The sequence below is a fragment of the Pseudomonas sp. BF-B-26 genome, assembly GCF_019956495.1.
Lineage (GTDB): Bacteria > Pseudomonadota > Gammaproteobacteria > Pseudomonadales > Pseudomonadaceae > Aquipseudomonas.
The window spans coordinates 1-42,364 of sequence record NZ_JAHBDP010000097.1 but is presented as its reverse complement, the minus strand read 5'-3'; the positions used below and the strand labels follow the sequence as shown (position 1 = coordinate 42,364).

Genomic DNA, 42,364 nt, shown 5'->3' with positions numbered 1-42,364 from the left:
TGCTCGCGAAAGCGGTGTATCAGTCGACATCTGCTGTGACTGACACACCGCTTTCGCGAGCAAGCCCGCTCCCACATGGTTCTGTGTTCCTTCAGGTGCACCTCTTTCGCGCCCTTCCTCAAGCCAACTCCGTCGGCTCGGCTATAAATAACTACACCACCCCACGCTTGGCACGACCACTGCAACACGCCCCCGCGTCACTCATTCAGCAAGGAACGCCCCATGACGCAGAACGATCCCGGCAACGATTACCCCCTCAGCGAAGTCCCGATGCATGCCCGCAAAGGCCTGGCCTCAACGGCCATGGTGCTGCTGGGTTTCACCTTTTTTACCGCGACCATGTTTGCCGGCGGCAAGCTCGGTGTGGCGTTCAGTTTCGGCGAGATGATGGCGGTGATTATCGTCGGCAATCTGCTGCTGGGGATCTACGCTGCCGGCCTGGGTTACATCGCCTTCAAGAGCGGTCTGAACTCGGTGCTGATGGGACGCTTTTGCTTCGGTGAAGTGGGCAGCAAGCTCAGCGACCTGATCCTCGGCTTTACCCAGATCGGCTGGTACGCCTGGGGCACAGCCACTGCCGCCGTGGTGCTGGGCAAGTATTTCGAATTGAGCGAGGGCACCGTTCTCGGGCTGATGGTGCTGTTCGGCCTGGTGTTTTGCGCGACCGCGTATGTGGGTTATCGCGGCCTGGAGATTCTGTCGTACATCGCCGTACCGGCGATGATGTTGCTGCTGATGCTGTCGATGTGGGTGGCCACGGTGAAGGTCGGCGGCCTCGACGGATTGCTCGCGGTAGTCCCGACGGGAACACTGGATTGGTCGACTGCGATTACCCTGGTGTTCGGCACCTTTGTCAGCGGCGCAACCCAGGCAACCAACTGGACGCGTTTCTCCCGTTCAGCCCGCGTCGCGGTGCTGGCGAGCCTGATCGGCTTCTTCATCGGCAACGGCCTGATGGTGTTGATCGGGGCCTATGGCGCCATCGTCTACCAGCAACCGGACGTGGTCGAAGTGTTGCTGTTGCAAGGCTTCGCCATGGCGGCGATGGCGATGTTGCTGCTCAATATCTGGAGCACCCAGGACAACACCATCTACAACTTCGCCGTCGCCGGTTGCAACCTGCTGCGCACTGGCCGTCGCAAAACCGTGACCCTGGCAGGCGCGGTGATCGGCACGCTGCTGGCACTGCTGGGCATGTACGACATGCTGGTGCCCTACCTGATTCTGCTGGGCACTGTGATTCCGCCGATTGGCGGCGTGATCATGGCGGACTTCTTCTACCGCTATCGTGGTCAATATCCACGTCTGGCCGATGCCCGTTTGCCGGCGTTCAATTGGCCCGGTTTGGCCGCCTACGCAGTCGGCACCGTGACCGCGTTCAGTTCACCGTGGGTCGCGCCGCTGGTAGGAATTGCCGCTGCCGCGTTAACGTATGTGGTACTGACCGGCGTGCTGGGTGCCCGGACTGCCAATGCACCATTACAAGATCTATAAAAGGATTCGCCTGATGCACATCATCAATGCCCGCCTGCGCAACCAAGATGGCCTGCATGAGTTGCACCTGGAAAACGGCCTGATCAGCAACATCGCCCGACAGACCGAAGCCCCGACCCTGGGCCCCGATGATCTGGACGCCGGCGGCAACCTGGTGGTGCCCCCCTTCGTCGAGCCACACATCCACCTCGACGCTACGCTCACCGCCGGCGAACCGCGCTGGAACATGAGCGGCACGCTGTTCGAAGGCATCGAGTGCTGGGGCGAGCGCAAGGTGACCATCACCGAAGAGGACACCAAAACCCGCGCCAAGAAAACCATCCAGACCCTCGCCGCCCACGGCATCCAGCACGTGCGTACCCACGTCGACGTCACCGACCCGCAGCTCACCGCGCTCAAGGCGATGCTCGAAGTGCGTGAGGAAAGCCGTCATCTGATCGACATGCAGATCGTTGCGTTCCCACAGGAAGGCATCGAGTCGTACCGCAACGGTCGCGAGTTGATGGAAGAAGCGATCCGCATGGGCGCCGATGTGGTCGGCGGTATTCCGCATTTCGAGTACACCCGCGATCAAGGCGTGAGTTCAGTCAAATTCCTGATGGACCTGGCCGAGCGCACCGGTTGCCTGGTGGATGTGCATTGCGATGAAACCGACGACCCACACTCGCGCTTTCTTGAGGTGCTGGCTGAAGAAGCCCGCAGCCGCGACATGGGCTCACGGGTCACCGCCAGCCACACCACGGCGATGGGCTCTTACGACAACGCTTACTGCGCCAAACTGTTTCGCCTGCTCGGGCATTCGGGGATCAGTTTTGTCTCCTGCCCCACCGAAAGCATTCACCTGCAAGGGCGCTTCGACAACTTCCCGAAACGCCGTGGCGTGACCCGAGTGAATGAGTTGCTGGAAGCGGGGATGAACGTGTGTTTTGGTCAGGACTCGATCGTCGATCCGTGGTACCCGCTGGGCAACGGAAATATCTTGCGAGTGCTCGAAGCCGGCCTGCACATCTGCCACATGCTCGGTTACCGCAACCTGCAAAGCGCGCTGGACCTGGTCACCGACAACAGCGCCAAGGCCATGAACCTGGGTGATCGTTATGGACTGGAACGCGGGCGGCCAGCGAATTTGCTGATTCTGTCGGCGGACAGCGATTACGAGGTGATCCGCAGCCAAGGCCTGCCGCTGTATTCGGTGCGCGATGGCAAGGTGTTGATGAAGCGGCAGATGCCGGTGGTGGAGTTCTTCGGCGATCAGAGCTGAGATTTGCGTTGGCTGGGCTGACGCCTTCGCGAGCAAGCCCGCTCCCACATTGGATCTTCTGTGGACACAAGTAGTGTGCAACACACAGATCAACTGTGGGAGCGGGCTTGCTCGCGAAGGCGATCTAACAATCAACTCATCAACCGCGCCGTACCAAACAACCTGACCCGACTCAACTCACCCTGCTCCTCCTCCAGAAGAATCGGTGCAGTACCCCCAGGCATGACCACCTTCACCTCCCCGGCACTGACCCAACCCACCCGCCACGCCGCGCAAGCCACCGCACTGGCGCTGGTGCCCGACGACGCCGTCGGCCCTTCTCCGCGCTCGAATACCCGCGCGACGACTCGCCCTTCAGACTCATGCATCGCCCATTGCAGATTCACCCCAGCAGCACACGGCTCCCCCGCCCCGGTCGGTGTGGCGTAAGCGATACGCGTCAACCCTTCGGACAACCCCGGCTCACGCATCTGCTCATTGCTCGGCAATGCATCGGCGTTGTCTAAAAGCGTCACACAATGCGGATTGCCGATACGCACGAACTGGCTGCGAGACCAGGAGGAATCAAGCGCCGACAACGCCTGCACATGGCAGACAGCGCGATCGTTCAACAGCACATCATCAACCCCTTTTGCCCCCACCGCGTCAGGCCCGAACGAGGGTCTGCCCAGATCCAGCCAAAACCCTTTCACACCCTCGACCTCGGCCGGTTTCACCGACGTGCCCACCGGTGAAACCGCATCAGCCTTGTCGTGATGAACCCTGAGCAAACAAACCTCGTCCCCCGGCAGCAGCCCTTGTTCACTCAGAGCTTGAGAGAAAATCGTCAATCCATTGCCACTGCGCTCGGCAAGAGTGCCGTCGGTGTTGACGATCAGCAGGTCAAACGGTGGCGAGTCTTGAAACGGCCCGATCAGTAAGCCATCGCAGCGATGATCCTTGCTGCCTGGCGGTTGTGTGCCGGGTGCCCAGCCACAGAAGGCCTCGATAGCCGAAACCGTCCATGCCGCACGAATTTGCGCAGCGCGACTGGCCTGCTCGGGCAGATCGATACCGCCCCGGCGCACGGCGTCAGGCGCCACAACCGCATAGATATTGCCTCGAGCATCGTAGAACGGCGTCATGGATCGGTCCTGAAGTCAGCCAGAAAATGCCTGTACTTTAGGCGTCAATGTCCGGCGATGAAATACCGCCCGGGCGTAAACGCGCAAGGCGTTCCGCAAGCATTTCCGTTATAGACCGATCACCTCTTATTGCAAACAAATCTGCTGAACCTGTCACTTATGACAGCAGACAATCTTTCTGACCGGGCTCAGAGTGAAATTCTTTATTCATGCTCGGAACACCCCATGAGCAGCAAACACCCAGACTCTCCCATACCCACGCTGTACCGCGAGGGCCGGAAAACCTTTATCGACCTGGTGCCAGACGGAGGCGCCCGCCTGGACGCACTCTTTCGAACGGTTCCGGCCCTGGGTGAGCTGGCGGTCGGCGTTGTTTACGGTTACTTGCATGGCCGTCCGGACTTGGACCCACGTCTGCGCGAAGCGGTATCGTTCGCCGCAATTGTCGCGGCCGGCATGGTGGGGCCACCCTTGAGTGTGCATTTCAAGACGGGGTTGGCTTCGGGGCTCGCACCGGGAGAGATGACAGGGATATTGCTGCAAGCTTCAGCATTCGCCGGTTTCCCGAGAGCCGTGTCCGCGGCCGACCAGCTCAACCGACTGTTTGATGAAGCAGGAATGGTTTCGCCGCCCCCGCCTGCACCGCGCGAGGTGGCGCTGGCGTTTTGCGAGCAAGTTCGCAAGGGCCATTCGCCCATTCCCCTGAGTGCCGCGATCAAACGCCTGTTGCGCCAATCACACCCTCTTTCGGTGCAGGCGACAGCGGCCAAAACCGTGATTATTGAGTGTTTCGACGGTGAGCATTCCCTTCCAGCAGCGCTTTTGCATGTTCAGGTGGAAGGGACTCAGGTCGTCGAGGTGAGGCGTTTTGTTGCTCGTTGACGTCTCGTTACTACGGGAAAAATGCATCGACGTTTTTTTTACCGTCAATTTTCCCCTTCATCGATCGCTGCCCGGATCGCACGATGGAAATGTTGAAGCGCCGGCTCATTTCTGCCGAATGTCAGGTATTGCTGAGCGTGGGATGCGTAGCCTTTTTGTAAATATTTTGCCAATTGAAAGTCTTCGCCATCGACTGTGTCCATAAGAAGGATCATGTTTTTATCCCAATGGGTTTTCTCTTTTGCCGACGTTGGTGCCGCAGGAACGTGCAAAGACACTTCGATCAAGCATTGATCGACACAGCGAGGGCCTGCCGCAAACACCCGCCACACCTCCAGATGATCGCCCTGCCAGACCAGAAGTGTGTTGGGGAACAGCACGTACATAATTGCCGAATGCCGGAGCAAGTCCCATTGCTCTTCGGGCTGATCGAACAGTTCGACGATAGAGCGACGCGGCATGATCAACCGCAGATGCTGCCCACAGCCTTCGAAATGGCTGATGCCCGGTAAAAAGATCGGTAGCACCGTTTGCCGATGCAGAGTTGAAAAATGCCAGTTCTCCAGAAACGTATCGACAACGACCTTCCAATTAAAGCGCCTGCGTAAACGCCTCGTTTGGTAGTGCGAGTAATGCTGAAAACCAAAACACTGGACCTCATGGGTCAACAGGCCAAGTGTTTGAGCTTCATCGATCTGCCCTCCCGGCGTCGGATGCACCCAGATCAGCCCATGCTGTTCCAGAACACTCAGGCGCGTCAGATTACGCTCGGTGCAACTTAATCCCTCAAAGCTGCCAGGCGGATTCAGTCGCTGCAACTGACCATCCAGACCATAGGCCCAACCGTGATAGGGACAGATCATCGCACCCGCGATGTTCCCCGATCCGTTCAACAGCCTCGCCCCGCGATGTCGGCAAACATTGATAAACGCATTCAATGATCCGTTGTTGTCGCGCACAACCAGAACAGGCACACCGCTTAAATCGTCAGTCAGAAAGTCACCGGGGTAAGCCAATTGACCACCAAGGCCTATCATCAATGGTCGCGAGCCAAACACGTGCTGTTGTTCCTGACGCTGCTGATCGAGGCTCGTATAGGACTCGACAGGATTCAAAAAAATGTCATTGGCCATGCTTGTCTGGCGCTGTTCAATCATCGCCAGCAACGTCCTTGATAGTGAAACCTGAGTGGGATGGTCCATATCGCCTCCAAACTGTCCTGGCAGCAACGTCGTCGATGCATCGAACGCCAACCTTCGTTTTACTCGCAAAAAAAACACGCCGTAACTGTCAGAAGTATCAGGTAGCTCGGGCAGACCAACCGGACAATGTCGGCACTTGCGCTCGCGGCAGAGGGTCACGCTGTGCAACGATGGCGCCCTGCCTGACTGCCAATCCCGCGGACTGAATATCGAACCCTCGCAGGTCGATCACTGTCCCTTGGGTACGCGACGTTTTTTGCCAAGGATTGATATGACCAACCTCAACACTCAAACCGCATTTGTTCCCGGACGCCTGGAACAGATGTCCACGCGCATCGCCTTTTTCATTGCCGGTTTCGGCATCGCCGCGTGGGCGCCGTTGGTGCCTTATGCCAAGGCTCGGGCCGGGCTGGATGAAGGGACGCTCGGTTTGCTGCTGTTGTGCCTGGGGGTGGGGTCGATTCTGGCGATGCCGATGGCGGGGCTTTTGGCCACGCGTTTCGGCTGTCGCCGGGTGGTGAGCGCCGGGGTGTTGCTGATCTGCGCGGCCCTGCCGCTGTTGGCGACGGTGACGTCGATTCCGGCGTTGATTGCTGCGTTGTTCATGTTCGGCGCGGGGCTGGGCACGGTGGATTCGACGGTGAACCTGCAAGCGGTGATCGTCGAACGGGCCAGCGGCAAGACCATGATGTCGGGCTTCCATGGGCTGTTCAGCCTCGGCGGGATTGTCGGTGCGGCGGGCGTCAGCGCCCTGCTCGGCTTCGGGGTTTCACCGCTGGGGGCGACGCTGGTGGTGATCGTGATGCTGCTGATCGCCCTGGCCAAGGCCGCGCCGCACCTCTTGCCTTACGGCAGCGAAAGTTCGGGGCCGGCGTTTGCCGTTCCCCATGGCATCGTGCTGTTCATCGGCGGGATGTGTTTCATCGTGTTCCTCGCCGAAGGCGCGGCGCTCGACTGGAGCGCGGTGTTCCTGGCGCAGGAACGCGGGATCGACACCGCGTATGCGGGACTGGGTTACGCGGCGTTTGCGTTGACCATGACCGTCGGGCGTTTGACCGGTGATTCGATCGTGCGTCGTCTCGGCGCCACGCGGGTGATTGTGCTCGGTGGGTTGACGGCCGCAACGGGCCTGTTTGTGGCGACCTTCGCCCCGAGCTGGGAAGCGGCGCTGGTGGGTTATGCATTGTTGGGGGCGGGTTGTTCGAACATTGTGCCGGTGCTGTACACCGCAGTGGGCAAACAGACGGTGATGCCCGAAAGCGTCGCCGTGCCAGCCATTACCACGTTGGGCTACGCCGGCATTCTCGCGGGGCCTGCGTTGATCGGGTTTATCGCCCATGGCAGCAGTTTGAGTTTTGCCTTCGGGTTGATGGCGGTGTTGCTGGTAGCGGTGGCCATTGGCGGAAAGGTGTTGAAGGTCTAAAAGCATCGCGGGCAAGCCTTGCTCCCACAGGGGATCTTCTGTGAACACAAAATTTGTGTACGGCATGGATCAAATGTGGGAGCGGGCTTGCTCGCGAAAGCGGTGTGTCAGGCGACGTCTTTATCAACTGGACGGCCGCCTTCGCGAGCAAGCCCGCTCCCACAGTGGATCTTCAATGAACACAAAACTTGTGTTCGGCATGGATCAAGTGTGGGCAGCCGGGTCTATCAGAACCCGACGCTGGCCTGCACAAAGAACGTGCGCGGTGCGCCAACGTACATCCCCGAGTTGTTGTCGCTGGAACGCGTGAAGTACTGCTTGTCGAAAATGTTCTTCACCCCGGCACCGACTTTCAAATTCGACAGCTGCGCGCCGAAGTCATAACCGCCGCGCACGTTCCAGGTGACGTAACCCGGGATGTCGCCGTACTGGCCGTCCGCGGTGCCTTCGGTGATGTAGTTGTTGGTGAAACTGCCATCAGCGTTCACAGCCACGCCCGGCGAACGCTGCTTGGACTGGGCAAAGGCATCGAGGTTGTAGGTCCAGCGATTGATGTCGTAACGCAGGCCGGCAGTCGCCACCTGACGCGAGTAGAACGGCAGGTCACGGCCCTTGAAGCCCGGGATCTCGCCTTCATAAACAGCACGCGTGTAGGTGAAACCAGCGTTGGCGGTCAGGCCGTCGAGCCGTGGGTCCAGTGCCGCCATGTCGTAGTGCACCGAGGCTTCGAGGCCCTGGTGCGTGGTCGCGCCGAGGTTGGTCCAGCCCGCATCGTTGCTGATGTATTGCAGCTCTTTATCGAAGTCGATGTAGAACAGCGTCACTTCCCCGCCCCACACATCATTGTTGTAGCGCGTGCCGACCTCGTAGGTCTTGGCCTTTTCCGGTTCCAGGCCATTGGCGGTGTTGTCACCCGCGCCACCCTGGCCCAGCTGGAAATACTGCAGGCTGCCGAACGAGGTTTCGTAGTTGGCGAACAGCTTCCACTCTTCCGAGACGTGATACATCACGCTCAGGGCCGGCAGTGGCTCGTTGCTTTCGATGCTGCGGTTCTTTTCCAGCACCGGTTTGCCGGCGGTGTCGAGCACCGGGCGGTCGTGCCAGTCGGTGCTGATGTGTTCAAAGCGGATGCCGGGGGTGATGGTCCAGTTGCCGACGTCGATTTTGTTATCGACGTACACCGAGTTGGCTTCAGTGCCACCGGTGCGGTCCTGATACACATGACCGTCCGAGCTCTTGGTCACGACCGGCTCGTTGTTGACCAGCGCCAGGCGGCTCGCCTCTTCGTGCATGCCTTCCTTGAGGTAGCGATAACCGACACTGACTTCCTGGGTGGTCGGGCCGACGTCAAACACACGGGAGACCCGCGGTTCAATCCCGAAGGTGTAGTAAGTACGCGGGAACGAGCCGAGGGTTTTCTGATCGCGAGCGGCGATGTTGCTGCCACGGAAGCTGTCGGAATAGTAGGTCAGCACTTCGGCCTGGGTGCGGTCGTCGATCTGTCGTGCCCACTTGAACGAGACGTCCTTGCGGCGGCCACTGAAGTTGTCGTTGTTGCGGTCGGACTGGAACGGATCGGCGTCGTACTGCGCCTGGGTCAGGCCGCCGGGCATGTCGGCGCTGGCGTCGTAGTAGTGAAAGTTGAGGCTGAAATCGTCCACATCGGTGGGTGCCCAGTGGGTCTTGAGGATCACGTCGTCGATGTCGTTGCCGTTGTTGCGTTCACGGTGACCGTTGCCGTTCACGCCCGAGTACAGCAGCGCCATGCCGATGCCGTTGTCCGCGGTGCCGCCGAGAAACGCCGTGTCGATGTGCTTCCAGCCACCGTGCCGGGAGGTTTCCAGGGTCGAGCCGATTTCACCGGTGGCTTTTTCCGGAATCGCGCGAGTGACGAAGTTGATCACGCCACCGACGTTCTGCGGCCCGTAACGTACGGAGCCGGCGCCGCGAACCACGTCGATGCTGTCAAGGTTGCCGGAGGAAATCGGCGCCATGGACAATTGCGGTTGGCCGTACGGGGCGAACGCTGCCGGCACGCCGTCAATCAGCACGGTGGAGCGTGGCGACAGGCGTGAAGTCAGGCCGCGCACGCCGACGTTCAAGGAAATGTCGCTGCCGCCGGTGCCGTTGGCGTCCTGCACTTGCACACCGGGCACGCGCTTCAGCACGTCGCCGACGTTCATCGCGCCCTGCTCGGCCATTGCTTCACGGCGAATCACCGTACGGGCGCCGGGGTGGTTCTGCACCACGGCGGCATCGGCGTCGCCGAGCCAATTGCCGACCACCTTGATGTCGGTCACGCCCAGTTCCAAAGGGCCGTTGGCAGCCGAAATCGGAGCCGGCATCAACGTGACCGAACCTTCGTCGATCTGGTATTGCAGACCGCTGCCTTGCAGCAGTTGGCGCAGCGCGTCTTCCGGCGAAAGGTTGCCGTCCACCGCCGGAGCCTGTTTGCCGGCGACCAGCTCAGGGCTGAAGAACACCTGCAGCGAGGTTTGCTGGCCCAGTTCACTCAGGGCCTGACCCAGGGGTTGCGCCGGAATGTGAATCGCGTCGGCGGCAAAAGCCTGGGGCAACGCCGCGGCGACAGCCAGGGCGAGAGCGAGGCGCAACCAAGGTGATTTGTTGTTTTTAGTGGTGGATTTTTTCACGTCGAACGTAGTCCTGTGGATCGCAAGAGTGTGCGCTTGTTAATGCAAACCAGTTGCAGTTGGACAGGAAGACGATCAACTCGAAAAAAACCTGAATTTATTTTGAAATTATTTCCTGACTGCCGTCATCGAGGGTGCGTACGGCCACCGGCAGAATGCTCGGCAAGGCCTTGAGCAGTGCGTCGGTGTTGTCGGATTTGAACACGCTGGTCAGGCGCAGATTGCCCACTTTGTCGTTGTCGACGGTGAGCGGTTTCTCGCGATAGCGCGAGACTTCCTCGGCGACGTCGCTGAGTCTGGCGTTGGTGAACACCAGTTTGCCGCTGCGCCAGGCGGTCAGCTCGACAGGATTGACCGCGTAGGCAGCGGCCACTTTGCCCTGGGCATCGATGTGCGTGCCGAGGCCGGCCGTGAGGCTGATGAAATCGCTGTCCGCCGCTGTGCGACCCTGAACCTTGACGGTGCCCTGCTCCACCACGACCCGGGTTTGGGCGGTGTCGCGGCGCACATCAAAACGGGTGCCGGTAACCGTGACCTTGCCGCTGCCCGCCTCGACCACGAAGGGCCGGCGGGTGTCGTGCTCGACGCTGAACATCGCTTCGCCCTGCGTCAGCTCGATGCTGCGGCGGTCGTTTTCATAGCGCACCTGAACGCGACTGCGGCTGTTCAGGTCGATCACCGAACCGTCCGGCAACGCCACATGACGTCGCTCGCCCAGGGCAGTGGAAAATTCGGCGGTGTAGATCGCCGGGTGATTCAAACCGCTGAACAACCCCAAGCCGAGCGCGACGGCCAACACACTGGCGGCCACTGCATAACGCACTACCGGACGGCGCTTGTTGCGCGCCGGCGGGGTTTCACACAAGGTTTGCAGACGCGCCGCCGGCAGCAAATCCGCCGCCGACCACAAGCCCTGGAGCAACTGGAACTCGTCGCGATGCTGAGGGTGTTCGTCCAGCCAGGCTTCGAAATGCCGGGCCTCTTCGACATTGATCGCAGGTTCCTGCAAACGCACAAACCATCGCGCCGCCCCGTCGCGAACCATTGTTTGCCCGCACGCACAATCACGAGTATCCATCATGGAAGTTCCTGTTTGGCTGGGGATAAGAAGGCACCGCCGATCATGGCTGCAATCCGTCAAGGCGGTCGCGCAGATGCCGCAGCGTGCGGATCATATACTTTTCCACCATGTTCTTGGACAGACCCAGGCGTTCGGCGATTTCGGCCTGGGTCAGGCCTTCGATCTTCTGCCAGACAAACACCTTGCGGCAGTTGACCGGCAACTCGGTGAGCGCCCGTTCGATGGAGTCAGCCAACTGGATCGCCTGCATGAAATGCTCCGGGTCGCCGGACGACGACACCCTGTGATCAATCGCCTCCGACTCCATGGCGCCCCGACGATCCTCCCGCCGATAACCATCCACCGCGATGTTGCGCGCGGTCTGGTGCAAATACGCCCGAGGTTGTGCAACCGTCGCCGAATCGGACTCAAGCACCCTCACGAAGGTGTCATGGGCCAGGTCCTCGGCCTGCTGACGATTTCTCAGGCGACGGGTCCAGGTCCCGACCAACTCTTCGTAATGCTCGAAAAAGCCGTGTCTGCGGGGCAGCTTGGGGGTCATTGCGGTGTGCTGTGAAGACGGGGTGCGAATAGTAATGCTTCCTATTAACAGGAAGCAATGGGATTAACGGACCGTAGTAGCTGTCGTCCTTCAGAAGAAATGACGAATCCTGCAAATAGATGATTCACCGGGTCTGGCGTTGAGGGCTCCGGGGCCACAAAGGGGGTCTCATGAGGCCATGACCGGTCTCGAACGATACGGTCGAAGGCCCGCGATAACCATCGCGGGCCGTGTTACCGGGTTAACGTGAAGCTACATCCAGTTGGCCGCCAGCACAGGCTGCAATACCTGTTGTTCGGCAGCACCGAAGGTCATGTTTGCAGGTGCCGCCGGCGCGAACGACGCCATGGCCTGGACCAGGTGCTCGACATCACTGCCCAACAACCGATGGCGATCTCCAGTCATGATGTCGCGTGGACGTTCTGGGGTATCGGCATACCAGTTATGCAGCGTGACCTCCTGCTTGCTGCCAATGACCGAGATCTGCAGGTCCCGCCCTTCGTGCTGGAACCACAGACGATCAGGGCTGATGTCCTTACCGAACACCAACTGCCCCATCCCCCCGCTGAACTCAAGGTCGTTGACCCCGTGCCCGACTTCCACCGTCGGCATGTTGCCGCTCACCAGGACCTTGTTATTGCCATCCCCCAGTTTCACCGCCGTGAAGGACCCGGTGTTGGTAATGGTGTTGTTGCCATGGCCGACCGTGAGTTTGCTGACGTCCCCTGCAATCACGTTGTTGCCATTACCCAGCGTGATCTCGGCCCGACCGCCCGTCACATTCACCTTATTGTCACCGTTGCCGGCAACCACCTTGGCACTGGACGCCTCCACATTGATGGTCTTGCTCTCGTCCCCCACGGTGACATTGGCGAAGAACCCTTTGACCGTCATGACGTTGGGGTCGGTGGCGACCGGCAGAGGGTCCGCTGTCGAAGGTGTTGAACCGCCACGGATTCTGTCCCGGATCGACGCAAACGTGGTGTCCGCCGTTTGCCCGGCGCCCCAGATGTCATCGATCTTCAGGCGCGGATCTTGCAAACTCACGAGGTCTGGAACGGTGACTGGTCGACGCGCCGGGATATCAAGGTCGCGATGAGCGATATCGATCGTCGGGATATCCGGAATGACAATCGGCCGTGGTCTCGGAATATCAACCGGCTCACGCCCGCCCACATCCCGCCCGACCGGACCGATGTCCGGCAGCTTCGACGGCACCAGCGAACCGACACCGCGCTCGGCGAGAATCTGCTCGATGGTTTTGCGTTCCGGGACGGGGACCGTGGTCGCTCCGCGATTCGCATCACGTTCGGCAAGGATCTGCTCGATGGTTTTATGCTCCGGCACTGTCGGGTTCAGGTTGACACCGCGCTCTGCCAGGATCTGCTCAATCGTCTTGGTTTCCGGAAGCTTGAAATCCGGAATCGTGACCGAAGGTCGCAGCACCGGATCAATGGTCGGGACGCTGATGGTCGGGTGCAGGTCAATGGGAGGCAGCGGCGCGACTACCGAAGGTTTGTCGACGCCAGGGCGCTCGACAATCGGCGTCAGCGTTCCTGGTACGGTGACCGTCGGCTGCTCGATCACCGGTGGCACTGGTCCGACCGTTGGCACCACAGCCGGTGCAGGGTCGGCAAAGAGGAAATCCGTCGCACTGATCTGCGCCACATCCAGCGCATCCAGATACAGCAGGTTGGTATTCGAATCGCTGCCCTGGGCACCGATGCGCGTCACATACACCCCGTGAATCTGCGTCAGGCCATTGAAGGTCGCGCGGTTCTTGTGCTCGATGATCAACTGACTGAAATCGGTGACGCCGGTCTGGCGCAAGTCGATCTTGTCGATGCCGTGACGGAACCCGCGCAAGGCGTTGTTGTAATCCTTGACGCCAGACTGGGCCGCCACCACGAACACATCCGAAGTCGCGCTGTCATGGCTGTAGATCGTACCGTTGAGCGAAGCCAACGGTTTGCCCTGGGCATCGCTGCTGTACATCACGCCTTTGCTGCCACCGTTAAGCACCACGGTGCCCAGCCCCTCTTGCGGCTTGACCGCCGAAGCGTCGCTGTTGACGTAAGCCGTCGGCGCGACAAAGGTGTCCTGGAACTTGAAGTTCGCTGCACTGAGGCCGGCAAGCGCCTGGTTCTTCAGGATGAGGCTCTGGCCCTTGCCCAGGTCCACCTTGACGTCCGCGCCCTGCTGCGTCAGCACCAGATCCGCGAACGTCTTCCCTGCAAAGCCCACCAGATCGACGATTTCACCGCGAGCGGCCTCGAAGTTGCCGAGGGTATCGCTGCCCGCCTCACGGCGATGGACCACAAAGATGTCCTTGCCCGCACCGCCCGTCAGCGTGTTGTTGCCACGCCCGCCGTCGAGCAAGGCATCGGAATTGCCGGCCACCAGTGTGTCGTTGCCATCGCCAGTGACGATGTTCTGAATGCCCGACGGATTTTTCACTGTCAACGCCGCGCCGCCGATGCTGGCGACACCGGTCAGCAGGTTGACCGAGCTATCCCCCGAAACAGCCGCCGCATTGAGAGTATTGCGCCCGCCCGCCAGACCATTGACCGCGTCATCCAGCACCGCGCGATCAGCCTGCCCGACCACCGACTTGAGGTATTCATCGGTGTAGAAATAGGTGTCGTCCGCCGTGGTTTTGCTGCCGTACAAACGCAGCGACCAGGCGTTGAGCGTCACCGGCAGACCGGATGCCGAATCGGTTACTTGCAGCGTCCAGTTACCCGCCGAACGCTCACCGAAGTCATGGGTCGACATGAAGGTGTACTTGAACGACCCGGACTGCGTGCTGCCGACGTCGGAGGCACTGGCGCCCGACATGCCATCCGGGGCTTTGCCCTGACGATTGAGCAACACGCTTTGGGTTCCATCGGGGGAGATCAGCTTGAGCGTCAGATCGCCCAGACGCCCGACCTGGGCATCAAAGTCGATTTCGACGTGCTCGACATTCAAACCGGCCTGCATCGCGATGGACGATGTCAGCGTCGCGCCCGCGGCCAACGGCTTGCCGAGCGCACCGCTGGAGGCACTGTAGACGAACTCGTTGGCGCTGGTGCTCTGGGTCATCCAGGCTTCGGACAAGCGCACGGCGGCCCGTGCATCGACTTCACCAAAACCGTAGTCGTTGCTGGTGTGCATGCCGCCACCGTTCCAGCCGTGGGCAGCGTTATCGCGCCATTGGGTGGACGAGTCGTTGATCTTGCGCGCCGACAACGCCAGGATCTGCTGCACATCGCGATAACCCAGATTCGGGTTGGCTTCGAGCATCAACGCAACAATGCCGGAGACAATCGGCGCGGCAAAACTGGTGCCTTGCATGCTGGAGTAATCGTTGCCGAACGTGGAGCCGCGTTCGGTTTCCAGCATGTGGCTGGTGGACACGACATTGCTGCCCGGTGCCGACACCAGAAGGCTCGCACCCGGGTTGGAAAATGGCGAGGAGCCAATCTGCAAGGTCGACAGATCGCCCTGTGCGTTGATCGCACCCACTTCTACCGAGAAGCGATTGTTGTTGGTCAGCGAACCCTGGGCATTGCCACCGGTAGCACGGCTGTTGCCGCCCGCTGCAACGATGATCGTACCCAGGCCGCCACGACCGTTACTCGCCGCGTACTGCGCATTCATGCTCAGCGCAGTGGCGGTGGTGAAGTGGCCGTCCTGATAACTGCTGAGGGCGAAGTCATTGCTGAAGCCCCAGCTGTTGTTGGCAATGTCGAAGCTGACCATGTGCCCCAGTCCCGCCAGGTCATCGCCCTTGCCGGCCAGGTAGTAACCACCGAGTTTCGCGTCGTAGGCCACGCCCACGCCGCCGATGCCATTCTTCGCGCCGACCATCACGCCCGCCACCATCGTCGCGTGGTTGGATACCAGCCCCGGCAAGGTGCCGTTGGTCTTTTGCGTTTGCAGCCAGGCCTGATCGATATTCGGTGCCAGGTCAGGGTGCGCGACATCAAAGATTTCCGGCGCGGTGGCGAACTGGCCACCCGGCTCGAATTGACCGATGCGCACGCCTTTGCCGGTGTAGTCCTTCCAGACCGGCAGCACACGGGTGTCGCTCAAGTACCATTGCTGAGCCGCCAAAGGATCAAGCGGCACCTCTGGCGTCAGCAGGGTCACACCGGCACGCATCGGCGCCGTCTGGCCGCTGCCGAGGTCCACCACCGACGCCGAAAGATTACCCGCCGCATCGGCCACACCGTACTTGAAGCTGATCAGACCGGTGTAACGCGCGTCCGGGGTGAACAACACATCGCCCTGGGCGGTGAGGCTGACCGTGCCGCCGACCGCGTCACCGACGTTGGCAATATGCAGCGCGCCCTGACTGTTAAGGCGCTGATCGTTGGCCAACAGGCTTTCAGCACTGATCAGATGCGCCTGCGTGCGATCGAACGCCTTGCCGGCCTTGTCGAGCGTGAGCACATCCGCCACTGGCATCGCGTTGGGAGTCAGCAGGTCAACGGCGGAAATGTCCGAGAAGTTGAGCTTCTGGATGTTGCTCAGCGTCACCGTGCCGTCACGCCCGGCGACCTTGTCGGCCACTTCATAACCGGTCGCGGTGCGGGTGATACGGTAGTCGCCATGGGTACCGTGCAGCGTGACCAGGTTGATCCCGCCATCACCGTCGATGGTCGCGTTGCCGTGGCCGACTTCGATGATGTCGTTACCGGCACCGCCGTAGATTTTATCGGCGCCGCCACCGGCATGGATGATGCTGCCGCCTTCGGAGGCATAAATGGTGTCGCCCTGGGGCCCGGCATAAATCACCGCTTTGCCGCTGCCGCCGATGATGGTGTTGTGGCCGGTGCCGCCGACCAGCACGTCGTTGCCCGAGCCACCCACCAACGTCGAGTTGCCCGAACCGCCCTTGATGAAGGCACTGCCGGTACCACCGCTCATGATCGTGTCGTTGCCGCCACCGCCTTGGGCGATGGTCAGGCCAGCGCGGGCCATGTTCAGCACGACGCCTTTGTCACCGACGATAATCGCCGTGTCGTGACCGCCATTGCCATGGATGTTGGTCGGGTTGTCCGAGGCGCTGATGACAAACACATCATCGCCCACGCCGCCGTTGTAGGTGTTGCTGCCCACCCCGCCCACCAGCCAACCACCGGCCGGCGCCACGATCAAGGTATCGTCGCCGCTGCCGCCATACAGGTTGTTCACGCCCAGTTGTGCCGCATCCAGGGTTTCACCGGTGGTGCTCTGGCTGGCATAAGCGCTGGTGGTGCGGCTGTTGCTGCCGCTGGTGGTCGAGGTCACCCGCGTACCGGTGCCTTGGCTGGTCACGACATTGCTGACCGGATCCCCCAGAAAATCCACCGCCAACGCTTCCTGGCTCTTGCCATTCATCGTGAACGAACCGGTGGCGAGCACCTTGTTACCGTCGCGCATCTCAGCTTGAGGAGATGCCACCGCACGGACGTTGATCTGGGTGATTCCCAGTTCGGCCAGCGTCTTGAGTTCACCGCCATCGACTTTGGCGTCATGCGTGCCGTCAACCCAGACGCGCAACTTGCTCCAGATCGGATCGCGCTGATCGATCACGCCATCCTTGTTCGCATCTTCACTGGCCAACGCCGCGAAACCGTCCTTGAACTTTGCCTCGCCCGCCGCGCCGTTGACGCCGACCTTGCCGCCGTAATACTCGGAGAACATCTGGCTGACGTCTTTGACCTGGCCACTGCCATCGTCAATCACCAGCATGCCCGTGGTGCGATCCGCCCAGCCGCTGCGTTTGAGCGTGCCACTGTGGTCGGTATCAAACAGCACACCGTCGCGAATGTCGGTCATGTGCACGCCATTGCCGGTCAGGTCCAGCAACAGCGGGTCGACGTACGTGTTGAAGGTCGACATTGCCGACAAACCGTTCAGGGTGACCGCACTGCGCAGGCTGAAATCCGGCTTTGTTGCGCTCGGGGTTGGGTAGAACTGCGACAGGTAAGTGTTGGGGCGAGCGTTGGGGTCCAGCTGCATCTCACCAGGGCGGACACCGCCAGAGGCAAGACTGGCCATCTGGGTGGAGGTGAAATCGGTTTTATTGAGCATGCCGCCGACAGCGAAGACGCTGTGCGTCGCCGAGTTTTGAACGAAGCCGTTGGCGACGTCTTGCTGGACTTTGCTTTCACCCTGGATGTGTTGTTGGGGTTGGGGGGATGGGTTGATGTCGATGTTGATCAAGTTTGTAGATGCCGGGTTCAAGGGCACACTGACAGGCGCATCCGCCGAACCGTCAAAAAGACGGTAAAGAACATCTGGAAGTAACTTACCCATTTCGCGAGCGAGCTTCCACTTTGGATAAGAGTCGAGCGGCGTGTCTCTGTCCAGAAAGCGGTTGATACCGGCAGAGTTCTGCAGGACTGCGATAACAAGATGCTTGCTGTATTCGGCTTTGGAATCACCGGTTATCTGCACATAATCGTGCCCCAACCCGCCAAGCACTGGCCAAAGAACGTCACCGATAGTCCCAGCCCAGTTCCAGCGTTGGAGATCTAACCCCTGCACAGCCGAATTGACGTCTGCGTTAATAATCTCCTGAATGGGCGGCATCCCTCTAGCACCCAGCACATGCGTAGATACCTCTAACGCTAAGTCATCCGAGGCCTTTTGGAAATTGGCATCCGTTAAAAGCCGTCCTGTCGTCGCCACTGCAAATTTCATGGAGCCACGAACAACATCACTTTGAAACGTTCGGTCGTTTGAGTTAATCGATTTTGCAGCATCCAGCCATGTGGCGATGGACTTCATTTCCGCAAGAGCTGTTGGATCCTGCGAGGCCTTTATCTCTCGGGTCACAATTTCATGCATATACCCGTACACCGCCGGATAATTTTTCTGCTCCTGAAACTGTTTTAATTTTACTAGCTCTTCCGAACTGAAATTAACGACATTCATCCATAAACCCTTAGTTAACTATTACTTGCTTAAGAAAGCTCATAACAAACCTATCCATCGACCTTATATCTTCATACTTACGCGCATACTGATAAGACACCCGTAAATCTTTAAACAAACGCTTTGCCAGCCAGAAACGCTTATGATCTGTAGCGAATACAGTTTCGCCTTCACCTCCGTCAAAAGTTCTAGTAGTAAGCCCCCCATAGTCGTAAAACTTGACACCTTCAATTATTTTCGAAGGTATCTCGCCTTCTAAAAATGCACCTTCTTGAAAAGAAGAACGTAAAATCGGAAACATTCGAATCGTGACAACCGAGTTATCCACCCGCGGCCTTACCACTTTCATGCTGGGATACTCAATGGAAATGGTAAAAACATCACCACCATAATCAATCAACCGACAATCTTCAGGAGTCATATAAAACCGAAATACTCTTCCTGACTTTTCGCTATCTGAAAATCCACAACCGGGAAAATCATCGCCATTCGATGCCGAATAGATTTCCATATATGGATTGTCTTTAGGCTCCGGTATCAAGCAATACAAAAACAGCACGCTAGCTGCTCCAACCCCCAACCAAAATAGCAATCGCTTTACATAACCATTCATTATTGACCCTTAACAAATTTAACCTCAAAGAAACTTCAAAGGGGACAGATTTATTTTTCTGGAGTTGATCCAGACTTAAAATACATCTATCCCCTTTTAGCTTCTCCCTTTTTTGCGTATCGGAGATCCCCCAATTACCGTTCCCTCAAACTCTCATCCATATGCTGTTGCAACGGACTCAAAAAGTACTCGATCACCCGCCGCTGATCGGTCTTCACTTCCGCCGTCACCGACATCCCCGGCGACAGCGCCACGCGTTGGCCGTTGATCATCAAATGGTCGGTTTTCAGGCGGATGCGGCTGCTGTAGATCGGCCCGCGTTTTTCATCGTCGATGGCGTCGTTGGAGACGCTGAGGACTTCACCGGCGACGGTGCCGTATTTGGTGAAGGTGAACGTTTCGACCTTGACCGTGACTGGTTGGCCGGCGCGGACGAAGCCCACGTCCTTGTTTTCCAGCATGGCTTCCACTTCCACCGGTTGGTCGGCGGGCACGATGACCATCAGTGGCTGGGCCTGGGTGACGACGCCGCCGACGGTGTGGATCGCCAGTTGCTGGACGGTGCCGTCTACCGGGGCGTTGAGGCTGGTGAGGGTTTCCTGGTAGCGGGCCTTGGCCAGTTCCTCGACCAGGCTGGCAGCTTTTTGGTTGGCTTGCTGTTGCAGGTCGAGCATGGCGCGGCGATTTTGCGCGACGACGCCTTCGCGCCGACGCCGCGCTTCGCCTTGCGCGGCGGTGGATTGCAGGACGCTGGCCTGCTGCACGCTCAATTGGCGTTGCAGGTCGAGGCGCGCCTGTTCTTTTTCCAGGTATTCGTGGCGTGCGACGTATTGTTGCGCGAGCAGGCGCTGGTAGTCCTCGGCCAGTTGCGTGGCAATCGGCACGGTCTGCCGAAGGCTCGCTACCTGGGCCTGGGCGGACTGGATTTCGGCGTTGCGCTGGAGGATTTCCGCGTCGACCAGTTCCAGGCTGCTGCGGTATTCCTGGTACTGACCTTGCAGCCAGCGCTGGGCGCTGAGCACCTGCTGCGGATCGGCGTCGGCAATCGCCCCGATAAGTGATGCCGGCGATTTTTGCTGATTGATCGCGTCGAGCATCGCCGTACTGCGGGCACCGTCGATGCGGGCGGCGAGCAAGTCGCTTTGAATGCGTCTGACGTCGGCGTCGGCGGCCGTCGGGTCGAGTTCGACCAGCAATTCGCCGACTTTCACCGCCTGACCGTCGCTGACATGAATGGCCCTGACCACCGCTGTTTCACTGGACTGAATCAGCTTGGTCTTGCCACTTGGCACGATCTTGCCGGAGGCCACCGCCACCACTTCGATCTTGCCCACGCACGCCCACAGCAGCGCCAGCACGGCGAAGCCCATGATGCTCCAGACGAAGATCCGTGGCGCCGGGTGCACGGGGGTGTCCTGCAACTCCAGCGCGGCCGGGAGAAACTGTGCTTCATGGGGCAAGCGCTGCACGCTGTCCATCTGTTTGCGCTGGCGCCAGGATTCGCGCCAGGCGTGGCGGTAACGCTGCATTAACGAAGGCGTTGCGCTCATGGGAAATCGATCCTTGAATCCGGACTACAGTGAGTGCCGCCGCGCCCGATATCAGGCGCGGTCGACAAACCAATGACGAGTGATTGAAGGGCTGCTTCAGCCCTGTTGCATTCGGTGCAGGCGCGAATAGTGGCCAGCCTGATGGGTGAGCAATTCGGCATGACTGCCCTGCTCGACGATTTGCCCGCGATCGACCACCAGAATGCGATTCGCATCGCGTACCGCCGACAACCGGTGCGCGATGATGATTACCGTGCGACCCGCGCAGATGCTTTGCATGTTCTGCTGGATGATCCGCTCAGACTCGTAGTCCAGAGCGCTGGTGGCCTCGTCGAAAATCAGAATTCGCGGGTTGCCGATCAAGGCACGGGCGATGGCCACCCGCTGGCGCTGACCGCCGGACAGCGAAGTGCCGTGTTCGCCGACCATGGTGTCGTAGCCTTCGGGCAGTTCCAGAATGAACTCGTGAGCGCCGGCCATGCTCGCCGCGTGCATCACCGCTTCGAGCGGCGCGCCCGGATCGCTCAGGGCAATGTTTTCGCGGATGCTGCGGTTGAACAGCATGTTGTCCTGCAGCACCACGCCGATCTGCCGGCGCAGGGAGGAAACGTCCGCCAGGGCCAGGTCCATGCCATCGACCAACACCCGGCCGCGCTCGGGCACGTACAAACGCTGAAGCAGCCGCGTCAGGGTGCTTTTACCGGAGCCGGAACGCCCCACGACACCAATGACCTCACCGGCCGCGATCTGCAGGCTGACCCCACGCAGGACTTCCGAGCCATCGGCGCGATAACGGAAATGCACCTGGTCGAATTCAATCAGCCCCCGCAGCGGTGGCAACGCACTGCGCGTGGCCTGGGACAGTTCGGTGCGGGTGTTGAGGATGTCGCCCAGACGCTGCACTGAAACGCCGGTTTGCTGGAAGCTGGTCCACAACTGGGCCAGGCGCATGATCGGCCCGCTGACGCGACCGGCGAGCATGTTGAAGGCAATCAGTTCACCCACTGACAGTTGGCCGTCGATGACCAATCGAGCACCCAGCCACAGGGTCGCGACCGTGACCAGTTTGCCGATCAACGACACGCTTTCATTGGCGATGGTCGACAGAGTCTGGGTCTTGAAACCGGCGGCGACATAGGCCGCCATCTGGTTGTCCCACTTGCGGATGGCCTGAGGCTCGACCGCCATGGATTTCACGGTATCGATGCCGTTCACGGTCTCCACCAGAAACGCCTGATTCTCCGCGCCGCGGGTGAAGCTGTCCTGCAAGCGGGCACGCAACAGTGGCGTGACGAATAGCGAGACCAGCACGTACAACGGCAATGACATCAGCACGATCAGTGTCAGCCAACCGCTGTAATAGAACATCACCAGGACGAACACCACGGAGAACAGCACGTCCAGCAACAAGGTGATGGCATTGCCGGTAAGGAAGCTGCGAATGTTCTCCAGCTCACGCACCCGGGCCACCGAATCACCGACGCGCCGGGCCTGGAAATACGCCAAGGGCAGGTTGATCAGATGCCGGAACAACCGCGAGCCCAACTCAACGTCGATACGGCTGGCGGTATGGGCAAACACGTAGCTGCGCAACCCGCTCAGCGCGGACTCGAACAGCATGATGCCCAACAACCCGGCGGCGATCACGTCGAGGGTGGTCAGGCCGTGATGCACCAGCACCTTGTCCATCACCACCTGGAAAAACAACGGCGTGACCAGCGCAAACAGTTGCAAGGCAAAGGACACCAGCAACACTTCGCCGAGCAACTTGCGGTATTTGACGATGGCCGGAATGAACCAGGTGAAGTCGAACCGCGAGGTTTCACCCGGCAGGCCTGACTCGGAACGCACCAGCAAAAGTTCGCCGGTCCAGCGCGCCGCCAGGTCTTCGAAGGAGATGACTTCAGGGCGCTCCGCACGCGGATCCTGAATCAGCGCCTTGCCTTGATCCAGCTTGGCAATGATGAAAAACGTGCCGTCGCCATTGGCCGCAATCGCCGGCAGCGGCGTGCGGTCCAGACGGGCGATGGTGGTGTTGACCGACTTGGCCTTGAGCCCCAGCTTGCGTGCGGCGAGCAGCAGTTCCCGGGACGTGAACAACTGTTGCGCGGGGGCGAATTCGTGGGCCAATTGCTCGGCGGAGGCTGCCACCGAATGAAACCGGGCCAACATCACCAGACACACAAGACCTGTGTCTGCCATGGGCGACTCAGCGCCCCTTCCTTCATTGCTCATAAGCTTCCATGCCTGCCGTGAACGGCAAAAAATTCCTCAATCTTTCAATAGGTTATATCAACCTCGAAACAATTAGTATCGTTGTGATATCACCGCATGAGGTTTCTTTCACTCAGGTGTATGAGTCAGCAATCAGAGCGCCCTGCGCTCCTCGGGCGGCAGGAAATCGCGATCGGCGTCGTAGTCTTTGGTCAGGTACATCGCCAGATCCGTCAGGTCAGTGGGGCTCAATGTCCCCGCCGCCTGTTTGAGTTTGAGCGTGTCGATGATGTAGTCGTAGCGCGCGTTGTTGTATTCACGCACCGCGCTGTACAACTGACGCTGGGCGTTGAGCACATCAGCGGTGTTGCGCGAGCCCAGGTCACGGCCCACCTGGTTGGCCTTGACCGAGGCCTGGCCGGAGCGAATGGTCTGTCGGCGGGCCATCACCTGTTCGATATCGGAGTTGACCGCGCGGTAGAAATTGCGGGTGTTCTGCACCACTTCGCGGCGCCGGTCTTCGCGCTCGTCTTCACTTTGTGCCAGGCGCTCGGTCGCTTCGCGCACTTGCGAACGGGTCATGCCACCGCTGTACAACGGAATGTTCAACTCCACGCCGATGCTGCCCTGGACCACATTGCCCCGGTAGCCATCGCGGCCGAAATCCGTCGGGTTGCTGTAGCCAAAGCTGTCATTGTCGCCCTTGCGCCACGACGCCACCGCGTCGACGGTCGGTGCATAACCGGCCTTGCGCTGGCGATGGGTTTGCTCGGCGGCGATCACCGCATAATTGCTGGCTTGCAAGGCAAGGTTCTGCCGTACCGCATGACTCACCCACTCATTGGCATCGTTGGGGGCCGGAAGCTCCACCGGCAACTGGTGCGCAATGCCTTCGATTGACGAGTAATCCTGGCGTGTCAGACGGGCCAACCCTTCATACGCATCCTCAACCTTGCGCTCGGCGAGTTTTCGATTGGCACCGGCGTTGTCATAAGCGGCCTGGGCGTCGAGCACATCGGTGATGCTCGAGGCACCATTCTCCAGCCGCGCCTGGGCCTGTTGCTGCTGGCGCTTGAGCGCGACTTCCTCGGCTTTGGAAGCCGCCAGCAAATCCAGCGCACGCAAGGTTTCGAAATAGGCCTGGGCGGTTGTCAGCACCAGCCCTTGTTCCTTGGCCCCCAATTCCAGCTCGGCTTGTGCGGTACTGGCGTGAGCCGCTTCGAGTTGAAACCAGCGATCGGCCCGAAACAGCGGCTGGTTGAGACTGGCTTGAAATACCGCCGTACTGCGCGAGCGTGTCAGGCCTGGCTCATCACGTTGCAGGCGCACCGACTCCACCGTGCTACCCGCGTTGAGCGTTGGCAATAAACCGGCCCGGGCTTGCGGAACACTTTCGCGTTGGGCCTGGTAATCATGCCGCGCCGCCGAAAGCTGCGCGTCGTGTTCGACCGCCTGACGGTAAACCCCGAGCAAATCGGCGCGATCGGAACTGGCGTCGGCCAGCACCGAGAGAGTCATTAACGAGAGGGAGAACAGCGGAACAAAAAAACGGGTGGGGGCAGTCATAACAATCCGTGTCGAGTAGCGGTAAAACGATTCAGCCATGCTGACAGGGGCGCATCCTACGCTCGGCCTCTCGCCACAACAAGGCAGAAGTATAGCTACTAGTGTCCTCGCAAGATCAGTCAGTCAAGCCAACGGCCACCGTTGCAGGGGCCGTCGTAAACGTCTGGGTCAGTGCGTGATGCACACCGACTTCAACTCGGTATACGCCTCGATCACGGCGCGACCAAACTCGCGACCCATGCCTGATTGCTTGACGCCGCCATCGGAGCCGCTCGCAGGTGAAGCAGGCCGTGGATTTGCCGTGGTTGCCGATGACGTGCGCAGCCTCGCCGGACGCACGCAAAACCTCGGCTGCCGAGATCCACCAGATGATCGAAGAACTGCAAATCGGCGCGCGCGAATCAGTGACCTCCATGACCGAAAGCCAGCAGCACAGCGAAGAAAGCGTCAGTATCGCCAACCTGGCCGGCAAACGGCTGAACAACGTGACGCAGCGCATTGGCGAGATCGACAACGTCAACCAGTCGGTGGCGGCGACGACTGAGGAGCAGACATCGGTGGTGGAGGCGTTGAACGTCGACATCACCGAGATCAACACCCTGAATCAGCAAGGGGTGGAGAATCTGCAATCGACGTTGCAGGCCTGTACCGAGCTGGAGCGGCAGGCTGGGCGGTTGAATCAGTTGGTGGGGAGTTTTCGGATCTAAAAGGCGTTCTGACGAAGGTATCGTGGGCCAGGTCCTCGGCCTGCTGACGATTTCTCAGGCGACGGGTCCAGGTCCCGACCAACTCTTCGTAATGCTCGAAAAAGCCGTGTCTGCGGGGCAGCTTGGGGGTCATTGCGGTGTGCTGTGAAGACGGGGCGTGAATAGTAATGCTTCCTATTAACCTGGAGCAATGGATTCCAGACCGGGCGCTACACAGGTTTTTGCACCCTTTCCAATTCGCGGGTGACCCTGTGCGTGGGTGGCGGGACAACGACCAGCCGACCTGTTTGTAACGGGGCGCCGAAAGGCGCCCTTTTTTCTACGCTGAAACCTGCCCCTGCAATCGTCGGCCGACGACATCCATCAAATCACAGCCATCGCGCAGTGAAGTCACCAACACCCGCGCCAGTTCACTGTGGACACCTTCGCCAAACGCAATGCTCTCCAGCAGTTGCGTTGCGGTACGAATGCGGTAGGCCGCGGTTTCATGCAACACGTCCAGGGGGGCTTCAGTGTCGATCAGCAATGATGGGATGTTGCAGTCGATGCCAGTGATAGGCATGTATCGATCCATGATGAAAAACCTCCATTGAGTAAAGGCACACGATTATTCAGCGCTGGCAGTTGGACGACCTTCAGACGATCCCCGGGGCGGCTCCAGGTTGTCCAGCGCTCGATTGACCAGCAATTCACCCAGCGCCGACAGTTGCTGAATACCCACAATGACATGGCGACGAGGGCCTTCCAGTTCACGGGCGAGATCGGTGGCCATGACACTGAGGGAGGCGAGGGTTTCAGAGGCGTGACAGAGCAAGGCTTCCGTGTCGACATCCGGAACGACGGCGAAGAAATAGCTGGCAGATGCGGGACGTGTGTGAGTGCGTAGGGGCACGCTGACGAGTTGTTCGGCGACTTTGGTGGGACGGGATGAATCGACGGTGTCGTTGGGGGAATCGTTTGGTGATTCTGCGGATTTGGTTGCGAATTTTTTCATAACAAAGCTCCTTGCAAAGTTGGAATATGCAAGTCCCACACTGCCAGCCGGGACAAGGATGCTTACTGTACGCATATTATTTGAGAGGTAAAAACATTAACAATAAATTTAACTTTGTTAATCAAACAAGTGAACATCTGTGCAAAAAAATGATAATAATTGGTTAATATTTGTACACTCCAGCTAGATTCGATGGTTACAAAAAACAGATGGCTCTACCGCTTTAAACCGTGCCACACATAAAATCATTATTACCACCTTGTTTCTGTAAGAAAATTCCTTAATTTGCCCGTGCGCCCCGCCGCGAAACATTATCTAACGTTTGCCAACGTGCTTGCAGCATTATTTTGCACATAATTCAGGCATTCAAGATGCAAGGTTCTCTGAAAACAACACCAACATCGTTACTCAGCTGTATCGGGATATTTTTTTCTAGCAATAAACAAATGGTGATTTTTTATGCACAGAAAAGAAAAAACAGAAAACTTGAAAAATAACATTAAATATTTGATAAAAAGTCGCGGAGAAACACAACTATCACTATGCAACTCCGTTGGTTTAACCAGAACTACGATATACAACATATTGGAGGGTAAGGTTGTAAACGTTCAACAGTCCACAATTCGCAAGATTTCCGATTTTTTCGGAGTATCCTATCAAGAAATAGAAAGCATAGATTTTGAGAAGAAAGAGACAATAGAAAGTAGTATTTCCCTTCACGGAAATATGAATCCAGCAGCAGTCCCCATAATAAAAGAAAGCTTGCTTATTCAGAACCTGGACAAAAGAATCGGTGAGCTAGCGACACTTCACCCCTTGACTTATTATTTCGGTGCGGCGTGTAATTTAATCGGCGTTCTTCTGGAGAGCGAAATCAGTGGAGCCAATGAACCTGGAGATCTGCTAATAATAAACAAGGGACTTTTGAATAGCGATAGAGAAAAATTAATATATAACAAGACCACAAGAAAGTTATTTATAGCCAATGATTGCGCTCTTGCTTCTGATGTTTTCTGTGTAGTAGGGGAAATCGTTGAGGAAAGGTTTAATGGTTAACAAGGGCGAGATCGAGAACAGCAAGTACAAATTATTAGGATTTGAGAGCGATAAAAACCTAGCGATAATCATGATTCTCTCCACTGGCAAAGTTATAAAAATAACGCTTAGCGCGCTAGTAAAAAGCGAGATACTAGACAATTTAAACAAAGCAGAAATAAAAAGCGTGTATCGAAAGTTCTATTCTCGCGGAGCCGCACTGACCGCATACGAAGTAAATGATCGTCACGAAGGAGCATGGATTATTTTTGTTATATTAAATCTAATACTTTTTACGTTGTACATCTTTACAAACTTCGCCACGGCAAAATTGTTTTATCTAGAACAATTTAACGTCATTATCACCCCTGGCGTCTTCTTGTACCCATTGACATTTTTAATAGTCGACTTATTGAACGAATTTTATGGATTCAGGCTTGCAAGAAAAGCTATTTTATTTGCATTCTTAAGTAACGCTTTTATTTTTGCTCTGTTAAACGCCACTAGCTATCTCCCAGGACTGCCTAGTTGGAAGTTTGACACCTCCTACGGCGAACTCATCAACCATGTTTCATCCGCATTAGTGGCGTCTTCTGTCTCTTTTCTTTTTTCCGAGTACGTAAACTCTTATTTGCTATGTAAAATAAAAGAACTTACAAACTCCAGACTTCTTTTTCTGCGAGTATTTTTTAGTACATTCTTCGCAGTGATAATCGACAGCGTCCTTTTTTGCTTTATTGCGTTTTATGGAACCATGCAAAACAGCGAAATATTACATATAGTCTATGTTCAGATAGCTATAAAAATGTGTTTTGCTGTTTTTAATATTCTACCTGCCTACGGGGCGAGGTCATTGTTTAAAAGGTACACCGCTCGTATCCAAACAGCATAAAACCAAGGGGAGCTAGCAGCTAATAGCTCCCCTCTGGTCAGGAAGTTTCATTTCAAATACCTAGTTTAATTTTTAGACTGCTCCAGACCTCCGCTCTGTTCCCCAAAAACTCACTCAACCCTTTCGCACGAAGAGCACAAGCATCACAGTCGCCGCACCCACTTCCCATTATCCCGTTGTAACAAGTCAACGTATGGTAACGAATCAAATCCAGTTACTTATGGTAATCAGCCAAAGCCCAAGTCTCTGCCTTATTAAGCCGCATAAGCGGCGTCTCGATCCGTACCTTATAGTCCATGCCCAACTGAATGGCGCTGTTCAACACCTTAACAAACTCATCACCACAATCCGGGTAACCAGAGCTCTCTGTTTCACACACACCCGTGATGACAGCTTCGGCACCCACTTGATAGGCATAAATAGAAGCCAACGTTAAAAACAGAATATTCCTGCCGGGCACGAACGTATCAGGCACGCCCTCCCCCGTACTCCTTGCAATTGGAATGTGGTCCCGCGTCAAACTGCTAATGGCCAGTTCGCTTAACAACGAAGTGTCCAATACCTTGTGCACCTTCACGCCAAGCTGTTTTGAAAGCTGTTGCGCCACTTCGATTTCCGCACGATGGCGCTGGCCATAATCAAAGGTAATGCAGTGAATTTCATCGTATGTCGGCAATGCATGGATCAAGCAGGTGGTTGAGTCTTGTCCGCCGCTGAAAACGATAACGGCCTTTCTGGTCATGGTTCGTTCTTCCTTGGAGGTGCCCCGGCAGGACGCCGGGGGCCGTTGACCCTACCGGGAAGCTCAAATTCTGGGTGTGGGAGGTTTCCGAAATGATCGTCTCCGATTTCCGTTTGTGTGATTTCCCTGTTGAGGGTCAACAGCCAGCCCTCCTCCGCTACCACCTGACGACCGGCAACAAAAATCAATTGCCACAAAATATTACCTACGTCATATTACACGCGTAATAAGGACCCGTTTCCCACAGGTAATCTCCATGACCAGCATGCCCACCCTTGAACCCGACCTTGCTGTCCCGGTGAGCACACCCAAGCCTCCCCTGCTCAAACGGTTGATCTTGCTGACTGCGGTCATCGCTGCCCTGGTGTTCGCCGGGCTGTATGCGACTCACTGGTGGACCGCCGGCCGTTTCATCGAAGAGACCGACGACGCCTACATCGGCGGCGATGTGACGGTGATCGGGCCAAAGGTGGCGGGTTATATCGAAGAGGTGTTGGTGACCGACAACCAGAAGGTCAAGGCCGGCGATGTGCTGATTCGTCTCGACTCCCGCGATTACCGCGCCAACCTGGCCAAGGCCGAAGGTGCGGTGGCCGCCGAAGAAGCGCTGCTCGCCAATCTCGATGCCACCGAAGAATTGCAACACGCGGTGATCGGCCAGGCCCGCGCGGGGATCGATGCCGCTGGCGCCGAAACCGCCCGTTCACGGGATGACGATGCTCGCTATAAAAAACTGGTCGGCAGCAACGCCGTCTCGGTGGAAAGCGCCCAACGCGCCAACGCCACCTTCAAGACCGCCCAAGCCCTCAGCGCCCGGGCCCAGGCTGAATTGCTCGCCGCACAACGTCAGTTGAATGTGATCGCAACCCAGAAACAACAAGCCCGCGCTGCACTGATGCAGGCTCGCGCCGAACGTGATCTGGCGCAGTTGAACGTGGGTTACACCGAACTGAAGGCCCCGGTGGACGGCGTGATCGGCAATCGCCGGGCGCGGGTCGGCGCTTATGCCCAGGCCGGTTCGCAATTGCTGTCAGTGGTACCGGCCAGCGGGCTGTGGGTTGATGCCAACTTCAAGGAAGATCAGCTATCGCGAATGACACCGGGGCAACGGGTGATCATTCATGCCGACGTGCTTTCGGGGCAGGAATTCCACGGTCATCTGGACAGCCTCGCGCCGGCCAGTGGTTCGCAGTTCAGCGTGCTGCCGCCAGAAAACGCCACCGGCAACTTCACTAAAATCGTTCAGCGGGTGCCGGTGCGCATCGTGCTTGATCCGGCCGATGGTGTGCTCGGCCATCTGCGTCCGGGCCTGTCGGTCACCGCTGAAGTGGACACTCGCAAGGAACCTGCAACCCCGGCCGTGGCCACCGCGCCATGAGCCGCGCCCTCGCCGCCCCCGCGCAACCGTTCAATGCCGCCGACATGGCAACGGCGACCAAGGTGTTTGCCTTCGCCACGATGTGCATCGGCATGTTCATCGCGCTGCTGGATATCCAGATCGTCTCCGCTTCGCTGCGCGACATCGGCGGCGGGCTCTCGGCGGGCACCGATGAAACGGCGTGGGTGCAAACCAGTTACCTGATCGCCGAAATCATTGTGATCCCGCTGTCCGGCTGGCTGTCCCGAGTGTTCTCGACGCGCTGGCTGTTCTGCGCTTCAGCGGTGGGTTTCACCCTGGCCAGCCTGCTGTGTGGCGCGGCCTGGAACATTCAGAGCATGATCGCCTTCCGCGCCCTGCAAGGGTTTCTCGGCGGTTCGATGATCCCGCTGGTGTTCACCACCGCGTTCTTTTTCTTCACCGGCAAGCAACGGGTGATCGCGGCTGCAACCATTGGCGCAGTGGCGTCGTTGGCACCGACCCTGGGGCCGGTCATCGGCGGCTGGATTACCGATGTTTCCTCTTGGCACTGGCTGTTCTACATCAATTTGGTGCCGGGGATTTTCGTCGCGGTGGCGGTGCCGATGCTGGTGAAAATCGACCAGCCGGAATTGTCGCTGCTCAAAGGCGCCGACTACTTGAGCATGGTGTTCATGGCGCTGTTTCTCGGTTGCCTGGAATACACCCTCGAAGAAGGCCCGCGCTGGAACTGGTTCAGCGACAGCACGATTCTGACCACGGCATGGATCAGCGGGCTGGCCGGCCTGGCGTTCATTGGTCGAACCTTGCACGTCGCCAACCCGATCGTCGACTTGCGCGCCCTGAAAGACCGCAACTTCGCCCTTGGCTGTTTCTTTTCGTTCGTCACCGGCATCGGCCTGTTCGCCACCATTTACCTGACGCCGCTGTTTCTCGGCCGGGTGCGTGGCTATGGCGCGCTGGACATTGGTCTGGCGGTTTTCTCCACCGGGGTGTTCCAGATCATGGCGATTCCGCTGTACGCCTTTCTGGCCAACCGCATCGATCTGCGCTGGATCATGATGATCGGCCTTGGACTGTTCGCGTTGTCGATGTGGGATTTCAGCCCGATCACCCATGACTGGGGGGCCAAGGAATTGATGCTGCCGCAAGCGCTGCGCGGGATTGCCCAGCAACTGGCGGTGCCGCCGGCGGTGACGTTGACCTTGGGTGGTCTGGCACCGGCGCGGCTCAAACATGCTTCGGGGTTATTCAACCTGATGCGAAACCTGGGGGGTGCCATCGGTATCGCCGCGTGCGCGACCATTCTGAATGACCGCACCAACCTGCACTTCACCCGGTTGGCGGAAAACCTCAACAGCACCAATGAAGCACTGAATCAGTGGCTGTCCCAGGTCGGCAACAACTTCGCCGCCCTTGGCCAAAGCGGTGACGCGGGTGTCACCGCCAGCCTGCATCAGCTGTGGCTGCTGACCTACCGCGAAGCGCAGACGCAAACCTACGGCGATGCATTCCTGATGATCATGGTCTGCTTCATCATCGCCACGGCGATGGTGCCCTTGATGCGCAAGGTGCAACCACCGGCCGCGCCGAGTGCCGATGCGCATTGAGCCCAGGTGTCACTCCTGAGGCATTTTGCGGAAGCCTACTGCCAGGCGGTTCCAGCTGTTGATGGTGGAAATCGCCACTGTCAGGTCGACCATTTCCTTAGGCGTGAACTGTGCGCAGACCAGTTCGTAGTCTTCATCAGGGGCGTGGGTCTGGCTCAGCAGCGTCAAGGATTCGGTCCAGGCCAGCGCCGCACGTTCACGGGGTGTGAAGAACGGCGTTTCACGCCAGACCGACACCGCGTACAGCCGACGTTCGGTTTCACCGCCCTTGCGGGCATCGGCAGTGTGCATGTCGACACAGAAGGCGCAGCCATTGATCTGGGAGGCGCGCAGCTTGACCAGTTCAATCAAGGTTTTTTCCAGAGGCAGCTTCGAAACAGCCGTTTCCAGCGCGATCATGGCTTTGAGTGCATCGGGGGAAGCGGTGTAGAAATCGATACGCGGTTGCATGGTGGGCTCCAGTCACAAAGGGTGTGGAGCTACGTTAATCCCGCCCTGAGATGCAGCAAATAGCCAATTATTGGGAAGTTGAGGATGCCAATGGGGTACCTCCTACCCATGTCGTCCTCATCCGAAATGCCTTTGCCACACCCGCGCCCATGACCTTCAAGCCCCTACGCTCGATTGCGCAGCCACTGCAAAAACCCCTTCTTCTGCACAACCCTGGGCGCTTCCTGAGTCAACGTCTGCGCCTTGTTCAAGCGAAAATCCAGTAACGCCTTCATCGCTTCGCTGATGTCATGTCGCGCATCCAGACACGGTTTGAGGTATTCCTTCTCGATCCGGTACAAGCTGCAGAACGTCTTGGCGCTGAAGTCCGCCGGTAGCGCCGTATCGGACAAAATACCGCCCTCGCCGATCACCTCACCCGGCCCCATGCGCCCGGACTCGAACTTGACCCCACCACGGCTTAGCTCCACCGACACGACACCGGATTCGATGATGAACAAATGATCGCTGACCTCCCCCGCTGGCAGGATCATTTCACCGGCGCGGAAGTTCTGCAGGGTCATGTTCTGGCTGAAGGTTTCTTTCTCTTCCTGACGCAGGGTCGAGAAAATGTTCGACGCCTCCAGCAATGCCCGTGGCCGCGACAGGTTGGCAGGTGCATTGGGTTCGACGTTCGACAACAGGCTGACACCGCTGGCCTGCAAGTGCCGGAATGCCAGGTCGAACAGCAGATTACGGACCATGCGCTTCTGGTCCATGGAGACCACGAAACCACTGATTTCGTATTCCACGCCGGTGGCGCTGGAGCCTTTCAACGCGACACACGGCGCCGGTTTGCTCAACAGATAACGGCACCCTTGCATCGCCCGTTCCAGCGCGTCGATCACCGTTTGCGGACGCGCGTGCGGGCTCAGTTGCAGGCTGATGGAGACACCAAAAATGTCGCTGGGACGGCTGAAGTTGATGATCTTGGCCTTGGCCGCCAGCGAGTTGGGAATCACCGCCATGCTGCCTTGCGAGGTTTGCAGGCGCGTCGCGCGCCAGTCGATATCGATGACCCGACCTTCGGTGCCGTCGATCGAGATCCAGTCATCCAGTTGATAGGGTTTGGTGGTGTTGAGGACGATGCCGGAGAACACGTCGCTGAGGGTACTTTGCAAGGCCAGGCCGACGATGATCGCCAATGCGCCTGAAGTCGCCAGCACACCCTTGACCGGAAGATCGAGTACGTACGCCAAAGCCGCGATGATCGCGATCAGGAAAATCACCGCGCCGAGCAAATCCTGGAGCAAGCGCCCGGTGTGCCCGACCCGTTGCATCATCACCGCGCCGATCAGCACCGTCAGGGTACGCGCGCCGAACAGCCACCAGCCGATCTGCAATCCGGTGGCGGCCAGGTGCAGCGGCACGTTGTCGGCCCAGGGCGCCGTTTCCATGGGGTTCAGACCTTCGTTGAACAGCAGGACACTGAACAACGAAAAAATCACCACCCGCACCAACAGTTTCCAGTTGCTGCCATTGGCACTGAGCAGGCGCCACAGCCCCAGATCGATAAGGATCAAAGCCATTGCGCAGATCAATGGATGATCGGTAAGCAGTGACAGCATCAAGCAACTCCAGCAAGGACCATTGGCGCGAAGATCTCACAGATTGGCCACATTGTAGGAGGATTTAACGCAAAACCAATGTGGGAGCGGGCTTGCTCGCGAAGGCTGATTAACATTCAACAACTATGTTGACTGTTACACCGCTTTCGCGAGCAAGTCGAATCGTCGCACCGCCGCTCCCACAGGGGATTGTGTTACTTGCTGTTGGTCAGGGTGTTGTAGCTGGTCATCAGGTTGCGATAGTCCGGGATGTGGTTGGAGAACAACGTGGCCAAGCCTTCCACGTCATTGCGCCAGTCGCGATGCAGCTCACAGGCCAGGCCGAACCAGGTCATCAACTGCGCGCCGGAGGCCGACATGCGGTCCCAGGCCGATTGACGGGTCAGCTCGTTGAAGGTGCCGGAAGCGTCAGTCACCACGAACACCTCGAAGCCTTCAGCCAGTGCCGACAGCGCCGGGAACGCCACGCATACTTCGGTCACTACGCCAGCGATGATCAGTTGTTTCTTGCCGGTGGCCTTGATCGCCTTGACGAAGTCTTCGTTGTCCCAGGCATTGATCTGGCCAGGACGGGCAATGTACGGCGCATCCGGGAACAGCGCTTTGAGCTCAGGCACCAGCGGGCCGTTGGGACCGGTTTCGAAACTGGTGGTGAGGATGGTCGGCAACTTGAAGTACTTGGCCAGGTCAGCCAGGGCCAACACGTTGTTCTTGAAACGGTCCGGCTCGATGTCGCGCACCAGAGAAAGCAGACCCGCCTGGTGATCAACCAACAGAACGGCGGCGTTATCCTTGTCGAGACGTTTGTAAGAGGTAGTCATGGGAGTAATCCTCGCTTTTTATCGATGCCGAACGGGTCGGCGTGAGAGAAACCTGATAGTTCGTTAAAACGCGGCCAAGCAAGGCTAGTCGCCCTCGCCCGACACGCCACAGCGTTACAACATTGAGTTCAACCGTGCATCCGACCGAACCGACCGGACTGGAAGTCGGCGAAGGCCTGGTGAATCTCTTGCTCGGTGTTCATCACGAACGGACCGTGACCGACGATCGGCTCGTCGATCGGTTCGCCACTGAGCAGCAACACGACGGCGTCGTTATTGGCTTCCAGGCTGAGCTGCTGGCCATTGCGTTCGAACAACGCCAACTGCCCTTCGCGCACCAGTTCCACACCGTTGACCTGAACCGTGCCACGCAACACTACAAGTGCCGTGTTACGACCTTCGTGCAGGTCCAGGGTCAGCAACTTGCCGCCGTTGAGGCGCAGGTCCCAGACGTCAATCGGGGTAAACGTGCGCGCCGGGCCGGTGTGGCCATCGAACTCACCGGCGATCAAACGCAGGCTGCCGGCCTGGTCCTTGAGCGCGATGCTCGGGATGTCGCCATCGAGAATCGTCTGGTAACCGGCGTCGGCCATTTTGTCCTTGGCCGGCAGGTTGACCCACAGCTGCACCATTTCCAGGGTGCCGCCGGTTTTGGCGAAACCTTCTGAGTGGAATTCTTCGTGGAGAATCCCCGAGGCTGCGGTCATCCATTGCACGTCGCCTGGCCCGATCTTGCCGCCGCTGCCGGTGGAGTCGCGGTGCTCCAGTTCGCCCTTGTAAACGATAGTCACGGTTTCGAAACCACGGTGTGGATGCTGACCAACGCCACGACGCTCGGTGGTCGGGGTGAATTCAGCAGGACCGGCGTGATCGAGCAGCAAAAACGGACTGATGTGTTTGCCCAGGTTGTCGTAGGAAAACAGCGTGCGAACCGGAAAACCGTCGCCGACCCAATGGGTCCGTGGGCTGGTGTAGATACCGATGATGTTTTTCATTCCGCCTCCGAATCTGGTGTGTGACGCGATGGACAAAGCTTAAAACTGAACCCTTTGATGCACTAGACTGCAAAAATCAGCCTTAGCGTTCTATATGGAGAACGATGGTGGAAGACCTCAACACCCTCTATTACTTCACCCAAGTGGTGGAACACCACGGTTTCGCCCCGGCCGGTCGGGCGCTGGACATGCCCAAGTCGAAGCTGAGCCGGCGCATTGCCGAGCTCGAAGACCGCCTCGGCGTACGCCTGCTGCACCGCACCAGCCGGCATTGTTCACTGACGGAAATCGGCCAGGCCTATTACCAGCGTTGCCTGGCGATGCGCGTGGAAGCGGAAAGCGCCGCCGAACTGATCGAACGCAACCGCTCCGAACCCCAGGGCCTGGTGCGCATCAGTTGCCCGACCGCGCTGCTCAACTCCTGGGTCGGGCCGATGCTGACTCGCTACATGCTCAAGTACCCGCTGGTGGAGTTGTTCATCGAGAGCACCAACCGCCGGGTCGACCTGATCCACGAGGGGTTCGACATCGCCCTGCGGGTGCGCTTTCCGCCGCTGGAAAATACCGACATGGTGATGAAGGTGCTGGGCAACAGCACCCAGTGCCTGGTGGGCAGTCCGGCCTTTGTCTCGCGCCTGTCATCACCGGCCTCCCCGGCCGACCTCAGCGGGTTGCCAAGCCTGCACTGGGGCGCGGCGCAGCGTGAGTATCAGTGGGAATTGTTTGGGGCCAATGGCGCCAGCGCGGTGATCCGGCATGCGCCACGAATGGTCACCGATGACCTATTGGCGCTGCGTCATGCCGTGGTAGCCGGGATCGGCATCGCTCACCTGCCCAGTGTGGTGGTGCGCGATGACATTGCCGCGGGCCGACTGGTGGAACTGGTGCCGGGCTGGGCCCCCAAGTGCGGGATCGTCCACGCGATTTTCCCGTCACGCCGTGGGCTGCTGCCGTCGGTGCGCGCATTGATCGACTTTCTGGGCGAGGAATTCAGCCACAGCGATATTGCCTAGAAGCCCGAACACGGGGGTAAGGACCTTAAACCGAGTCGCGGCTATCGCGAGCAGGCTCACTCCCACAGTGAATCTATGGTGTACGCAAATACAATGTGGGAGCGAGCCTGCTCGCGATAGCGTCCGACCAAACACTACCAATCCCCCAGACTGCCCCCCGATTCATGACTTGCGGTAAACATTGCTTTGCCGATCCAGCGGTTTTTCCCATGGGGGCGGACGCGGATACTCGTGCCCATTCCCACTGCAACCCCTGGAGTCATTGATGTCTATTCCCGCATTCGGCCTTGGTACGTTTCGCTTGCAAGGCCAGGTGGTCATCGATTCGGTGAGCACTGGCCTGGAACTGGGCTATCGGGTCATCGATACCGCGCAAATCTACGAGAACGAAGCCGAGGTCGGCGAAGCCATTGCCGCCAGTGGCATCGCCCGTGACGAGTTGTTCATCACCAGCAAGATCTGGGTGGCCAACTTCGCCAGGGATCGCCTGATCGACAGCCTCAAGGAAAGCCTGCAAAAGCTGCAAACCGACTACCTGGACCTGACACTGATCCATTGGCCGTCCCCGGAAGATCAAGTGCCGGTCGAGGAATTCATGGGCGCCCTGCTCGAAGCCAAACAACTGGGCCTGACCCGGCAGATCGGCGTGTCCAACTTCACCGTGGACCTTATGAAACAGGCGATCGCCGCGGTCGGTGCCGAACACATCGCGACCAACCAGATCGAACTGCACCCGTACCTGCAAAACCGCAAGGTCGTCGAATTCGCGCAGAGCCAGGGCATCCAGATCACCTCGTACATGACCCTCGCTTACGGCGAAGTGCTGAAAGACCCGGTGATCCAGCAGATCGCCGATCGCCTGCAGGCGACGCCGGCACACGTCACGTTGGCCTGGGCCATGCAACTGGGTTACGCAGTGATCCCCTCGTCAACCAAACGCGCCAACCTGCAAAGCAACCTGCACGCCCGCACACTGACCTTGAGCGATGCCGACATGGCGCTGATTGCGGGTCTGGATCGTGGCCAGCGACTGACCAGCCCCAAAGGCATCGCGCCCCAGTGGGATTAAGCGTCAGTCTTGCTTGAGGCTCTGATCCAGGCGTGCCATGGCGTGTTGCAATTGATCGACGGCCTCGTCAATCAACGCCGCGCGCCCTTCGGCGCAGGCACGTTCCAGATGTTCGCAGCACTCGATCAAACGTTTTGCACGAACCATCCGCGCCCCCCCTTTGATGCGGTGCGCCAGGTCTTGCAGCCGGTGACGATTGCCAATGACGTGCGCAGCAAGCAGATCATCGCGATCATAGCGATTGGTCTCGGCCAGTTCGTGCAACAACTGATTGATCAGCGTCCGGTCTTCACCGACGTAGAGCTCCAGGCCGGTCAGGTCGATTTCGAACGTTGATTTTTCTGCAACCGGTGCTGGCGGCTCATTCACAAATCGGGATGCCAGCCACGCACTCAAATCTGCCAGCCGGATCGGTTTGAACAGACAGTCGTCCATGCCCGCTTCAAGGCAACGGATCTTTTCCTCCGGCTGCGCATTGGCGCTAAACCCCAGAATCAGCGTGGGAGGCAAACCATTGGCGCGCTCTTCATCGCGTATTGCACCCGCCAATTCATAACCATTGACCACCGGCATGTTGCAATCGGTGATGACCAAATCGAGCTCATGCTCGCGCCACTTCACAAGACCCTGCTCGCCATTCTCAGCCTCCAGCACCTGATGCCCCAGGTAACTCAGCTGCCGCGACAGCAACAATCGATTGGCCGGGTAATCGTCGACCACCAGAATCGTCAGCAGCCGAGTGGTCACCTGCAATCCGCTATCGGCACACTCGCCGCAGGTCAACGGTTGCAACGCAATCAGATCAACGCTGATGTCGACTTGCGTCCCCAGTCCGAGGACGCTGTCGAGCTGCAATCGGCCGCCCATCATTTCGCACAGCGTGCGGCTGATCACCAGTCCCAGACCGGAGCCATTGTGGCCTGACTGCTGGCTGTTACCGGCCTGCACGAACGGGCTGAACAGCCGTTGCTGATCGACCACGCTGATACCGATGCCGCTGTCCTCAATACGCACATTGACTGCCAGATGTCCCGCTATACCGGGCTCCACTCGCAGTGTCAGACTCACCTCACCTTCACGGGTGAACTTGATCGCGTTGCTCAGCAGATTGGACAGCACCTGCTTGAAGCGCGTGGGGTCGACTAACACGTCACGATCGCTGTGTTCGGCCAATTCGACCCGCCACTGCAAGTTCTTCTGCCGTGCCAGGCCTTCGAAAACCCGGCACACCGACTCCACCAGCGTGCGTAGATTGGCCCGCTCAGGGGTCAGCGACAAATGCCCGGACTCGATGCGGGCGATGTCCAGGATGTCGCCGATCAGCGCCAGCAATTGCTGCGCGGCAGTGGAGGCCACTTCGATGGCGGAGCGATCAGTGAAGCCCTCTTGCGCTCGCTTCAGCGCCAGTTCGAGCATGCCGATCAGGGCATTCATCGGTGTGCGGATTTCATGACTCATGGTCGCCAGAAAGGTGGTTTTGGCGCGGTTGGCATCGTCGGCGGCGTTCTTGGCATCCTGCAATTGCGCGAGCAGTTGTTGGCGTTGAGTGATCTGCCGACGCTGCCAGGCAATCCAGGCCAGTGCGAGCAACAACAAAACGCCCGCAGCGGCAAACGCCTGGAGAATGCGTTGGCGATGACGCAGCCAGTAGCTGTCATCGACCACCACATCGTTGCTCCAGCGGGCCAGCAGCTCATCCATCTCCCGGGGCGAAATGCTCAGCAGTGCCTTGTTCAGAATCGAGTGCAACTCCAGCGCACCACGGCTGGTGGCCAGAGCGATACGCGCCGGTTCATCCCCCACGGTGCTGCTGATCCGCAGACGCTCGCGGTATTGCCGGGTGACCAGATACCGAGCCACGATCAATGAGCTGACGACCCCGTCGGCCTGGCCCTTGATCACCCATTCCATCCCCTGCGCCGGACTCGCCACTTCGACCAGACGTACAGTGGGCGCCCGAGCGCGGATGAACTCGAGCAACGGATGACCGCGATAAATCGCCAGGCGTTTACCGGCCATATCGTCCAGGCTCCTGGGGCTTCCCGGGGTGCTCGCACTGACCAGTACAAACGGATTGTTCAGGTAGGACCGAGTGAAGCGCAGTTCGGCTTCGCGTTCGATTCCGGGCGTGACCACCGGTAACACGTCGATCGTGCCGTCCTTGAGTTGCTGGATCTGCTGATCGAGGGAGTTGCCCCGCTGCACCTTGAAGGTCAAGCCGCTGCGCTGGCTGATCAGCGTCAGCAATTGCGCGGTCAACCCGCTGAGTTGTCCCTGTGCATCGTAAAAAGTCAGCGGTGCGAAGTCCTCGACAACTCCCACTTGCACCGTCGGATGTCGATCCAGCCAACGTTGCTCGCTGGCGCTCAAACGTACTCGCTCTTGACCCGCCATGTTGGCTCTTCCAGCACTCCAGCGCTGCTCGATGGCCGTGCGTTGATCCATGGAAATTGCCGCCAGAGTCTTATCGACAATGCTCTTCAGACGAGGGTTGCCCCTACTGAAGGCAAAGCCGAACGGATTGGCGTCCAGGCCGGAAGGCCCCACCAGGCGTACGTTGCTGAGGTAGTTGTTATTGATCAGGTAATTGGCACTGATGAAGTCGCCGAGGTACACATCATCCTGCCCGAACGCCACCGCCCCGATCGCGTCGAGTGCCGAGGGGTAGCGTTGCAAGCTCGCATCGGGATAGAAGGCTTCGACAGTCTGCGCCTGCAGATAGTCATCGACCATGGCGATGCGCTTGCCCGCGAGGTCGGCGGGCATCCAGTCGTCCAGGCGGGTAACCAGCATCGGCTGATCTTCGGCATAGGCACTGGATCGGGTCAGCTGCGGGTCAGCCGCCTCAAAGTTGTTGGACGTGCCGAGCAGGTCCAGATCATCGCGCTTGAGCGCCTCCATGGCCGCCTCGCGTGTACGATAACGAAGCACGTCGATTTTGACGTGCAGCAGTTGCCCCAACAGGGCGGCATAGTCTGCGGTGATGCCTTCCAGCTCATCAACGTTTCGCGTGATCTCGAACGGCGGGTAGTCCGGCCCCGACACCCCGAGGCGCAAGACTCGCTTGCCACGCAACCACTGCCAGTCTTTTTCATCCAGCTGGACCTGATAATCCTCCACCGCTGAATGTCCCAGCACATGCAAAAGCTTTGGCTCATCGGCTGCGGTCACCGATGCTCCCAGTCCACAGAACAACAACAGAGCCCACAAACAATTGCGCATGATCGGGCTCACTCAGATCAGATGATTACGCTTGGCAAAATCCCTCAAGTACACCGCTGATTCCACGTTGAGTTTTCCAATCAGACGGGTCTTGTAGGTGCTGACGGTCTTGTGACTCAAGTGCATGATTTCAGCGATCGCCTTGTTACTGATGCCCCGGGCCAGATGCTGAAAGATCGTCAGTTCCCGGTCGGAGAGTTTATCGATCATCTGTTTTTCACTCAGTTGTATCGAGCTCAGCGACACCGACGCCGAGGGTAGCTGGGCGAAATAGGTGTAACCGCCCATCACGGCGTGCACGGCTCGGTGCAAGTGCTGCAAGTCGTTGGTCTTGGCGATATAGCCTGCGGCGCCGGCATGCATGCAACGATCCTGATAAAACGTGGGTTCCTGGGACGTGAAGACCAGTACTCGACAGGGCACCCCACTGGTCTTGATCCGCGCCAGTACATCCAGCCCGTCGAGCGAGGGCATCACCAGATCCAGGATCACCAGTTCAGGCTTGTGTTCGCGGATCTTCGGCAAAACCTCATTACCACACGCCGCTTCGTATATCTGCTTGAAACCTTCCTGCACCAGTACGATTTTGACTGCGGCGCGAACCACCGGATGATCGTCCACAATCAGCACTGACTTCATGGCAACTCCCTGAGCAACAAAAACGACGATTGAATAATCAATGCCAATGAGCCCGGCCCGGTTGATCGCACCGGCTGCGCAAAGACTTTTGCATGGAAAACCGGGCGCAACTACCTGACAGAAATGACAGAGCCGACGAACGGTAGACGAGGGTCGATGATCGCCATCAGCCGCGTAATGGACGCCAGATCAGGCAATATTGCGTGGCTCACCTCAACCCTCTGTTGAACGCAGGCAGGAATGGGCGGCAGTTGCGCCTGCTGACCGTCATAGATCAAGGCGTGATGAACCTGCTGGTTATCAAGAAAAAAATCGAACAGGTTCAACGCCCCGCCTGCCAGCGAGGCATTGATGACCACCAGATCAAATGGCTCGCCACTGTATTCGACCAGGGTCAACAGCTCTTCAAGGCTGTGCACCGGTGCTATCCGGTAGTAGTCGAGTTGATTGAACAATCGCTCGACCTTCATGCGGTGAAAATGCAACTCGTCGGCGATCAGGATACGTAAGGCTTTGTTCGACAACGTGGGCCCCCAGAAGGGTATCGAATTCGTGAGGGCGCAAGGCTACGGAAGAGCCGTCGAGCTTTCTGTAGGACTTTTCCTAAAAATCGGGACGATTCACTTCAGCCTTAGTACGATTTTCTGTAGGAGCAAGGCTTGCCCGCGATGAACGATGACGCGGTGTATCAGTTAAACCG

29 protein-coding genes and 4 pseudogenes are annotated in these 42,364 nt (G+C 58.5%); 11 read left to right on the top strand and 22 right to left on the bottom strand.

Translation table 11 applies throughout. The features are described 5' to 3' along the window. Window positions 1-222: 222 nt before the first annotated feature. Together codB and codA are read left to right on the top strand one after the other, a co-directional pair. The gene (gene codB, locus KGB03_RS22320; protein ID WP_218535561.1) at window positions 223-1,494 is read left to right on the top strand and encodes a cytosine permease; all 1,272 of its coding nucleotides are present in this window, start codon (window positions 223-225) and stop codon (window positions 1,492-1,494) included. Between the two features lie 13 nt (window positions 1,495-1,507). After that, a complete protein-coding gene (gene codA, locus KGB03_RS22315) occupies window positions 1,508-2,755 on the top strand; it encodes a cytosine deaminase (protein WP_123368400.1) in 1,248 nt (415 codons plus the stop codon). A gap of 131 nt (window positions 2,756-2,886) precedes the next feature. On the opposite strand, the gene KGB03_RS22310 is transcribed toward codA, so the two are convergent. Then, window positions 2,887-3,879, bottom strand: a complete 993-nt coding sequence (locus KGB03_RS22310; RefSeq protein ID WP_223528980.1) for a diaminopimelate epimerase — start codon at window positions 3,877-3,879, stop codon at window positions 2,887-2,889. Window positions 3,880-4,104: 225 nt separating this feature from the next. Here KGB03_RS22310 and KGB03_RS22305 point away from each other — a divergent pair, with 225 nt between their 5' ends. Beyond that, window positions 4,105-4,761: a carboxymuconolactone decarboxylase family protein gene (locus tag KGB03_RS22305; protein WP_223528977.1), complete on the top strand. Its 657-nt coding sequence runs from the start codon at window positions 4,105-4,107 to the stop codon at window positions 4,759-4,761. Between the two features lie 44 nt (window positions 4,762-4,805). Here KGB03_RS22305 and KGB03_RS22300 read toward each other — a convergent pair whose 3' ends face one another. Next, complete coding sequence (locus tag KGB03_RS22300) at window positions 4,806-6,122, bottom strand: aromatic ring-hydroxylating oxygenase subunit alpha (protein ID WP_223528985.1); 1,317 nt, start codon at window positions 6,120-6,122, stop codon at window positions 4,806-4,808. A 112-nt stretch (window positions 6,123-6,234) separates the two neighbouring features. Between KGB03_RS22300 and KGB03_RS22295 the strand changes: the two genes are divergently transcribed. Beyond that, window positions 6,235-7,386 (top strand): MFS transporter, encoded by a 1,152-nt coding sequence (locus KGB03_RS22295; protein WP_218535535.1) that lies wholly within the window; start codon window positions 6,235-6,237, stop codon window positions 7,384-7,386. A gap of 227 nt (window positions 7,387-7,613) precedes the next feature. On the opposite strand, the gene KGB03_RS22290 is transcribed toward KGB03_RS22295, so the two are convergent. The 9 genes and pseudogenes from KGB03_RS22290 to KGB03_RS22250 form a co-directional block, all read right to left on the bottom strand. Further along, window positions 7,614-10,037 (bottom strand): TonB-dependent siderophore receptor, encoded by a 2,424-nt coding sequence (locus KGB03_RS22290; RefSeq protein ID WP_223528974.1) that lies wholly within the window; start codon window positions 10,035-10,037, stop codon window positions 7,614-7,616. Between the two features lie 97 nt (window positions 10,038-10,134). Continuing rightward, window positions 10,135-11,118: a FecR family protein gene (locus KGB03_RS22285; protein WP_223528971.1), complete on the bottom strand. Its 984-nt coding sequence runs from the start codon at window positions 11,116-11,118 to the stop codon at window positions 10,135-10,137. Between the two features lie 40 nt (window positions 11,119-11,158). After that, on the bottom strand, window positions 11,159-11,659 hold the full coding sequence (locus KGB03_RS22280) for a sigma-70 family RNA polymerase sigma factor (protein WP_218535530.1): 501 nt from the start codon (window positions 11,657-11,659) through the stop codon (window positions 11,159-11,161). A gap of 252 nt (window positions 11,660-11,911) precedes the next feature. Beyond that, window positions 11,912-17,947 (bottom strand): S8 family serine peptidase, encoded by a 6,036-nt coding sequence (locus KGB03_RS22275; protein WP_223528968.1) that lies wholly within the window; start codon window positions 17,945-17,947, stop codon window positions 11,912-11,914. A gap of 631 nt (window positions 17,948-18,578) precedes the next feature. Further along, on the bottom strand, window positions 18,579-19,181 hold the full coding sequence (locus tag KGB03_RS22270) for a hypothetical protein (protein ID WP_218535528.1): 603 nt from the start codon (window positions 19,179-19,181) through the stop codon (window positions 18,579-18,581). Window positions 19,182-19,315: 134 nt separating this feature from the next. Further along, window positions 19,316-20,731 (bottom strand): HlyD family type I secretion periplasmic adaptor subunit, encoded by a 1,416-nt coding sequence (locus KGB03_RS22265; protein WP_218535526.1) that lies wholly within the window; start codon window positions 20,729-20,731, stop codon window positions 19,316-19,318. A 96-nt stretch (window positions 20,732-20,827) separates the two neighbouring features. Beyond that, window positions 20,828-22,966 carry a type I secretion system permease/ATPase gene (locus tag KGB03_RS22260; protein WP_223528965.1) on the bottom strand — a complete coding sequence of 713 codons (2,139 nt, stop codon included), beginning with the start codon at window positions 22,964-22,966 and terminating at the stop codon, window positions 20,828-20,830. A 132-nt stretch (window positions 22,967-23,098) separates the two neighbouring features. Further along, on the bottom strand, window positions 23,099-24,463 hold the full coding sequence (locus KGB03_RS22255) for a TolC family outer membrane protein (protein ID WP_223528982.1): 1,365 nt from the start codon (window positions 24,461-24,463) through the stop codon (window positions 23,099-23,101). A 216-nt stretch (window positions 24,464-24,679) separates the two neighbouring features. Then, window positions 24,680-24,772: pseudogene (locus KGB03_RS22250) on the bottom strand (aldehyde dehydrogenase family protein); the annotation flags it as partial. Here KGB03_RS22250 and KGB03_RS22245 point away from each other — a divergent pair. Further along, a pseudogene (locus KGB03_RS22245) lies at window positions 24,761-25,218 on the top strand (methyl-accepting chemotaxis protein); the annotation flags it as partial. The pseudogenes KGB03_RS22250 and KGB03_RS22245 overlap by 12 nt on opposite strands. Before the next feature lie 7 nt (window positions 25,219-25,225). Here the strand turns inward: KGB03_RS22245 and KGB03_RS31425 are convergent. The 3 genes and pseudogenes from KGB03_RS31425 to KGB03_RS22235 form a co-directional block, all read right to left on the bottom strand. Further along, window positions 25,226-25,351, bottom strand: a pseudogene (locus tag KGB03_RS31425) (RNA polymerase subunit sigma-24); the annotation flags it as partial. 186 nt (window positions 25,352-25,537) lie between these two features. Continuing rightward, a complete protein-coding gene (locus KGB03_RS22240; protein WP_033061103.1) occupies window positions 25,538-25,792 on the bottom strand; it encodes a hypothetical protein in 255 nt (84 codons plus the stop codon). Between the two features lie 33 nt (window positions 25,793-25,825). Next, window positions 25,826-26,212: a DUF6124 family protein gene (locus KGB03_RS22235; protein ID WP_218535513.1), complete on the bottom strand. Its 387-nt coding sequence runs from the start codon at window positions 26,210-26,212 to the stop codon at window positions 25,826-25,828. 459 nt (window positions 26,213-26,671) lie between these two features. Between KGB03_RS22235 and KGB03_RS22230 the strand changes: the two genes are divergently transcribed. Together KGB03_RS22230 and KGB03_RS22225 are read left to right on the top strand one after the other, a co-directional pair. After that, the gene (locus KGB03_RS22230; protein WP_218535511.1) at window positions 26,672-27,268 is read left to right on the top strand and encodes a helix-turn-helix transcriptional regulator; all 597 of its coding nucleotides are present in this window, start codon (window positions 26,672-26,674) and stop codon (window positions 27,266-27,268) included. Further along, window positions 27,261-28,139 (top strand): queuosine precursor transporter, encoded by an 879-nt coding sequence (locus KGB03_RS22225; RefSeq protein WP_218535509.1) that lies wholly within the window; start codon window positions 27,261-27,263, stop codon window positions 28,137-28,139. The genes KGB03_RS22230 and KGB03_RS22225 overlap by 8 nt, the downstream gene beginning before the upstream one ends. 52 nt (window positions 28,140-28,191) lie before the next feature. On the opposite strand, the pseudogene queC reads toward KGB03_RS22225, so the two are convergent. Then, a pseudogene (gene queC / locus KGB03_RS22220) lies at window positions 28,192-28,881 on the bottom strand (7-cyano-7-deazaguanine synthase QueC). A 256-nt stretch (window positions 28,882-29,137) separates the two neighbouring features. Between queC and KGB03_RS22215 the strand changes: the two are divergent. Together KGB03_RS22215 and KGB03_RS22210 are read left to right on the top strand one after the other, a co-directional pair. Continuing rightward, the gene (locus tag KGB03_RS22215) at window positions 29,138-30,259 is read left to right on the top strand and encodes an HlyD family secretion protein (RefSeq protein ID WP_223528962.1); all 1,122 of its coding nucleotides are present in this window, start codon (window positions 29,138-29,140) and stop codon (window positions 30,257-30,259) included. Beyond that, complete coding sequence (locus tag KGB03_RS22210; RefSeq protein ID WP_008152189.1) at window positions 30,256-31,848, top strand: DHA2 family efflux MFS transporter permease subunit; 1,593 nt, start codon at window positions 30,256-30,258, stop codon at window positions 31,846-31,848. The genes KGB03_RS22215 and KGB03_RS22210 overlap by 4 nt, the downstream gene beginning before the upstream one ends. A 9-nt stretch (window positions 31,849-31,857) precedes the next feature. On the opposite strand, the gene KGB03_RS22205 is transcribed toward KGB03_RS22210, so the two are convergent. From KGB03_RS22205 to KGB03_RS22190, 4 genes are all read right to left on the bottom strand, one after another. Next, window positions 31,858-32,298 carry a carboxymuconolactone decarboxylase family protein gene (locus KGB03_RS22205; RefSeq protein WP_218535479.1) on the bottom strand — a complete coding sequence of 147 codons (441 nt, stop codon included), beginning with the start codon at window positions 32,296-32,298 and terminating at the stop codon, window positions 31,858-31,860. A 164-nt stretch (window positions 32,299-32,462) separates the two neighbouring features. Next, window positions 32,463-33,905, bottom strand: coding sequence for a mechanosensitive ion channel family protein (locus tag KGB03_RS22200; RefSeq protein WP_218535477.1), 1,443 nt, complete (start codon window positions 33,903-33,905; stop codon window positions 32,463-32,465). Window positions 33,906-34,099: 194 nt separating this feature from the next. Then, complete coding sequence (ycaC, locus tag KGB03_RS22195; protein WP_074878621.1) at window positions 34,100-34,726, bottom strand: isochorismate family cysteine hydrolase YcaC; 627 nt, start codon at window positions 34,724-34,726, stop codon at window positions 34,100-34,102. Between the two features lie 128 nt (window positions 34,727-34,854). Further along, window positions 34,855-35,721, bottom strand: a complete 867-nt coding sequence (locus KGB03_RS22190) for a pirin family protein (protein WP_218535475.1) — start codon at window positions 35,719-35,721, stop codon at window positions 34,855-34,857. A 104-nt stretch (window positions 35,722-35,825) separates the two neighbouring features. Here KGB03_RS22190 and KGB03_RS22185 point away from each other — a divergent pair, with 104 nt between their 5' ends. Both KGB03_RS22185 and dkgB read left to right on the top strand, forming a co-directional pair. After that, the gene (locus KGB03_RS22185) at window positions 35,826-36,734 is read left to right on the top strand and encodes a LysR substrate-binding domain-containing protein (protein ID WP_223528959.1); all 909 of its coding nucleotides are present in this window, start codon (window positions 35,826-35,828) and stop codon (window positions 36,732-36,734) included. 265 nt (window positions 36,735-36,999) lie between these two features. Beyond that, window positions 37,000-37,803: a 2,5-didehydrogluconate reductase DkgB gene (gene dkgB / locus KGB03_RS22180; protein ID WP_111452462.1), complete on the top strand. Its 804-nt coding sequence runs from the start codon at window positions 37,000-37,002 to the stop codon at window positions 37,801-37,803. A 3-nt stretch (window positions 37,804-37,806) separates the two neighbouring features. On the opposite strand, the gene KGB03_RS22175 is transcribed toward dkgB, so the two are convergent. The 3 genes from KGB03_RS22175 to KGB03_RS22165 form a co-directional block, all read right to left on the bottom strand. Then, entirely contained in the window at window positions 37,807-41,025 is a 3,219-nt protein-coding gene (locus KGB03_RS22175; protein ID WP_223528957.1) for a transporter substrate-binding domain-containing protein, read from the bottom strand. A 12-nt stretch (window positions 41,026-41,037) separates the two neighbouring features. Beyond that, window positions 41,038-41,664 carry a response regulator transcription factor gene (locus KGB03_RS22170; protein ID WP_223528954.1) on the bottom strand — a complete coding sequence of 209 codons (627 nt, stop codon included), beginning with the start codon at window positions 41,662-41,664 and terminating at the stop codon, window positions 41,038-41,040. Between the two features lie 110 nt (window positions 41,665-41,774). Continuing rightward, window positions 41,775-42,188 carry a response regulator gene (locus KGB03_RS22165; protein ID WP_192410408.1) on the bottom strand — a complete coding sequence of 138 codons (414 nt, stop codon included), beginning with the start codon at window positions 42,186-42,188 and terminating at the stop codon, window positions 41,775-41,777. Window positions 42,189-42,364 lie beyond the last annotated feature (176 nt).

Excerpts from the sequence above, each read along its gene's own strand:
- KGB03_RS22185 (WP_223528959.1), top strand. The coding sequence starts at position 35,826 with ATGGTGGAAGACCTCAACACCCTCTATTACTTCACCCAAGTGGTGGAA.
- KGB03_RS22270 (WP_218535528.1), bottom strand. The coding sequence starts at position 19,181 with ATGAATGGTTATGTAAAGCGATTGCTATTTTGGTTGGGGGTTGGAGCA.
- KGB03_RS22215 (WP_223528962.1), top strand. The coding sequence starts at position 29,138 with ATGACCAGCATGCCCACCCTTGAACCCGACCTTGCTGTCCCGGTGAGC.
- codB (WP_218535561.1), top strand. The coding sequence starts at position 223 with ATGACGCAGAACGATCCCGGCAACGATTACCCCCTCAGCGAAGTCCCG.
- KGB03_RS22285 (WP_223528971.1), bottom strand. The coding sequence starts at position 11,118 with ATGATGGATACTCGTGATTGTGCGTGCGGGCAAACAATGGTTCGCGAC.
- dkgB (WP_111452462.1), top strand. The coding sequence starts at position 37,000 with ATGTCTATTCCCGCATTCGGCCTTGGTACGTTTCGCTTGCAAGGCCAG.
- ycaC (WP_074878621.1), bottom strand. The coding sequence starts at position 34,726 with ATGACTACCTCTTACAAACGTCTCGACAAGGATAACGCCGCCGTTCTG.
- KGB03_RS22200 (WP_218535477.1), bottom strand. The coding sequence starts at position 33,905 with ATGCTGTCACTGCTTACCGATCATCCATTGATCTGCGCAATGGCTTTG.
- KGB03_RS22260 (WP_223528965.1), bottom strand. The coding sequence starts at position 22,966 with ATGAGCAATGAAGGAAGGGGCGCTGAGTCGCCCATGGCAGACACAGGT.
- KGB03_RS22190 (WP_218535475.1), bottom strand. The coding sequence starts at position 35,721 with ATGAAAAACATCATCGGTATCTACACCAGCCCACGGACCCATTGGGTC.
- KGB03_RS22170 (WP_223528954.1), bottom strand. The coding sequence starts at position 41,664 with ATGAAGTCAGTGCTGATTGTGGACGATCATCCGGTGGTTCGCGCCGCA.
- KGB03_RS22305 (WP_223528977.1), top strand. The coding sequence starts at position 4,105 with ATGAGCAGCAAACACCCAGACTCTCCCATACCCACGCTGTACCGCGAG.
- KGB03_RS22225 (WP_218535509.1), top strand. The coding sequence starts at position 27,261 with ATGGTTAACAAGGGCGAGATCGAGAACAGCAAGTACAAATTATTAGGA.
- KGB03_RS22265 (WP_218535526.1), bottom strand. The coding sequence starts at position 20,731 with ATGAGCGCAACGCCTTCGTTAATGCAGCGTTACCGCCACGCCTGGCGC.
- KGB03_RS22235 (WP_218535513.1), bottom strand. The coding sequence starts at position 26,212 with ATGAAAAAATTCGCAACCAAATCCGCAGAATCACCAAACGATTCCCCC.
- KGB03_RS22205 (WP_218535479.1), bottom strand. The coding sequence starts at position 32,298 with ATGCAACCGCGTATCGATTTCTACACCGCTTCCCCCGATGCACTCAAA.
- KGB03_RS22310 (WP_223528980.1), bottom strand. The coding sequence starts at position 3,879 with ATGACGCCGTTCTACGATGCTCGAGGCAATATCTATGCGGTTGTGGCG.
- KGB03_RS22210 (WP_008152189.1), top strand. The coding sequence starts at position 30,256 with ATGAGCCGCGCCCTCGCCGCCCCCGCGCAACCGTTCAATGCCGCCGAC.
- KGB03_RS22240 (WP_033061103.1), bottom strand. The coding sequence starts at position 25,792 with ATGGATCGATACATGCCTATCACTGGCATCGACTGCAACATCCCATCA.
- KGB03_RS22295 (WP_218535535.1), top strand. The coding sequence starts at position 6,235 with ATGACCAACCTCAACACTCAAACCGCATTTGTTCCCGGACGCCTGGAA.
- KGB03_RS22255 (WP_223528982.1), bottom strand. The coding sequence starts at position 24,463 with ATGACTCTCTCGGTGCTGGCCGACGCCAGTTCCGATCGCGCCGATTTG.
- codA (WP_123368400.1), top strand. The coding sequence starts at position 1,508 with ATGCACATCATCAATGCCCGCCTGCGCAACCAAGATGGCCTGCATGAG.
- KGB03_RS22280 (WP_218535530.1), bottom strand. The coding sequence starts at position 11,659 with ATGACCCCCAAGCTGCCCCGCAGACACGGCTTTTTCGAGCATTACGAA.
- KGB03_RS22230 (WP_218535511.1), top strand. The coding sequence starts at position 26,672 with ATGCACAGAAAAGAAAAAACAGAAAACTTGAAAAATAACATTAAATAT.
- KGB03_RS22175 (WP_223528957.1), bottom strand. The coding sequence starts at position 41,025 with ATGCGCAATTGTTTGTGGGCTCTGTTGTTGTTCTGTGGACTGGGAGCA.
- KGB03_RS22275 (WP_223528968.1), bottom strand. The coding sequence starts at position 17,947 with ATGGGTAAGTTACTTCCAGATGTTCTTTACCGTCTTTTTGACGGTTCG.